Annotated in this window: 48 protein-coding genes, 1 tRNA gene and 1 riboswitch (2 of these 50 running past the window's edge); of the genes, 30 read left to right on the top strand and 19 right to left on the bottom strand. The window is 51.3% G+C overall.

What is annotated here, in order from left to right; all coding sequences use genetic code 11:
- Positions 1-442: the end of a DNA primase gene (dnaG, locus tag BM231_RS07405; protein WP_093518127.1), read on the top strand. The gene continues 1,529 nt to the left of window position 1, outside the view; 442 of the gene's 1,971 nt are visible here — the last part of the coding sequence; the start codon falls outside the window, past its left edge; its stop codon occupies positions 440-442.
- A gap of 538 nt (positions 443-980) precedes the next feature.
- Entirely contained in the window at positions 981-3,086 is a 2,106-nt protein-coding gene (gene rpoD, locus BM231_RS07400; protein WP_093518125.1) for an RNA polymerase sigma factor RpoD, read from the top strand.
- 212 nt (positions 3,087-3,298) lie between these two features.
- On the opposite strand, the gene BM231_RS07395 is transcribed toward rpoD, so the two are convergent.
- Entirely contained in the window at positions 3,299-4,039 is a 741-nt protein-coding gene (locus tag BM231_RS07395) for a hypothetical protein (protein WP_093518123.1), read from the bottom strand.
- Between the two features lie 91 nt (positions 4,040-4,130).
- On the opposite strand from BM231_RS07395, the gene BM231_RS07390 reads away from it, so the two are divergent.
- Together BM231_RS07390 and BM231_RS07385 are read left to right on the top strand one after the other, a co-directional pair.
- Positions 4,131-4,478 (top strand): winged helix-turn-helix transcriptional regulator, encoded by a 348-nt coding sequence (locus BM231_RS07390; RefSeq protein ID WP_093518121.1) that lies wholly within the window; start codon positions 4,131-4,133, stop codon positions 4,476-4,478.
- Between the two features lie 99 nt (positions 4,479-4,577).
- Positions 4,578-4,835, top strand: a complete 258-nt coding sequence (locus BM231_RS07385) for a hypothetical protein (protein ID WP_093518119.1) — start codon at positions 4,578-4,580, stop codon at positions 4,833-4,835.
- Positions 4,836-4,938: 103 nt separating this feature from the next.
- Here the strand turns inward: BM231_RS07385 and BM231_RS07380 are convergent, their stop codons facing one another.
- From BM231_RS07380 to BM231_RS07370, 3 genes are all read right to left on the bottom strand, one after another.
- Positions 4,939-6,378, bottom strand: a complete 1,440-nt coding sequence (locus BM231_RS07380; RefSeq protein ID WP_208860171.1) for an MFS transporter — start codon at positions 6,376-6,378, stop codon at positions 4,939-4,941.
- 495 nt (positions 6,379-6,873) lie between these two features.
- Positions 6,874-7,629, bottom strand: coding sequence for an SIMPL domain-containing protein (locus BM231_RS07375; RefSeq protein WP_093518115.1), 756 nt, complete (start codon positions 7,627-7,629; stop codon positions 6,874-6,876).
- Positions 7,630-7,754: 125 nt separating this feature from the next.
- Positions 7,755-8,837 (bottom strand): AI-2E family transporter, encoded by a 1,083-nt coding sequence (locus BM231_RS07370; protein WP_167550278.1) that lies wholly within the window; start codon positions 8,835-8,837, stop codon positions 7,755-7,757.
- Positions 8,838-9,043: 206 nt separating this feature from the next.
- On the opposite strand from BM231_RS07370, the gene BM231_RS07365 reads away from it, so the two are divergent.
- The 6 genes from BM231_RS07365 to BM231_RS07340 all read left to right on the top strand — a co-directional run bounded on the left by BM231_RS07365 (position 9,044) and on the right by BM231_RS07340 (position 13,985).
- Positions 9,044-9,120 (top strand) — tRNA-Ile (locus tag BM231_RS07365).
- 344 nt (positions 9,121-9,464) lie between these two features.
- Complete coding sequence (locus tag BM231_RS07360; protein WP_208860170.1) at positions 9,465-9,932, top strand: curli assembly protein CsgF; 468 nt, start codon at positions 9,465-9,467, stop codon at positions 9,930-9,932.
- Between the two features lie 15 nt (positions 9,933-9,947).
- Positions 9,948-10,898 (top strand): CsgG/HfaB family protein, encoded by a 951-nt coding sequence (locus BM231_RS07355; protein ID WP_063312486.1) that lies wholly within the window; start codon positions 9,948-9,950, stop codon positions 10,896-10,898.
- Positions 10,899-11,148: 250 nt separating this feature from the next.
- Positions 11,149-12,699 (top strand): curlin, encoded by a 1,551-nt coding sequence (locus tag BM231_RS07350; RefSeq protein ID WP_093518114.1) that lies wholly within the window; start codon positions 11,149-11,151, stop codon positions 12,697-12,699.
- A 117-nt stretch (positions 12,700-12,816) separates the two neighbouring features.
- Positions 12,817-13,341, top strand: a complete 525-nt coding sequence (locus tag BM231_RS07345) for a curlin repeat-containing protein (RefSeq protein WP_093518113.1) — start codon at positions 12,817-12,819, stop codon at positions 13,339-13,341.
- 41 nt (positions 13,342-13,382) lie between these two features.
- A complete protein-coding gene (locus BM231_RS07340) occupies positions 13,383-13,985 on the top strand; it encodes a curlin (protein ID WP_093518514.1) in 603 nt (200 codons plus the stop codon).
- Positions 13,986-14,005: 20 nt separating this feature from the next.
- Here the strand turns inward: BM231_RS07340 and BM231_RS07335 are convergent, their stop codons facing one another.
- The 5 genes from BM231_RS07335 to BM231_RS07315 all read right to left on the bottom strand — a co-directional run bounded on the left by BM231_RS07335 (position 14,006) and on the right by BM231_RS07315 (position 17,578).
- Positions 14,006-14,899 (bottom strand): glucosamine kinase nucleotide-binding domain-containing protein, encoded by an 894-nt coding sequence (locus BM231_RS07335; RefSeq protein WP_208860169.1) that lies wholly within the window; start codon positions 14,897-14,899, stop codon positions 14,006-14,008.
- A 263-nt stretch (positions 14,900-15,162) separates the two neighbouring features.
- Positions 15,163-15,888 carry an arsenical resistance protein ArsH gene (gene arsH, locus BM231_RS07330; RefSeq protein WP_093518112.1) on the bottom strand — a complete coding sequence of 242 codons (726 nt, stop codon included), beginning with the start codon at positions 15,886-15,888 and terminating at the stop codon, positions 15,163-15,165.
- A 3-nt stretch (positions 15,889-15,891) separates the two neighbouring features.
- Positions 15,892-16,302, bottom strand: a complete 411-nt coding sequence (gene arsC / locus BM231_RS07325; protein ID WP_063302100.1) for an arsenate reductase (glutaredoxin) — start codon at positions 16,300-16,302, stop codon at positions 15,892-15,894.
- 22 nt (positions 16,303-16,324) lie between these two features.
- Positions 16,325-16,687: an ArsR/SmtB family transcription factor gene (locus tag BM231_RS07320; protein ID WP_244527148.1), complete on the bottom strand. Its 363-nt coding sequence runs from the start codon at positions 16,685-16,687 to the stop codon at positions 16,325-16,327.
- 159 nt (positions 16,688-16,846) lie between these two features.
- The gene (locus BM231_RS07315) at positions 16,847-17,578 is read right to left on the bottom strand and encodes a pirin family protein (protein WP_093518111.1); all 732 of its coding nucleotides are present in this window, start codon (positions 17,576-17,578) and stop codon (positions 16,847-16,849) included.
- A 379-nt stretch (positions 17,579-17,957) separates the two neighbouring features.
- Here BM231_RS07315 and BM231_RS07310 point away from each other — a divergent pair, with 379 nt between their 5' ends.
- Together BM231_RS07310 and BM231_RS07305 are read left to right on the top strand one after the other, a co-directional pair.
- Positions 17,958-19,205, top strand: a complete 1,248-nt coding sequence (locus BM231_RS07310) for an exonuclease SbcCD subunit D (RefSeq protein ID WP_093518110.1) — start codon at positions 17,958-17,960, stop codon at positions 19,203-19,205.
- Positions 19,205-22,954, top strand: a complete 3,750-nt coding sequence (locus BM231_RS07305; protein WP_093518109.1) for an AAA family ATPase — start codon at positions 19,205-19,207, stop codon at positions 22,952-22,954. The genes BM231_RS07310 and BM231_RS07305 overlap by 1 nt, the downstream gene beginning before the upstream one ends.
- A gap of 44 nt (positions 22,955-22,998) precedes the next feature.
- Here BM231_RS07305 and BM231_RS07300 read toward each other — a convergent pair whose 3' ends face one another.
- Positions 22,999-26,208, bottom strand: a complete 3,210-nt coding sequence (locus tag BM231_RS07300; RefSeq protein WP_093518108.1) for an EAL domain-containing protein — start codon at positions 26,206-26,208, stop codon at positions 22,999-23,001.
- A 425-nt stretch (positions 26,209-26,633) separates the two neighbouring features.
- Here BM231_RS07300 and BM231_RS07295 point away from each other — a divergent pair, with 425 nt between their 5' ends.
- The 3 genes from BM231_RS07295 (at position 26,634) to ettA (ending at position 30,592) form a co-directional block, all read left to right on the top strand.
- The gene (locus BM231_RS07295; protein WP_093518107.1) at positions 26,634-27,449 is read left to right on the top strand and encodes an acid phosphatase; all 816 of its coding nucleotides are present in this window, start codon (positions 26,634-26,636) and stop codon (positions 27,447-27,449) included.
- Positions 27,450-27,805: 356 nt separating this feature from the next.
- A riboswitch (cobalamin riboswitch) is annotated at positions 27,806-28,016 on the top strand.
- A gap of 36 nt (positions 28,017-28,052) precedes the next feature.
- A complete protein-coding gene (locus BM231_RS07290; RefSeq protein ID WP_063312475.1) occupies positions 28,053-28,718 on the top strand; it encodes an energy-coupling factor ABC transporter permease in 666 nt (221 codons plus the stop codon).
- 224 nt (positions 28,719-28,942) lie between these two features.
- Entirely contained in the window at positions 28,943-30,592 is a 1,650-nt protein-coding gene (gene ettA / locus BM231_RS07285; RefSeq protein ID WP_093518106.1) for an energy-dependent translational throttle protein EttA, read from the top strand.
- A 57-nt stretch (positions 30,593-30,649) separates the two neighbouring features.
- Here ettA and ospF read toward each other — a convergent pair whose 3' ends face one another.
- A complete protein-coding gene (gene ospF / locus BM231_RS07280) occupies positions 30,650-31,387 on the bottom strand; it encodes a type III secretion system effector phosphothreonine lyase (RefSeq protein WP_093518105.1) in 738 nt (245 codons plus the stop codon).
- Between the two features lie 260 nt (positions 31,388-31,647).
- On the bottom strand, positions 31,648-32,547 hold the full coding sequence (locus tag BM231_RS07275; RefSeq protein ID WP_093518103.1) for a glycosyl hydrolase family 18 protein: 900 nt from the start codon (positions 32,545-32,547) through the stop codon (positions 31,648-31,650).
- Between the two features lie 259 nt (positions 32,548-32,806).
- Between BM231_RS07275 and BM231_RS07270 the strand changes: the two genes are divergently transcribed.
- Positions 32,807-33,070, top strand: coding sequence for a hypothetical protein (locus tag BM231_RS07270; RefSeq protein WP_063312472.1), 264 nt, complete (start codon positions 32,807-32,809; stop codon positions 33,068-33,070).
- 1 nt (position 33,071) lies between these two features.
- On the opposite strand, the gene BM231_RS07265 is transcribed toward BM231_RS07270, so the two are convergent.
- The gene (locus BM231_RS07265) at positions 33,072-33,413 is read right to left on the bottom strand and encodes a DUF2293 domain-containing protein (RefSeq protein WP_093518101.1); all 342 of its coding nucleotides are present in this window, start codon (positions 33,411-33,413) and stop codon (positions 33,072-33,074) included.
- Between the two features lie 29 nt (positions 33,414-33,442).
- Entirely contained in the window at positions 33,443-35,467 is a 2,025-nt protein-coding gene (locus tag BM231_RS07260; protein ID WP_208860168.1) for a diguanylate cyclase domain-containing protein, read from the bottom strand.
- Between the two features lie 392 nt (positions 35,468-35,859).
- On the opposite strand from BM231_RS07260, the gene BM231_RS07255 reads away from it, so the two are divergent.
- Positions 35,860-36,486, top strand: coding sequence for a helix-turn-helix transcriptional regulator (locus BM231_RS07255; protein ID WP_093518097.1), 627 nt, complete (start codon positions 35,860-35,862; stop codon positions 36,484-36,486).
- A gap of 24 nt (positions 36,487-36,510) precedes the next feature.
- On the opposite strand, the gene BM231_RS07250 is transcribed toward BM231_RS07255, so the two are convergent.
- Together BM231_RS07250 and BM231_RS07245 are read right to left on the bottom strand one after the other, a co-directional pair.
- Entirely contained in the window at positions 36,511-37,113 is a 603-nt protein-coding gene (locus BM231_RS07250) for a helix-turn-helix transcriptional regulator (protein WP_093518510.1), read from the bottom strand.
- A gap of 204 nt (positions 37,114-37,317) precedes the next feature.
- Positions 37,318-38,205, bottom strand: a complete 888-nt coding sequence (locus BM231_RS07245) for a hydrogen peroxide-inducible genes activator (RefSeq protein WP_093518095.1) — start codon at positions 38,203-38,205, stop codon at positions 37,318-37,320.
- 523 nt (positions 38,206-38,728) lie between these two features.
- On the opposite strand from BM231_RS07245, the gene BM231_RS07240 reads away from it, so the two are divergent.
- From BM231_RS07240 to BM231_RS07210, 7 genes are all read left to right on the top strand, one after another.
- Positions 38,729-39,814 (top strand): DUF2336 domain-containing protein, encoded by a 1,086-nt coding sequence (locus BM231_RS07240; protein ID WP_093518093.1) that lies wholly within the window; start codon positions 38,729-38,731, stop codon positions 39,812-39,814.
- Positions 39,815-39,969: 155 nt separating this feature from the next.
- Entirely contained in the window at positions 39,970-42,312 is a 2,343-nt protein-coding gene (locus tag BM231_RS07235) for a mechanosensitive ion channel family protein (RefSeq protein WP_093518091.1), read from the top strand.
- 217 nt (positions 42,313-42,529) lie between these two features.
- Positions 42,530-43,546 carry an ArsR/SmtB family transcription factor gene (locus BM231_RS07230; RefSeq protein WP_208860167.1) on the top strand — a complete coding sequence of 339 codons (1,017 nt, stop codon included), beginning with the start codon at positions 42,530-42,532 and terminating at the stop codon, positions 43,544-43,546.
- 2 nt (positions 43,547-43,548) lie between these two features.
- Entirely contained in the window at positions 43,549-44,469 is a 921-nt protein-coding gene (gene metF, locus BM231_RS07225) for a methylenetetrahydrofolate reductase [NAD(P)H] (protein WP_063298221.1), read from the top strand.
- 90 nt (positions 44,470-44,559) lie between these two features.
- On the top strand, positions 44,560-48,306 hold the full coding sequence (gene metH, locus BM231_RS07220; RefSeq protein ID WP_093518090.1) for a methionine synthase: 3,747 nt from the start codon (positions 44,560-44,562) through the stop codon (positions 48,304-48,306).
- 182 nt (positions 48,307-48,488) lie between these two features.
- Positions 48,489-49,085, top strand: coding sequence for an FMN-dependent NADH-azoreductase (locus BM231_RS07215; RefSeq protein ID WP_093518089.1), 597 nt, complete (start codon positions 48,489-48,491; stop codon positions 49,083-49,085).
- A 606-nt stretch (positions 49,086-49,691) separates the two neighbouring features.
- The gene (locus tag BM231_RS07210; protein ID WP_093518088.1) at positions 49,692-50,501 is read left to right on the top strand and encodes an extensin-like domain-containing protein; all 810 of its coding nucleotides are present in this window, start codon (positions 49,692-49,694) and stop codon (positions 50,499-50,501) included.
- Between the two features lie 107 nt (positions 50,502-50,608).
- Here BM231_RS07210 and BM231_RS07205 read toward each other — a convergent pair whose 3' ends face one another.
- Entirely contained in the window at positions 50,609-51,100 is a 492-nt protein-coding gene (locus BM231_RS07205) for a BA14K family protein (protein ID WP_084403835.1), read from the bottom strand.
- 326 nt (positions 51,101-51,426) lie between these two features.
- Between BM231_RS07205 and BM231_RS07200 the strand changes: the two genes are divergently transcribed.
- Both BM231_RS07200 and BM231_RS07195 read left to right on the top strand, forming a co-directional pair.
- Positions 51,427-52,173 (top strand): HugZ family pyridoxamine 5'-phosphate oxidase, encoded by a 747-nt coding sequence (locus BM231_RS07200; RefSeq protein ID WP_093518508.1) that lies wholly within the window; start codon positions 51,427-51,429, stop codon positions 52,171-52,173.
- An 83-nt stretch (positions 52,174-52,256) separates the two neighbouring features.
- A complete protein-coding gene (locus BM231_RS07195; protein WP_093518087.1) occupies positions 52,257-52,913 on the top strand; it encodes a class I SAM-dependent methyltransferase in 657 nt (218 codons plus the stop codon).
- On the opposite strand, the gene BM231_RS07190 is transcribed toward BM231_RS07195, so the two are convergent.
- Together BM231_RS07190 and BM231_RS07185 are read right to left on the bottom strand one after the other, a co-directional pair.
- The gene (locus BM231_RS07190; protein ID WP_093518086.1) at positions 52,897-53,580 is read right to left on the bottom strand and encodes a glutathione S-transferase; all 684 of its coding nucleotides are present in this window, start codon (positions 53,578-53,580) and stop codon (positions 52,897-52,899) included. The two genes, BM231_RS07195 and BM231_RS07190, sit on opposite strands and share 17 nt — an antisense overlap.
- Complete coding sequence (locus BM231_RS07185; RefSeq protein ID WP_208860166.1) at positions 53,573-54,145, bottom strand: thioesterase family protein; 573 nt, start codon at positions 54,143-54,145, stop codon at positions 53,573-53,575. Before BM231_RS07185 ends, BM231_RS07190 begins: the two co-directional genes overlap by 8 nt.
- 163 nt (positions 54,146-54,308) lie before the next feature.
- On the opposite strand from BM231_RS07185, the gene BM231_RS07180 reads away from it, so the two are divergent.
- From BM231_RS07180 to BM231_RS07165, 4 genes are all read left to right on the top strand, one after another.
- Positions 54,309-55,091 (top strand): sulfite exporter TauE/SafE family protein, encoded by a 783-nt coding sequence (locus BM231_RS07180; protein ID WP_093518065.1) that lies wholly within the window; start codon positions 54,309-54,311, stop codon positions 55,089-55,091.
- A gap of 97 nt (positions 55,092-55,188) precedes the next feature.
- Positions 55,189-55,989 carry a sulfite exporter TauE/SafE family protein gene (locus BM231_RS07175; RefSeq protein WP_093518063.1) on the top strand — a complete coding sequence of 267 codons (801 nt, stop codon included), beginning with the start codon at positions 55,189-55,191 and terminating at the stop codon, positions 55,987-55,989.
- A 93-nt stretch (positions 55,990-56,082) separates the two neighbouring features.
- On the top strand, positions 56,083-57,060 hold the full coding sequence (locus BM231_RS07170; RefSeq protein ID WP_093518061.1) for a calcium/sodium antiporter: 978 nt from the start codon (positions 56,083-56,085) through the stop codon (positions 57,058-57,060).
- Between the two features lie 606 nt (positions 57,061-57,666).
- Positions 57,667-57,671: the 5' portion of a type II toxin-antitoxin system Phd/YefM family antitoxin gene (locus BM231_RS07165; RefSeq protein WP_093518059.1), read on the top strand. 229 nt of this gene lie beyond the right edge of the window; the window shows 5 of its 234 coding nt (coding positions 1-5); its start codon is at positions 57,667-57,669; its stop codon lies off the right edge, out of view.

Genomic DNA, 57,671 nt, shown 5'->3' with positions numbered 1-57,671 from the left:
GGCGTTGGTTCGGATTGCGACGGACCTTGCTGAAGGTGCTGTTACGCAGATCTACAACAAGCTGGATGAACGGTTCTATCAAATCCTGCAGGAAGCTATTGTGAGTGCGAGTTCTGAAAGCGATGGCAGCAAGGCAAGTACCTTGCGCCGCTGGGATGCGCTGACCAACCGTCTGCAGGTTTTGAAGGAAGATCCGCCCGAGGACTTCGTGGAGATGCTGTTCCTGAATTATGCAGATATGCTTGAGTTGCGCATGTTGGAGCAGGAGCTTGAACATGAAACGCGGGCCATGGAGCAGGATCTGACCGAAGAAAGCTGGGGCCGGTTTCAGGCGCTTACACAGGATTTGGCTCGTCGGCGTGAGGATTGTCTGCGTGATGAGCAGGAGCTGGCAGAGCGTGCTGCGAAAATGCGCTCCTCAAAAGGATCTGCTCTGGCTTGATCTGAGTGGAGGGATTCCGGGTCTGCTTATCTGCTCGCCCCAGAGGATCTGGTGGGAGCAACTTAAGGTAGAATTGTGATGGAAGAACTCTTGTTTTTCAAAGTTATCCAGAAAAACAGGCAATGAACTGTCCAAAATCCCCCAGAATCAGATTGACCAAGCCGAATCGCCCTTGCGAATCACAAAAGGCGGGCTACATACACTAAGTCAGACAGCCGATACGAGCGCCCGTAGACCTTAGATGTCTTTAAAGCGGCGATATCATAATCGGATAATCAGCGCTGTCGATGCCTGGAATGTGCCGGATACGGCCTAAAACGGTAGGGATACCGGTGAGTAGTCCTGCCCGAATGAGTTTTGGGTTTTCAATTCCGTGAAAACATTTTGATACCAGGGTTAAGTCAGGTTTAAGGGACTTTGCGTTAAACCCCAAAGTCAAATGTGATTCAAATGCCGCCTGTGTGGTCCAAACACGGGGGTGATTGATTGCGTAACGCGATAGTTCGCTGGAGCACGACCAGCGACTTTGGAGCAGAATATGGCGACGAAGGCGACACAAGCTGAAGATACGCAGGAACCGGCAGGCGCAGAGGGACAAGATGGTCCGCTCTTGGATTTGTCGGTCGCCGCCGTCAAGAAAATGATCAAGTCCGCAAAAAAACGCGGATACATCACTTATGACGAACTGAATGAAGTTCTTCCACCTGATCAGGTGAGCTCTGAGCAGATTGAAGACACCATGTCGCTTCTTTCTGAAATGGGCATCAACGTTGTTGAGGCGGAAGATGCAGAAGAAGGTAAAGAGGAAGAGGAAGCTCCACCCGCTGTAGACGGCGGTGAGTTGGTTGTTGCTTCTTCTACTGCTGTTACCAAAACGACAACTGCTAAAGAACCTACAGACCGTACCGATGACCCGGTGCGTATGTACCTGCGCGAGATGGGCTCTGTTGAGCTGTTGTCCCGCGAAGGCGAAATTGCCATTGCAAAGCGTATTGAGGCTGGCCGTGAGGCTATGATCTCAGGTCTTTGCGAAAGCCCGCTGACCTTCCAGGCGATTATCATCTGGGGTGAGGAACTGGCTGAAGGCAAGGTTCTGCTGCGTGACATTATTGATCTGGATGCAACCTATTCCGGTCCTGATGACAAGAACGGCCCATCTGATGATGACCTTTCTGAGCAGGAACAAGCTGGTGAGGGTGAAGTTCCTGAGGCTGTGCGCCTTAAGGAAAAAGAAGAAGCCCGCAAGCGCAAGGAAGAGGAAGCCCGTAAATCTAACGGTGCTGCTGCTCCTGCGGCTGCCGCTCCGGGTGTACCAGGTGAAGCTCCTGCAGAAGGTGGCGAAACCACTGAAGATGATGACGACGAGTATGAGGCAAACGTTTCTCTTTCCGTGATGGAAGCAGAACTGAAGCCTATGGTCGTTGAGATCTTTGACAAGATCACAGAGGACTACAAGAAGCTGCGCAAGCTTCAAGACCAGCTGGTTGAAAACAAGTTGGCCAACAAAACTCTGTCTCCGTCTCAGGAGCGTCGTTACAAAAAGCTCAAAGAAGACATCATTGTTGAAGTGAAGAGCCTGCACCTCAATGCCAACCGTATTGAGACACTGGTTCAGCAGCTTTACTCCATCAACAAAATGCTGATGGGTTATGAAGGTCGCTTGCTGCGTCTTGCAGACAGTAACGGCGTGAACCGCGCTGACTTCATCAAGCACTATCAGGGTTCTGAGCTGGACCCGAACTGGATCCGCAAAGTTGCAAACCTTTCTGGCCGTGGCTGGAAGAAGTTTGTGACCAATGACGGCGACATGATCCGCGAACTGCGCGGCGAGATTCAGACGCTTGCGACTGAGACTGGCCTTGAGATCACCGAATTCCGTACCTTGGTTTCCATGGTGCAGAAGGGTGAGCGCGAAGCACGTATCGCGAAGAAGGAAATGGTGGAAGCGAACCTTCGTCTCGTTATCTCCATTGCCAAGAAATACACCAACCGTGGCCTGCAGTTCCTGGATCTTATTCAGGAAGGTAACATTGGCCTCATGAAGGCGGTAGACAAGTTTGAATACCGCCGCGGTTACAAATTCTCCACCTATGCGACCTGGTGGATTCGTCAGGCGATCACCCGATCCATCGCGGATCAGGCGCGTACCATCCGTATTCCGGTGCACATGATCGAGACGATCAACAAGATCGTTCGTACCTCTCGTCAGATGCTTCACGAGATTGGCCGTGAGCCAACTCCGGAAGAACTCTCTGAAAAGCTGCAGATGCCGCTTGAGAAGGTGCGTAAGGTGCTGAAGATTGCTAAGGAGCCTATTTCCCTTGAAACACCGATTGGTGATGAGGAAGACAGCCATCTTGGTGACTTCATTGAGGATAAAAACGCCATCCTGCCGATTGATGCGGCTATTCAGGCGAACCTTCGTGAGACCACGACCCGCGTTCTGGCATCGCTCACACCTCGTGAAGAGCGTGTCCTGCGCATGCGCTTCGGTATCGGCATGAACACCGACCACACTCTGGAAGAGGTTGGTCAGCAGTTCTCTGTTACCCGTGAGCGTATTCGTCAGATTGAAGCGAAAGCCCTGCGTAAGCTGAAGCACCCAAGCCGCTCCCGCAAACTGCGGAGCTTCCTGGACAGCTAAGCTGCTGCAATGGTTGAGAATTAAGAAGCCGGTCTCTGTGAGGAGGTCGGCTTTTTTGTTGGGTCGAGACTTTCGAAGTGAAACTGTAAAGCCGTCATCCCTGACTTGATCAGGGATCCAGAGCGGGCCTTGATGCTTTTAGCTCTGGCCCCCGCATCTCGCTGTGCTTGTGCGGGGTGACAGCAAGGCGGGCTGTTCCGTTTAATTGTAAGTTAGGCTGCCACTGTCTTCATCTTCTTTCCTTCTGCCAACATCTTCTGAATGGAAAGGATATGTGCGGTGAGGAAGAGGGGGACGAAGAAAGCGGGGACGAGGACGAGGGGGTAGTGGTCTACGATGTTGGGTGCGTCTGTTGAGAGCAGGTGGAAGTAGCCGTTTGAGGTGAGGACGCCGGTGCCGATTGCAGCTACAAAATCCAGCAGGCCGAGAATGTGGACGCGGATGATGAGTGCGCGAGCGTTGGAGGCGTTGCTGCGGGCTGCTTTATAAGCAAACACGGCCAGAATGCCTGTTGCTATATCTCCAAGGCCCGCTGGCATGGCAAATTCCCACGGTACAGGCCCCATAGCCCAACCCACCAGAAACACAAAGCCGATCACGCGCAGGATTTGCAATCCCATAAAGACGCTTTGGTCTGTGGCTTGCAGTATCGCGCGCCCTGCTGCCGTGAAGTTTGCCAGGACCCATACGGTGAGGGAGCCGCCCAGAAGCAGGAGGATCAAGCGTGGAACCTGTGGGGCTTCAGTGGGCAGCGTGAACAGGTTTGCTTTGGCGAGTAAGACTGCTGCTGCGAACCATACTCCAAGGAGCGTGATGAAGATTCCTATGGCCCACCTTTGTGAGCTTGCTGGTAACTGAGTGTGTGAGGCCCGGTTTGCAACGATGGCAATCAACGTGGCCGGGAAGGCGAGAGCAAAAGATAAAACAATGGATTCCAGAATAATTGAAGTCATGGGATCTCTCCTTGGTAACTTCAATATTGGTAGTGACTTCAATAATAGGAGTCAATTCCGTTTTTGAATTGACTGTGCTACGCCTGTTTGCATGACTGAGTTTGATCCTTCTCTTTTGCCGCCAGAACTTGCTGGAATTGACCGCGATAATTGCCCAATCATGCGCTCACTTGGCGTGCTGGGTGATCCGTGGAGCCTTTTGATATTGCGGGAGTTCTTTCTGGATGGTCCGCGCAAGTTCAAAGACCTTGAGGTTGGTCTGAAGGTCAGCCCCAACACGCTCTCAACTCGCCTGAAAAAGCTGGAGGAGCACGGAGTCCTCAAAAAGCGCTTCTACTCTTCCCATCCCCCGCGCGCCGACTATGTGCTGACCGAAAAGGGCCAAGCCGTCGGCCCCATCCTGTTGGAACTGCTGAAATGGGGCGAGGCATTTGGGTGAGGTGACGGGCTGGACTGGTTCAATTGTGAGCTATTGATGTAAGTTGGTGTTCCGGTGTTTCTGCGAGAATTGTTTTGTCTATTTTGATGGAGCAGGGATATGGAACCGGAAGATATGCGGCGGGAGCTGGATGGGTTGCGGGCTTCGATTGAGCGGAAGCCGAGCAGGGGATGGGTGATTGCGACTTCGATTATCACGACGCTGCTGGTTCTTGTTGTTCTTGTCGTGATTATGATGTTTGTGATGATGAACCGGATGCATCATTCGGGTTGGCGTGGGCATGTGCCTGACAGGTATTTTGATCAGCCTTTCCGTCAACCGCCTGCACCTCCACCGGGGCAGCCGCTTCCGCGTTGAATTGTTTTTGTGTTGAGCACCGGCCAGTGCCTGAACCTTTGGCGGATCGCGTCCCGGGTTATCTCCACATTTGCGGCACATGCTTGTTTGTCCTTGTGTACGGTCAGACCATTCTTGGCATTTTGAAAGCCAGTAGGGCGGCTATGCCTGCAATGCCTGCCATGATGAGGAAAAGGATTGGGCCGGACTGGGATGCATTTTCCAGTGTGATTAAATCTTGAGCGCCCGGAACAGAGAAGCCAGAGAGGCCTGCCAGAAGGCCGGCTAGTGCTGCACCAATTGCCATGCCTGCGGCTTGCAGCGGCCCGATAAAGCCGGAGGCTCTGTCGCGCTCGTCGTCAGTTTCGGCGTAAATGATTGCCTTCTTCAGGAACTGGCTGCTCATGCCAAAGCCTGCTCCGTTAAAGACGGAGGAGAGCAGAAATATCCATAAGGACATGGTGTAGAGCGAGACAACTGTGAGCAGTGTGCCAGCAATGATGTTTAAGGTTCCCAGACGGATCAGAGAGGTTTGGGCGTGTGGTGTCTGCACGCGGGCGACAATCCATGCGGCGGCTGTCCATGTGAAGGCTGTAATGGCCATGGCATAGGACGCCTGAGTGACGGAAAGCCCCCAAAGAACCTGACCCATGGCAGCGCCATAAACAACGCGGGCGGCGCTGGCGATGGACAGCAGCAATGTGACCCACATGCCAAGGCCCAGAATGCCCGTGAACTTGAATGCGCTGCGCGGAATGAACGGGGTCGCGCTCTGCTTATCCCATTTCACAGCAAGGAGCAGCAGGAGCAGACCAACAACCAAAGCGCCGGTGATGTGGGGAAGGCTGCGCAGCTCGCCCACATAGGCGATGAGCAACACCGCCACAGCCAGAAGCCCAAGGCGGGGGAACATGCTCATCTTATCCGAGGATTGAGTGGATGTGCTTTTGTCTCTTGTGGTGGAAGGGATGACGGTGATCGCCAGCACGAGCAACATCAGAGACAGGGGCAAGTTGGCGTAAAACACGGCGCGCCATGACCAGCTTTCTGTCAGAATACCTGCGGTGAGCGGACCAATGCCTGCGGAGACTGCCCAAACTCCTGAGAGCAGAGCAAAGACCGAGGAGACGGCGTTTTCCGGATAAAGGTCTGAAATCAACGTGTAGCAGAGGGAGACGATCATGCCTTCTCCCAGGCCTTGCAGCATTCTGCCAAGCAGCAAGTGTTCCAGCGAGTTAGCAGCGCCGCCAACGAATGAGCCTGCCAGAAAAGACAGGGCTGCTGCGATAAAGAGGGGGCGTGCGCCGATGCGTGCTTTTAAGGACCCTGTGACCGTGCCCGCCAATATGGAGCCGATCTGAAAAAGACTGAGCACCCAGAAGGCGCGTTGCTGGCCGCCAAGATCGCGGATGATGTCTGGCATAATAGCGGAGGAGAGGAAATTGTTCATGCTTGCCGACCCAACACCCAAAATCATGATGAGAGACGCAAGCCAACGACCATCCATGGTTAGCTTTTTGAAAGGGGATAATGGAGCTGCTTGTGCTGCGCTGGATATGGTCATGAGTAATGCCTATTTAGAAATATATTACTTGTCTAATTCGACGCATTTAATAAGTAAAGTATTTTCTTATTAAATTAGGCTCGTCTCCTTGATGAATCGATTTTGCAAAAATTGGCCCAACAGAAATTGGCGGATTGTTCCTTTTGTTTCGTAGGCTTAGCTTTTCTACAGCACGAGGAGGTCCTTTTTTCGGCAGATATGAAGGTAACGCGAATAGTATGGTTTTGTGTGGGCACTTGGCGGTCGTCCACGTGATGCTTTGCGCAGTTTTGGGTTGCTGAAACGACGAGAAATGCTGCGTGCTTGGTGGGGTGTTCTGAAGTGAGGCGGCTTCAGAGTATGCATCACTGAGGAATGTCTGGGGTGGATCCTATCAGATCCCGATATAGGAGCACCAGTGGGCTGTGCATGTTGACGGACTATGATGATGGCGGCTTTAAAAAAAGAAAACCCCGCTTGGGGCGGGGTTTTGAGAGGTTGCATTGGAGGCTTGTGTTACTGCACAAGTTCGTAGGTTATTGTAACTGATGACGAGAGGGTCTCTTGTCCTGCTGCAATTGGCGGGGCACTGTCCATTTTTGCAGCTCTCATCGACATCATTTCCGGGTAGGGGCTTGGGTTATACCCGGCTTCGGAAATACTAAGCACTTTGCCAAGGCTAACACCGGCAGCTTTTGCGTAGGTTTCGGCTTTGGTGCGCGCGTCTTGCACGGCGCTTTCACGGGCTTCATCAATATATTTTTCAGGATTGGATACGCCGAACTGGATCTGGCCAACATCGTTGGATCCGTTTTGCACCAGCATGTCCAGTGTGGTGCCCAGTTTGGTGATGTCCTTCAGGTTGATGCGGATGCCATTCTGTACACGATAGCCAACAATCTCAGGAGCTTTTGGCTCATTGTTTTTGAGGCGGCGGTTGTCGTAGATCGGCGAGATATCAAAACCGGTGGTCTGGATGTTCTTTTTGTCGATGCCTGCGTCTTCAACATCCTGCAGGATGGCGCGCATGGTGACAGAATTTTGCTGAAGGGCAGACTTTGCATCATCGCCCTGAGTGATAACGCGGGAGACCAGTGTCGCCATATCAGGCGCCACGTTGACCGATCCCTGGCCAGAGATTGTGATCTTGCCAGTTTGTTCAGCAGCCTTGGCATTTACACCGCTGGACACAACAAGGGCGGCGGCAACAAGACCTGCGACTGCCAGCGCGCTCATACTTGGAAGACGCAATTTCTTCTGTTTGGTCTGCATTAAATTCTCCAGTTTCAAATTTGTTGAGGCTGATGCCTGATCCGGGCTGCGGACTGTCATTCTTGATCAGCCGAATATCGAGAAATGCAATTAGAAGTTACAATTGCGGCGGCTCTCGGGCGTGATCATGTCAATTCACGGGTTTGATTTTGATGATCCAGGATTATCGGATCGCCGACATTTCCATCTCCCGACAACAAGATTGCAATGGGGCGTGAAGATGGGAACTGAGCGCAAATGATGATGGCAAGCACAACAAGCGGCACGCATAGCACCATTCCTATGACACCCCATAATGCGCCCCAAAAGCTCAAGGAGATCATAATAACGAGGGGTGAAATGTTAAGTTGTGTGCCCATCAGACGTGGCTCCACCAGATTGCCGAGAATGAACTGAACTGCTCCCAGCCCAAGAGTAATCGCGATAAATGGTGTGAGGGTGTCGAAATAGACGAGTGACAGCAGGCTTGGGAAGATGACTGCGATCAGAGAACCGATCGTCGGGATGTAGTTGAGCAGAAAAGCAATGAACCCGAAAAGGGCTGCGTAAGGCAGGCCTGCCCAGGATGTGATGCCATAGGTGAGGAAACCGGTGATGATGCTGACACCGGTTTTGATGCCCATGTAGTGGCGCATGCGACGGCCAATCTCTCCGCGGATAGCGAACGCAAGCTGTACGCGGTCAGAATCTTCAAAGAGGGCAGCGAGCTTCTTGTCAAAGGTTGCCGCCTCGAAAATCATGAAGAGAACGTAGATGAAGACCAGTGAGCTGGATCCGGCCAGACTGGTGAGAACGGATGCCCCGGTGCTGAGGGCTGCACTTAGCGAGAAGTTGGGCAGGATGTCTGAGAGCTGGAGCGGCTTTTCCATATTCAGTTGAGTGGCGAGCTTGAGCAGCAGCTCATCCAGTCGTCCTTGATAGGTTGGCGCATCGAATGCCAGCTGCTGCAGGTTGACTGAGACGATGTTGAACAGGATGCCGACGACGTAAAAGATTGCGAGCAGGGCCAGCAGAATGGTGAGTGGGCGCGGCAGATACGGCCCAACCACTGGTAAATGTCGCAGGGCAGAGGACATGGAGTTGATAATGTACCAAAGCACCAATGCGATAATCAGGGGGATGATGAGGGAGCGCCCTATGAAGAGTAACCAGCCAATAATCACAAGAAGGAACAAAGAGGCGGTGAACTTAATGAGAGGCTGGCGCATCATGCACTCCAAGGGGTCAGGCTGCCGGAAGCTGTTAGTTTTCACATAGTCTCTTAAAATCAGGTATTTATAAAGCATTGTGATAAATGCTCTGTTGATCTGCCGGGGAAAAGGCACATCCCCAAGTTTCAACAGGATCTGCCCCGTTCGTTGCTTTAATCAATTTACTCAGCCGTGGTTATTGGTGTAGAACCTGTCTTCGGTAAGGGCCTGTAGCTCAACTGGTTAGAGCCGTCCGCTCATAACGGACTGGTTGGGGGTTCAAGTCCCTCCGGGCCTACCACTTTTCCTATCTTATTCATTTCTCTTTTAGAACGGCTGGCTTGATGTAACTTGCATTCAAGTCATGCATATGTGCTATCTGCATGATGTAATCGTGTGGGCTCTGTTAGAATTGATATTTATGCCACTATGAATTTATAGGTAATATATTCTATCAGACATCTACTAGGTGAAATTAGTTTAAAGTAATCACTTGGTTCTTACCTTGTTAAAAGAAACTAATACCTCGATATGTCGAGAGATGACACAATAATGTTCCCCTAATATACCAAAGCTACATCGATACAACTGACACTTTCTTTCTCAGAAATTTATCGTGAAGTCCTCGTTAGATTAGGGGTTGCTATGAGACTAAATTCTGCTCTCGGGCTTATGCTGGGGTGTGTCCTCAGTGTTGGCTCCTCTCACGCACAACAACTTGTTTATCAGCCGACTAATCCGAGCTTTGGCGGATATGCGGCGAATACTACCCACCTGTTTGCAACAGCGAATGCCCAGAAAACTGCGACTGTTGGAGGAAGCAACAAGTATGGTTCCGGGTCTGGTAGTGGTGCTGATGGTTCTGGCAGTAGCCTGGCTGATTTGTTTGTACGCCAGCTGCAGAACCGATTGATTTATGCTTTGGCGGATCAGGTATCCCAGGCGATTTTTGGTGATGACCCAAAAGACAGCGGCACTGTGAGCTTTGGCGACCAGAAGGTTTCGTTTGTTCGCGGCACAGATTCCATTCAACTGCAGATTATTGATGAAAGCACAGGTGCCATTACCGATATCACGGTTCCTGTCCTGCAGGACGGTACTCCCATAAATTAATGCCAGGTTATTGATATGATGAAGAAATCCATTGTTGTTGCCATGGCGTTGTCGTTGTCTGCCTGCGGGCCGGTAACACGCATGGCATTTAGTCCCGGACCTCAACTTGCAACGATCTCGGTGCAAGCCAGCAAGCTGAAAAAGCTGCCACCCCCGAAAGAACCAGTTTACGCTGCGGTTTACAGTTATCAGGATCTGACGGGCCAGTATAAGCCATCTGATAAAGTCCAGACGCTGTCACGATCTGTGACGCAGGGCGCTGACACGATGCTGGTTCGTGCGCTTCAGGATGCCGGGGATCGTAAATGGTTCCGTGTGGTTGAACGAGGCAATCTTGATGCCTTGCTGAAAGAACGTCAGATCGTCACGCAGATCCGGAAAATTTATCTGGGCGAAGACAAAGTTGATCCGAAGGTCCTGCCACCGCTGCTTTATGCGGGCGTTCTGTTTGAAGGCGGTGTGGTTGGCTATGACAGCAACACCCGGACTGGCGGCGCAGGGGCACGTTATCTGGGCATTGGCGGAAATGCTGATTACCGGCAGGATGACGTGACGGTTTCGCTGCGTGCTGTCAGCACTCGGACCGGTGAAGTTATGGCCAATGTGATGGTCCAGAAATCCGTTGTCTCTGTTGGGCTGAAAGGCGGTGCGTTCCGTTACATCGCTTTGGATGAAATTTTAGAAGCCGAAGCGGGCATCACAAAGAATGAGCCTGTTACCCTTGCGGTGCAGCAGGCCATTGAGAAGGCGGTTTATTCCATTGTTATGGAAGGCGCGCGTGTTGGAGCCTGGAGTTTTGAGAATCCGGCTCAAGCCAATGCTTTGTATCAGGAATACACATCTGAGAAGGCACAGGTCACCCAGCGTGTAAAGGTTAAAAAGGCTCGCCCCCCATCGAATATGGGTCCTTACAGAGGCAGTGTTCCACTGGCACGATCAAACCTGTGGGCGAATAAGAAATCTTAGGATGTTGCAAAATGTTCAGCAGTTCTAGAACAACATCCATCTTTTTACTCTTGATCCAAAGTTTCTCTAAGCCATTGAAAATAAGTGACTATGAGAAATGGTGGCAAGAGATCTCGGTTACCGTAAAAACGGTAATAGAGGGTGTGCGACCTCGCAAAAACTCACACACCCTCATGTCGCAACGGAGCAAATTTGATTGGTTACAATCTCCTTTGCTCACCCGAACTATTATAGGTGAAGGTTCGTAATTATGAAGCAAATTCTTATTTTGTCATGTTCAGCTTTGGCATTTTCGGTTGCTGCTGCACATGCGGGAGATGGTAATGCATCTTCCCTGAGCCAGATAAATCTTGCTGGTGCAGGCAACACGGGTACAATCACCCAGATTGGCGACAGCAACAATTCGATTGTTGAGCAGACCAACACTGCAGGTGGTGGAAACACTGCGACTATTATGCAACGTGGCAGCAACAACATTGCAGGTAACAATCGCACTGCTAACACCAACCATCATGGCCGAATGGTGCAGGATGGCGCCAGCAATGAGCTTTCCATCTGGCAAGATGACAACCAGATGGTTGGGAATGTTCGTCAAATGGGCGATCAGAACTCAGCCAGCATTGAGCAACGTGCGGACGGGGTTCCACCTGTGCGAACACCTGATCACCGTGTCTGGCGTGTGAAGCAGACTGGCGCGGCAGGTGCAGCTAATGCGCAGAATGACCTGAAAATTGATCAGCGCGGCGATAGCAACGTGGTGGTAGATGTTGAACAAGAAAATACTTCTGCAACTGGCGGGGTGAATACAGCAACGATCACTCAGCGTGGCTCCTATAACGGCGCTAACATCAATGGTGTTCCACCAGATCCGGCAGGCGGAAATGCATCTGGACCATCTCACGGGGCAAAGTTGATCCAGGTTGGTTCTTCCAACGACACATCAGCTGTGCAACGGGGTGATCGCAGCAACTTCTGGCTTGAGTCCAGAGGTGACAGCAACATGGTTGATCTGGCTCAGGATGCTAGTTCGAACCAGTCCTACACTAAATCTGTCATTGAAGGTGACATGAATGATGCTGGCTATCGTCAGTCCGGTGACATGCAGGATATTGATGTTAGCTTAGACGGCAGCAACTTTATGATCCGCGCGCGTCAGTCTGGAACCTCTAATAAAGTTGATTACGTGGGTGCTGGTACCAACGGCAGAGTTTCCATTCAACAGTCTGGTGCTGGTAATGCCTTCTCCGGTCATTCATGGGGCGATCGGCAATATATTGCTGTGAAGCAGTCTGGTGATAACAACGGTGTTTACATCGATGGCTTGAATGGTCCTAACCTCAACAAGTTCTATGTGTTGCAGACGACAAGCGACAACGGCGTAACTGTTGGTGTTGTTGATGGTAGCTATAACCGCCTGCAGTTCATTCAAAAAGGTGGTGATAGCAACAACATCGATTTTGAAGACGTTAATGGTGATCAGAACAAGATCTTCCTCACCCAGAACGGTACCGGCAACTCGATCACCGGTAATGTTGGTAATCGGACTGACGCTTCTACCAGCAATGATAACCACATTCAGGTCGGGCAGATCGGTGATTACAACCAAGCGGGCGTTTCTGTGATGGGAAGCCACAACAGAGCAATGGTTGGCCAGAAGGGCGACTTCAACGTTGCTAATGTCAGCCAGACGGGTGACAGCAACTCTGCGACCATTAATCAGGGGGCTGCCAGTGTGGGAGTTCCAGCTATCGTGACTGACAGTTCTGTTCCGTTCAATACATTGATGGGCTCCAACTGGTAAGTCTATCAGCCCCGGCCTACGGGCCGGGGTCTTTTCAGTTTTAGTGACTGAATCCAGAAAAAATAGAAACCGCTGTGATGTGATGGAAGTGGCGTAGTCCACTTCCGGAGCATTGCAATGTTGTTTGGGCGTGTTGGTTTTTTCGTTTTTGGTAGTGCTGTTTGTGGTGCTCTTTCTGGCGGTTCTGCCCAGGAAATGGCGGTTATTCCGCAAGTTGATGTCTCTGGATATCAGCAGGATGCTTCAACCTCTCAATTACTGGAGGGTAAGAGCGCAAAGGTGTTTACGGGTAACATTCCTCAAGTGACGGAGTTTGGTGGGAACACGATCAGTCTTCGGGGGCTGGAAGAGAGTTACGCCACTTTGATCGTGCCCGTGATGCCGGAACTTGTGAGTGATGTACCTAACTCTCCGGTTGCCGGGCAGGGACTCATTATCGGGACTGGGAATACGGTGCTTTATGAGGCTGAAGGAACGGGCAATGGCTTTGGGTTTATCCAATATGGATATGGCAATGCACTCTCTGGCAGAGCTTATGGGCACGACAACAATGCGCTGGTGGGGCAGTTCGGGAACAACAACCGCGCGCTCTTCAATCAATTTGGAGATGGAAATTCTCTAAGTATCATGCAGGGGCAATAGCCTTCAGTGGGCTCCTCGCTCCGAATTTTCGGGTGATGGATATGTTTAGGAAATTAGCTGGTTTTATTCTGGCATCTGTTTTGATGCAGCCTGCGGCTTTTGCAGGTGATGGGAACACGGCTCTCATCCGGCAGGTGGGGGACAATCACGAAGTTCAGGTTTCGCAAAGTGCGAGCAACAGTGAGGCTACTGTTTTGCAAGGTGGAGACACTCTTGCTGCAGGTTTGGGTCAACAGGCTTTGCGCGGAACATGGTTTGTTGGCAAGATCTTTGGTGCTTCCAAAAACACGTTGGATACCGCAGATAATGTTGCTGCGCTTGCAGTGCGCAACAGCTTTCTCGCACCTTCTGCTGCTGGTGTTGGCAATGAGGCGAGTGTTGTGATTTCGGGTGATAATTCAACCGGTAACCTGTTCCAGACGGGGGATGGCAATCAGGGGGCTGTGGAGGTGTCTGGCAGCAATTCCAAGGGTACGTTGTGGCAACATGGCAATAACAACGAAGCCGGGCTTGCTGTGACGAGCAGTGGAACCAACGTGCTTTACACGCAGCGTGGCAATGGGCTTAAAACCTCTGACATCAGTTCAGGAAATACGCTCACAGTTCATGCGCCCGGCAACACTGTTATGGTGCATCAGCAGTAATTAGGTCCGGCGTTTTGCGATTAGGTGTTCAGGGCGTTTTCACGCTCTGCCATTGCCAGAGCACCGCGCAAGGCGTCGTTCTTGGCGGGTACGAAGAACTGCTTCAGGTCTGGGGGCAGAAAGGCATCGTAGGCGTGGCTCAGGCCACCGAGTAAAGCGATGGGGAGTTTGCCATCGTCGCTTAAAAGTCGCAGGGCTGAGGCCACGTAGGTGGTGCCTTCCTCAACAATGTCGAGGGCGAGCCGGCTCTGTTGCTTGGCGTAGATGAGGATGATGGGCATGAACTCGCCGAAGTCTTTTGGCTTTGCGGTGCGTGCAAACTCGGAGAGCTTACGCGGATCATCATCAAACTGACGCAGAATATGCTCCGTTAGCGGGCACAGGCTGCGCAGGCCGTCATGGGCGAGCAAGGCTTCTTCCAATGCGCGTTCGCCCATTTTGGCGCCGCTGCCCTGATCTCCGCAATGGAAGCCCCAACCGCCGAGATAGTAGTGCTTTTCGCCTTTACGGGCCATGAAGTTGGATCCCGTGCCGAGAATGCCGATGACGCCGTCGTCGGAGCCGTGGGCGCCTTCCAGTGCAATCAGGCTGTCTGAGACAACCTGAACGGCGGCGAAAGGCAGGTTTTCTGCAAGGCCGATAGGGTCGTTGTGGGCGTTTGCGCCTGCCAGGCCCAACACTGCGAATGTTTGTTGCAGGGCTTCTTCGGTCAGGCCCGCGTCCTTGCAGGCCTCTTTGGCTGCGTGGAGAATGGAGCTGAGGCTCTGGGTCGGATCGCTGTAGATGTTGGCTGATCCGGCTTTGCCGCGCCCCAGCAAACGTCCATCTGCCGTTGCGATTGCAGCACGACAACTGGAGCCGCCGCCATCAACACCCAGAATGTAATCCATGAAGCTTGCCTCTGTTCGTTCCAATCCCACTGCTGTGTATGGCAGCAGGTGTTTAATGCATGGTTGAGACTTGTCAGTTTTAGCGGCAGTGGTTTGGTGGCGCGTGTTTGCTAATGGCTGTTGTGGGATGTGCAGGACGGCCGGTTTTTAGATGAGCTAGCGCCTTGCATTGTGTCGTGCCTTGTAAAACACAAGCGCGCTGAGGTGTTTAGGTCTGCAGCGCGCTTATGGCATTTTCTGGCCGATGGCTTGCTGGCTGAGAGCGGGGTTGCTCACAGGTGCCTGTCTTACTTCGTGTTCACCCGTGCAGAGAGTTCTGCTGCGGATTCTTTGCGTTCGGAGTAGCGGTCGGTCAGGTAGTCGGAGTGGCCGCGGGTGAGGTGGGTGAACTTCATGAGTTCTTCCATCACATCCACCACGCGGTCGTAGAGGGACGAGGGCTTCATGCGGTCGTCTTCGTCAAACTCCAGAAACGCCTTGGGAATGGAAGACTGGTTGGGAATGGTCATCATGCGCATCCAGCGGCCCAGAACGCGCATCTGGTTGAGGGCGTTGAAGCTTTGGGAGCCGCCGCTGACTTGCATCAGAGCGAGTGTCTTACCCTGAGTTGGGCGGACTGCGCCAACGGAGAGAGGTACCCAGTCAATCATGGTTTTCATGATGCCGGTCATGGAGCCGTGGCGCTCTGGGGAACACCAGACCTGACCTTCGGACCACATCATCAACTCGCGCAGTTCCTGCACCTTGGGATGATCAGGCTCTGCGTCATCAGCCAGTGGCAGACCGCTTGGGTTGAAGATGCGCGTCTCGGCGCCGAGTTGCTCCAGAATGCGCTGAGCTTCCAGCACCGCGAGGCGGGAGAACGAGCGTTTGCGCAGGGAGCCGTAGAGCAGCAGGATGCGTGGGGCGTGGTCTGGCGCATCGTCCTCGCGCAGGGCATCGGTCTTGATGGGGTGGAAGCTGTCGGCCTCCACCTTTGGCAGATCTGTCAGATCGAAAGAAGTCTCAGACACGGATTAACCCTTTGCCGGAATGACGACTTCGCCGTCTTCCTTGGTGAATGCACCGATCTGCTCTTCATCCAGAATTTCCAGCAGGACGTCAGATGGGCGGCAGAGGCGGGTGCCTTTGTCGGTGGTCACGAAGGGGCGGTTCATGAGGATTGGGTGTTGCTCGATGAAGTCGATGAGCTGGGCGTCGGTCCACTTTTCATCGTCGAGGCCGAGTTCCTCGTAGGGCGTGCCTTTTTTGCGCAGGATTTCGCGCACGGTGAGGCCGCTGTCTTTGATCAGCTTTTCCAGTGTAGCGCGGGAAGGCGGGGTTTTGAGGTACTCAATAACCTCTGGTTCCATGCCTGCTTGCTTAAGCATGGCGAGGGTGTTGCGGGAGGTGCCGCATTTTGGGTTGTGATAGATGGTCGGGTTCATTTGGTCTCTCCGATGGGGTCGGTCAACGACAAGGGAACGGGTTGAAGTCCAGACACAGGGTTGGATCGCCGTTGCAGCAATCCTGCGTGAGGAAACGAAGCAGGCCGCGCATGGTGTGCGGGGCAATGGCATAACGCACGACACGCCCTTCGCGCTGGGCGGTGAGGAGCCCGGCGCGTTCAAGCGTTGCGAGGTGGAAGGACATACGTGTGGGGGCGATGGACAGGTCCTTGGCGATCTGTCCAGAAGGCAGGCCCTCAGGCATTGCTGTCAGGATGAGGCGGAAGGCGGCAAGCCTGTCCTTATGCGCCAGTGCGGCGAGTGCTGCGACGGCGTCGTCTTCCTGCAGATCTGTGGCGGTATCACCCTTAGAATTCTCAGTCATGTGAGAATACTACAAATATCCTTGTAGTATTGCAATGAGAGTTTTTAGAGGAAGAAGGAGAGGGAGGCATTTATTGTTTTTGAGGAGTGCCTCCCTCCCTTTAAGCCAATGCCAACCTGTCAGGCATTGGATGGTCCAGATGGGGGATGTGCGCTGTGTTTAGCCGCGTGGTGACAGGTGGAAGAGAATGACCTCTGCGCCTTTGCCGTTGGTCAGTTCAAGTATGCCCTTGCCTTCTGCTTCAATGGCATCGCCATCTGTTAGCGTTTGGCCGCCTATCTGCACTTCGCCCCGCGCCACGTGCACGTAGACGGCACGCTCATCTGCCAGCTCAAAACTGATGGTGTCAGCACCATCCAACTTGCCGGAATAGATATCGGCGGCGGCCTCTGTGCGGATGGAGCCGTCACGGCCATCTTGAGAGAGGAACAGCTGGAGTTTACCGTTGCGGGCTTCTTCGCTCAGCTCCAGCATTTCATAGCGAGGCGTGGTGTTTTTGCGGTCTGGTATCAGCCAGATCTGGAGCAGGTGCGTTTCGTCCGTGCTGGATGGGTTGAACTCGGAGTGCTGTACGCCGGTGCCAGTGCTCATGAACTGGATGCCACCTTTGTGCACGGTGCTGCCATTGCCCATGGTGTCTTTGTGTTCCAGTGCGCCTTCCAGCATGTAGGAGAAGATTTCGAAGTTCTCATGAGGGTGCATGGGGAAGCCACCATCCGGGCCGACCCAGTCATCGTTGATGACGCGCAGATTATGGAAGTTCATGTTATTGCGGTCAAAATAGCTGGCGAAGCTGAAAGAGTGGGCGGACTTCAACCAGCCTGCATCGGCGTGACCACGCTCCTGAGCTGGGCGAATTTTGACTCTTAAATCAGTTGCGATCGTAGACATGGGGCTCTCCTAATTTCTTAATATTTACAGTGGTGTCGTCATGCCCTTAAAGATATTCTAGTGCTCAGAATGAACAAGGTAAGCTTTGGTGATCTGATTGTTCGTCATTAGTGAACGAACAGATTCGGCGTGTGTTTGCGGAAGCTGCGAAAACCCCCTCTTAATTTCACGAAAATTTCGCAGGGGGAGGTGCCAGAACAGATTCCTGTGCGCTACTTGTGCCAAAGCCCCTAAATCTGTGGGTTAGCGCCACGCTTTAAAGACTTCTGTGTAAACCCTATGCCTAATTTGCGGATTGGTTAATGAAACATTTCCGAGTCATGATGCAGCTGTCCTTCAAAACGGCTGCATTCAAGTCTTGGAGCGTGGAACAGGTAGTATGGCGTTGAAAATCCTGCACACAGCAGACTGGCATATTGGCCAGAGTCTGAACGGCTGGTCGCGCACCTATGAGCATCAACAATTCTTCATGGAGCTTGAAGAGTTGATTGAACGCCATGAGGTGGACGCGCTGGTTGTGGCAGGAGACGTGTTTGACAACCAGAACCCATCCGCAGACGCCACGCAAATGCTGTATGAGGCTTTGGCCCGGTTTCGGGAAAAGCGCCCGCATCTTGTGACGGTGCTGACTGCTGGCAATCATGACCCTGCCGGACGTGTGGAAGCGCCGGGTGTGTTGCTTCAAAAGATCGGCGTGCAGGCGGTTGGTATGGTGCGCCGACAAGACGGTGGGCTGGATCTTTCCCATCATCTTGTGCCGCTTCAAGACAGTGATGGCGCTGTGAAAGCCTATGTGCTGGCGCTGCCGTTTCCTCGTGCTACAGACTTGCCGGGGCTGAGCTTTTCCTCCTCTGAAGAGGGCTCACCAGTGGTGCGGGCTGTGGCGGAGCTTTATGAGGCGGCTGTTCAGCAGGCTCGTGAGCAGATTGGCGAGATGCCCCTTATCGCGACGGGTCACTTGCATGTGGCTGGTGGTTTGGAATCAGAAGGGGCGGAGCGCCGAATTCTGATTGGTGGTGAGCACGCCATGCCGTGGGAGCAGTTTCCTGATGATCTGACCTATGTGGCGCTTGGGCATTTGCACAAGCCACAGAAGGTGGGCAAGGAGACCATCCGCTATTCCGGGTCTCCGTTTCCTCTTTCCGTCACCGAGCAACATTATAAGCACGGCGTTAATCTGCTGAGCTTTTCTGATGCTGGCGTGCTTTCGCTTGAACGGCTTGAGTTGACGCGGCCTGTGCCGTTCCATCGCCTGAAGGGCGATGGTGGTTTGCTGCTTGAAGAGCTGGTGCCTGCGCTGGATGCGTTGGAGCTGGATGCGGACCTGCCAGTGGAGCAACAGCCGTTTGTGCATGTGGACCTGCGACCTCAGGTTTCAGCTGGTGGGTTGAAAGCTGAGGTGGATCAGATCCTTGCGCAGTATCCAGTGCGTAGTGCTGGTGTTTCGGTGTTGCGGCAAAAACCGCAGGAGCCAATAAGTGCGGAGGCTGAGACTTTGATCCGCCTTTCGGAAGTTCAACCGGATGAGCTTTTCAAATCTGCTTTTGAGCGGGTGCACGGCGTCGAGCCGGAAGCCAAACATCTGGACTATTTTTATCGCGCTATCGCAGAAGCGGAGGTTGAGTAATGCGTATTCTAGCGGTGCGTGGCGAAAACCTTGCCAGCCTGGCGGCTCCGTTTGAGATTGACCTTGAACAGGAGCCTTTGAACGGGGCTGGTTTATTCGCGATTACCGGAGAAACGGGAGCGGGCAAGTCCACATTGCTGGACGCCCTGTGTCTTGCGCTGTTTGGGCAATGCCCGCGTTTGAGCGCTGCGGGAAGCAGCGACAGTGTGCCGGATGTTGCCGGTGCTGAGCTTCGAGAAACAAACCCGCGTACCGTGCTCACACGTGGTGCTGCCTCTGGCTTTGCCGAGGCGGACTTTGTTGGGGCGGATGGAACGGGATACCGCGCGCGTTGGACTGTGCGCCGGGCTCGTAACAAGGCGTCTGGACGCCTGCAGAACGTGGAGCGCTCGCTGGTTCGCATTGAAGACAATGCTGCGGTTGAGAGCGGCATCAAGCAGGTGGATGCCGCTGTAGAAGAGCGGTTGGGACTGACCTATGACCAGTTTAAGCGGACTGTGCTGTTGGCGCAGGGCGATTTTGATGCCTTTCTGAAAGCCAATGACAATGAGCGCGCTGCCTTGCTTGAAAAAGTGACGGGCACGCAGCGCTACAGAGATATTTCCAAGCAGATTTTCCAGCGCTTTACTGATGCGAAGGATGTAGCCTCAAAACTGGAAGAAAAGTCTGATGTGGCAGGTCTTTTGGAAGAGGAAGAGCGTACTGCCCTTTTGGGGCAGTCAGAGGAGCTGGAGACGCAGTCCAAGTCTGTTCAATCGGACATGGATGCGATTGCCAAGTCGCTGGGCCATTTACAGAAGCTGGATGAAGCGAAGACAAAGCTGGCGTCAGCGCAAGATGAGTTTGTAGCTTTGAAGGCCCGCCATGAAAACGCGAAGGCCAAGCGGGATCTGAAAGCGCAGTTTGAGCGCATCAAGTCTTTAGAGCCTGTGAACCACCGTGTGGTTGAGGCCGAGAAGGATGTTGCGGGCACGCGTGCAGCTGCTGAAAAAAGCCAGGTGATGCTGGAAGGCGTTCGTAAAGACCTTGCCGGCAAGGAAGAGCAGGCCAAACAGGCTGATGCGGTTTTCAATGAGCTGGAAGCTGAACTTGCCAAGTTGACACCGGAATGGAGTGCGGCAGAACAGCTGGACACCAAGCTGGGTGAGCTTGAGGATGAGGGCAAACAGCTGCGGGAGCGATCTGACACGGCTGCGGCGGAGGCCAAGCAGGCGGATGCAGCGCTGGCGGAGCACACAAAATCGCTGGAAGAGCAGAAAGCGTTGCAAGCCACTGTGAAAGAACAGATGGGACGGCTGAGTGCGACCAAGATTTTAAAGGACCGTCAGGATAGCTTGATTGCGGATCTTGATGAGTTTGAGAGGGTTCAGGTTGCGCTTACGAATGATGCGACCCGTCTTGTGGAGATGCGCAAGCGCGAGAGCGAGCTTAGCGAAATCCAGAGTACTCTTTCCGCTCAACTGGAGCAGTTTGTCTCTGATTTGGAAGGGTGTGAAGGAGAGTTTGCTGCCAAGAAAGGCGAGATTTCAGCTCTTGGTGCAGATAATGCCCGTAAAAGCATGGAGCAGCTTTCTGCGTTCCGTCAGCGGGCTGAAAAGTTGCAGGAGAATTCTCGCCACTTTTTGAAAGCCAAGCGCAACAAGCAGGCAGAGAATGAGACCTGGCAGAAGCTGGTGGACCAGATGGCTGGTTTGCAGCAGGCAAAAGGCAAAGCGGCTAGCGAGCTGACGCTTCGAGGGGAAGCCCTTGAGAAAGCGCGCGGCCTTTCCACTCTTGCTGAGGCGGCGCAAGGCGATCAGGTGAAGCTGTTGCGCGCCGAGCTGGTGGACGAGGCACCTTGTCCGGTTTGTGGCTCTGACCACCACCCCGTAGATACACAGGAGGGCCGGGCTGCGTTGGACACGCTGTTCGGCGACGTGTTTCTACAGCGCAAGGAAGCGGAAGAAGCTCGCGCAGCTGCGCAGCGAAACCTAGACGAGATCAACGGCCAGATTGCAGCCTGCGAGGCATCGCAGAAGAATGCGTCTACCCTAATGGCTCGCTATGGCAGTGAGGCAGATGCGCTGCAGGCTGAGGCCGAAGGATTATGGAGCGCATTGGACGCACCATTTGCTCTGGACCTGACGCTTGATGGTTTGCTTGAGGCACCAGACATGCTGGATGCTGTGCTTGCGCAGGTGGCGACACAGGCCGATGCGTTGCGGGCAGTGTTGGTTCGCGATGAAGCGCTGCGCAAAGAACTGGAGCTGCTAGACACCAAGCTGCGTGGTTTGCGGGATGCGCACCAGAAAGCCGTTGGTGATCAGGTTAGCAAGGCTGAAGAAGTTTCATCTATCAAGGTGGCGCTCTCTGGCGTGCAAGGTCGTCACAACGAGAATTCTGAGGCACAGTCACGACTGGTACAGCGGCTTAGTGAAACGCTGTTGGCTGGTGGCATGGTGTTCGGGTCCCTTGGTGCCGAGTTACCAGCGCTAAAGGCGAGTTTGCAGGAGCGAATCTCGACCTGGGAGCAACTGGAGCAGCAGGAGGGAACAACTTCTGCCGCGCTGCAATCTCTGGACCAGAAGACGAGTGGTTTGAGTGAACGGCGAGATGGGCTTGCCAAGTCCTCTGGTGAACTGTTGCGACAGTTGGAGCAGCTGCGCGTGTTGCATCAGCAACGGTCTGCTGAGCGGAAATTGCTGCTGGGCGGGATGGCGACAGGGACGCATCGTGCCGCGTTTTCTGAAAAACACAGTAACGCAAAAGAACGCAAAAATAACGCTAGCAACGCACAAAACAACGCAAGAGAAGAATTTGGGCGCATTGAGGCTGGATTGGCAGCGGCAAAAGCAGCGGAGGCAAAAGCAGCCTCTGCGCTAACTGGCTGTGCTGACAGGTTAAATGCGGAACTGGCGAGCTTGGGGCTGACGAAAGAAGCCTATGACGGATTGCAGGAACGGAGCTCTCAGGAGCTGGACGCGTTGGTTTCCGAACTGAAAATGCTGGATGACGCTTACTTAGCAACGCAAACGGCTGTTTCTACCTGGGAGAAGGAGCTTGCTGCTGTTCAAGCGCAGCCATTGCCAGAGAGGCCTCAGGCAGAGTTATCCTCATTGTTGGAGACTTCGAAGCAGGCGCTTTCTGAGTTGCAGGTAAGCAAGGGCGCTCTTTCTGAAAGGCTACGTGCTGATGCCGTCGCCCGAGAAAAAGCTCAGCAAATCATGGGCTTGCTGCTGGAAGCGAAAGAGACTGCCAAGACGTGGGGGGCGATTTCCGAAGCGATTGGCTCTGCGGACGGCTCCAAGTTCCAGAAGGTGGCGCAGGGTGTTACTCTCGATTTGCTGGTGGAGCTGGCCAACAAACAGCTGCATCAACTGAAACCACGGTACCAGCTGAAACGGGCTGACTTCGGTCTTGGCCTTTTCGTCATCGACCGGGATATGGGCGATACACCACGCTCTACACGATCGCTAAGTGGCGGAGAACGCTTCCTTATTTCGCTCAGCCTCGCACTTGCGCTGTCCGGTTTGGAAGGCCGTCAATCGTTCGTTGATACGCTCTTTATCGACGAAGGTTTCGGTTCTCTTGATGCTGAAAGCCTCGACCTTGCCATTGATGCGCTGGAGATGTTGCAGGGGCAGGGGAGAAAAGTTGGCGTTATTAGCCATGTGGAAGCGCTGAAGGACAGAATTCCGGTTCAGGTTCAGGTGGTTAGGCAGGGTGCCGGACGGAGCCGTGTGGCTGTGAATGCACCAGCAGGATGGTGATAAGTCCTGCTGGCTGCCTATTGTCTTAGTGCTGAAATGCTGCGCTAGTCACCTGCATCTATCATGCCCAGAGCCTTGTCAGCTGCTTGTTTTTCCTTCTCTTTTAGCTTCAGAGAGGTTTCTTGCAGGGCTGCGATATACTGATCTAACGCCTGAATTTCCAGATTGGCATTGCTGACATGTTTTGCCATTTCGCTATCCAAAACTTGCGGGCGACCAATCAGGAAGCCTTGCACTTCATCGCAGGATTCATTGCGCAGCAGCTCTAATTCTGGTTCAGTTTCAACACCTTCGGCGATGACTTCCATTCCCAAAGCCTGCCCGAGATCGATGACAGCACGGATGATTGCTGCCAGTTCTGGCGTCTGTGTTACCCCACTGACGAAGCTGCGGTCGATCTTCAGACGATCAAACGGGAAGCGGCGCAGATAGCTGAGAGACGAGTAGCCGGTACCAAAGTCATCAAGCGCGATGGTGATACCTAACTCCTTGAGTTGCCTCAGAGTATTGAGTGCGCGGCGGTCATCGTGGATCAGCACGCTCTCAGTAATTTCCAGTTCCAGACGCTCCGGAGACAGCCCACTTCGCGCCAGTGCACCCTCAACCTCTTGTATGAGGTACTCATCACAAAACTGCACCGGACTGAGGTTCACCCCCACACGATACCGCTCCGGCCACTGAGACGCTTGCGCACAGGCTTCATTCAGAACCCAACGGCCAATCGGAATGATCAGACCACTTTCTTCCGCAACCGGAATGAAGTTGTTCGGCCCAATTTGGCCTTTCTCAGGATGGTTCCAACGCAAAAGCGCCTCGAAGCCGACGATGGAACGGGTATCAGAGCGAGCTTGCGGTTGGAAGTGGAGCTGAAGTTCTTCATTTTCCAATGCGTTACGCAGGTCACCTTCCATTGTTCTTCTCAGCAAAATGGCTTCTTCCATCTTGTCTTCGAAGAACGCGAAGGTGTTTCGGCCAGCTTCTTTCGCCTCATAAAGCGCGATATCTGCCTTGGACATCAACTCATCCGGATCCGTCCCATGGTCTGGAATCAGCGCGATACCAATGCTGGCGCTCGTTCTGACCGTGATGTTGTTGCCAACATGGATCGGCTTGGACAAGACCTCTAGTATTTTGTTGGTCAGCAGACCGACTTCAGCCGTTGTTTTCAGGTTGACCTGAATGATCGCGAACTCATCCCCACCGAGACGGGCAACTGTGTCGTGGTGGGTTACACATGCATTGAGGCGTCGGGCAACTGTCTGGATGAGTTTATCACCGATTGGGTGACCATATAAGTCATTGATATCTTTGAACCGATCCAGATCCAACAACATGACTGCTGAGATCGATTCTTCTGCGTTTGCCTGGTTTTCGATTGCTTTCTGGAAGCGTTCGCGGAAGTAGGTGCGGTTCGGCAGGCCAGTCAACATATCATGCTGCGCGAGGTGGAGAATGCGAGCTTCGTCTTCTTTCTGCTTGCGCATATCGCGCACGGCAGAGACGCGAAGGTTTTCATCTGCCACTTCCATCAAGCGACCGCGGACTTCGATTGGAATCCGTTCACCAGACTTGCTCAGGAGCATGACTTCGTTCGGGGTTGGCTCGTTGGCGAGGATCGCAGCCCGCGCTATCTCACGGTAGTCGGGTGCGACGTGAGACAGCAAGCTGGTGCCGCGCATTTCGCCTGCCTGATAGTCAAGCAACTCATAGAGCACGTGGTTACATTCCACGATGATACCATCTGTTGAGATGGCCAGGCCTTCGAAAGCGCCTTCTGCAAATGTGGCGAGTTTGCTGAGTTCTTCCTGCTGCTTACTGTTTGATGTTTCGCTGATTTTCCGCCGTTTCTCGTCACTTTGCAGTTTGTCGAGGAACGAGTTGAAGAGCGAGGCGAGACGTTCTTGCGGGTCATTGTCCCGTACCGGCAGACGCTCATCCAGCTTGGCGTCATGCCACACCAGTTTGCCAATCAGGTTCTCCATCTGGCTGATGGTGCTGACAATTGGAGACACATTCAGGTCGATTTCATCGGCTTTGCGGAACTGCCCCGTAAATTTGAAAGCCGTAAACAAGACTAAGCCCGATAGGAAAGCCCAAAGGATGGTCAGCAAAGCTCCGACGGCCTGAAGTATGAAGTTATCAAGGCTAAGTCCGGCCAGTGCATGGCCTGCTGGCAGTGCGGTTGTGAAGCCGAAGAGGCCAATCAGAGAGCCAATTCCAAGACTGGTGTAGTAAATGATGACCTTGTGGGTCTTAGACCTTGCATAGATGATGCGTGCAACTGCAATAGAAGCAACTGAAGCTGTCAGAGCAATAAGAGCGACGCCCGCTACGGTCAGATGCTGGGCATTTCCGAGAACAGAGGATAAGCCGCCAATCATGCTCAACAGAATGGTTGGGTACATGACCTTGCGAGGTGCGAAGAAGCCGAGGGCAACGCCCAATGTTACCGAGACACCAGTTGCGACAAGAACGTTGAAGATCGCACTGCCCAACTCACCTGAATAAATACTTGTATTACCAACTGAAAAGCCAATGCCGCCAACGGCCATCAGTGCCGCGCCTGCTTTGATCCGCAGTACATTGTAGTTTTGTGTGTTGCGCAGAATGTACTCAGGTAATGCTGGAGAGTTTCGCAACCCGGTCACGAACATGCCGGAAAAGGCTACAAATGTCGCGAGCAACGTGACCACGGTGCCGCCGCCAATCTGCTCGAAACCGACAGATAGAACTGTGTTTTGGCTAATTGGATGAAGCAGTAAACCCTGAACGCCCTTCAGATAAGCAGGGTAGATGACACTGCCGATGGACAGTGCGAGAATGATCGTCGCACGCAGTGTCAGCTGATGCGATAAAGGCAGATAAGCCACGACCGCGATCATGGCCGCCATTGCAGCGTGGATTGCAGCGGCGTGGATGTCTCCTTGTGGTCTGAACTCTACTTCAGACTGCCAGAGGATCAATTGTGCAGTCACATCAGGCAAGTTCAACGTTGTGTCGATGAGCAGGCATGCTGCCGAACTGATGGCGATAAGGAGAAGGGCACGGTTGAAAAACCGGGTTGCCCGCATGCGCTCCTGAATAAACAGACTGGAATAGACGATCAGTATCCCAAGGACACCAAGCGCGAACAATCCTACAGACAATATGGTCCATAGGTTCTGCTGCTGAGTGAGCAGCTCAGCTTGATTGAGCTGATTGTGCAGGCCACCTGTCGCAGGATCAAAAATCGACGCATACGACGACGCTGACATGAAGTGTATCGATAAACCAATTAAAACGAAAAGGAGCAATACAGGAAGTATGAGGGCTCGAAAATGCATTTGGGTACCCCAGGAAATTCCTCGGCATAATTGTTTGAAATTATTGCGCATTTATTAAGAATTCTAGGGGGGAGCGGGTTTCATTCTAAAAAGTATTGAAAAGAGTGACGCATATGACGTTTATCTGACGCTTTCAAAGAAAATTTATAAAAATTGTAAGTAAATGTTTCGTTGAGTGAGATTATTCATATACGTGAATACTCGTACTTATCTTCAAGTTGAGAGAAAAGAGAGTGTGGCTGTCAATTATGATTCTCTTCTCTTTTCACAACAGCATTTAGTTCATTTTTTATGGGCAATTGATGTGCATTGTAGTTCACCATCTTACTGAAACAACTTTCAGGTGGTCTTGAGCGATGCAGTGGTCCAGCTTGTTCTTATACTCAGCGGTTTCGGTCTTACAGCCAACTGGTGGTGAGCGGGATAATATCTTGCCGAGTTGGAGCTCAACCACAGCGCGTCACGGTATCGTGGAAAGTATTGAGCGTATGGCTCGGGCCGGGAGCCCGGAATATGTGAAACTTGATGACCGTGTTGCTGTTTTGGTTGGCGATGGTGCTTTGTGGAGTGAGGCACTGGCTGGCGCAGACAATGAAGTTATGCCACCCGAAGCTGGCGATAATTTTGGTAGCTTTGCTGATTATTCTGAGAATGTGCGTGCTCATCTGTCATTACACGGGCCAAAGGCTATTGGTGCAACGTATCGAGAGTTCGCCTTCCAGCCTTTGAAGGAGCTGGTGGGTTTTTTGAAAGAACATCACTTCCAGATCTGGGTTTTAAGCTTTGGAGACCATGAAGTAGATCGCACTATGGCGGAGTTGAACTACGGGCTTCCGAGATTTCGGGTTATCGAGGTTACTCCTCACGCAACGGCGCTGTCCTCAACAGATCTTGCTCGAACGATTTGGGAGAGGATAGGTACAGCACCTCAGATTTTTCTTGGACGATCTCACAGTGATCTTGGCTTGCTGAAGCTTGCTGGCAAAGGTGAGGGAGTGCTTAAAATCCAAATTTCTGCCAGCCAAAATACTTCTACTCACACACCAGATTCAACTCCTGATAAATCTGGAGAGCAGCAGAACTCATGGAGCTTTGTGATTTCTCCTAATGAGCATTGGCTAAGGAAATATTCGTGGCAGGCACCTTCGGAGAGAACTTATAGTAAGAACTAATAGAAAATACTGAGACCTTCGTTGCAATCTGCATGAGATATATTTGATCTATTCTAGTTTTAATCGATTGAAAATCTGAGTGCATTTGTAATGTTAAATAATATCCGATGTTTCTGAGGTAATTTTATTTATTTTGATGAAGATCAATGAAGAGGTGGGGCACTCTGATATTTCTAAATACAGCTTCGGCTGGCACTCGGATGGGGGAGTGTCAACTTTCTTAAAGGCGTGTACCAACGGGTACACGCCTCTTTTTTTGCCTGCAGCTCTGGCGGGTTAAAAGGGCCATTGCATTCCTCTGATTGTTGCTTATCCCAACTGCCTCTTATTTCTAGTTGTGTCTTCTCCTGTAATTTAGGATATTCCCGCTGTTGGGTTCTGTAGAAGCCAAGCTTCTTGGATGAAAAGGGAATGCGGTAGGGATGACCAAAGATGGGCCCGAGCCGCAGCTGCCCCCGCAACTGTTACGTGGTGCGTTCTTCTTAAAAGCCACTGGAGATGATCTCTGGGAAGGCGGAGAGCGCAAAAGCCATGAGCCAGGAAACCTGCCCGACATGACATAAACTCATGACCGCACGGAGGGTGCGAAGAGGAGCATATTATATGCATATTGAACCGGGTTACGTTTCCGCCGCCAAGGTTATTGCTGCCAATGCAGGTGCAGTCGGTGTTATTGTGTGGGGCTGCAAAGAGCAGGCCTCAGAATTTATGAAAGATCCGCTGATTCCTGTAAAAACGCTGTTGGCTGCGGTTTTCTTCTCTATTTTCATGCAGAGCTTCCATATGTCCGTTGGAGCATCCGAACTCCATTTTATCGGTGCTATGGCCATGTATCTGACGCTTGGATTTACACCTGTTCTTCTTGGGTTTGCGCTCGGCTTGCTGTTGCAAGCGTTCGCGTTTGATCCGCAGGACATGTACCATTTGGGGGTCAACAGCCTGTCTTTGATGCTGCCGCTTATCTCTGTACATTATTTGAGTGGCCGTCAGTTGTTCGCTAAAGATCTGACCAAACGTCTGACTTTTGCGCAGATCCTGAAGTTGGATGCGATGTATTATGCTGGTGTAACCGGCATGGTTGGTTTCTGGCTAATGATTGGCGATGTGGCTACGCCATTTACAGCTTGGGCGCAGTTTGCTCTGTCTTATCTGGCACTTGTTGCCTGTGAGCCATTAGTCACCTTTATTGCAGTGAAGGGACTTAAGGCCGTTGAAGGTAATGCAATTGTTCGGAACCTGACCGTGGTTCCGCAGCTGAAGCTGGCATAAGTTTTTTCAAGTTTGCTTGTCATTAGGGCGGCGGTGTAAATCTGCTGCCCTTTTTTCTTGCGTGTAAGTGATCAATCATTGTCGTGAAATTCCTCGTATCAGGAGAAAAAGCGACGGATTTGATCGTCGTTGAAGTGTTATGGATTGCCCCATGGCGCTGCTTCCACTATGAGTGCTCTCCAGAGATTTCATTATTTACACAGATCAGGAGATGCAGGCAGTCCATGGCGCGCCAGTTCATCTATCACATGCACGGGGTCTCCAAGGCCTACGGTGCAAAAAAAGTACTCGACAATATTCACCTGTCTTTCTACCCGGATGCGAAAATCGGTATCCTTGGTCCAAACGGTGCAGGTAAGTCTACTCTTTTGAAGATCATGGCTGGTCTTGATAAAGAGTACACTGGTGAAGCATGGGCTGCAGAAGGTGCCAAGGTTGGTTATCTTCCGCAGGAACCAAAGCTGAATGAGGACAAGACTGTCCTTGAAAACGTAATGGAAGGGGTTGCGCACAAGCAGGCTCTTCTGGATCGTTATAACGAACTGATGATGAACTACTCAGATGAGACAGCCGATGAAGGTGCTCAGCTGCAGGACATCATTGATGCGCAGGACCTGTGGAACCTGGAAAGCCAGGTTGAGATGGCAATGGAAGCGCTTCGCTGCCCTCCATCCGACTCTCCTGTAAACAACCTTTCTGGTGGTGAACGTCGCCGTATCGCGTTGTGTCAGCTGCTCTTGTCCGAGCCTGACCTGATGCTGCTTGACGAACCAACCAACCACCTTGACGCTGAGACCGTGCACTGGCTGGAACGCCATCTGCGTGAGTTCAAGGGTTCAGTTCTGATCATTACCCATGATCGCTACTTCCTTGATAACGTGACTGGCTGGATTCTGGAGCTCGACCGCGGTCAGGGCATTCCTTATGAAGGCAACTATTCCACTTACCTGACGCAGAAGACCAAGCGTATGGAGCAGGAAGGCCGTGAAAACATGGCTCGTTCCCGCGCTATCAAGCGTGAACAGGAATGGATGGGCATGACGCCGAAGGGCCGTCAGACCAAGTCAAAAGCGCGTATCAATGCTTATGATGCTCTGTTGACCGCTCAAGAAGAGCGTATGCCTTCTATTGAGCAGATTCTGATCCCTGTTGGCGAGCGTCTGGGTAACAACGTTATCGACGTTCAAGGCGTTTCCAAAGGCTTTGGCGATCGTTTGTTGATTGATGACCTGTCCTTCAAACTGCCGCGTGGTGGTATTGTTGGTATCATCGGTCCAAACGGTGCTGGTAAGTCGACACTCTTCAAGATGCTGTCCGGTCAGGAAAAGCCAGACAGCGGTGAAGTGGTTGTGAGTGACCGCGTGCATCTTGGTTATGTGGATCAGTCTCGCGATAAACTGGATGACAGCAAGACCGTTTGGGAAGAAATCTCTGAAGGCGCTGAAGTGATCTATCTCGACAAGAAAGAGATCAACTCACGCGCCTACTGTTCTTCCTTCAACTTCAAGGGTGCAGGACAGCAGGCGAAGGTTGGCGACCTTTCTGGTGGTCAGCGGAACCGTGTGCACCTTGCAAAGGTTTTGAAGTCTGGTGCAAACGTTCTTCTGCTCGATGAGCCGACCAACGACCTTGATACTGAAACACTTGCAGCGCTCGAAGATGCGCTTGAAAACTATGCTGGTTGTGCCGTGGTTATCTCGCACGATCGTATGTTCCTCGACCGTCTTGCTACACACATGCTGGCCTTTGAAGGTGATAGCCACGTTGAGTGGTTTGAAGGTAACTTTGAAGACTACGAAAAAGACAAGGTTCGCCGCCTGGGTGCACACGCTGCAGACCCAAGCCGCATCAAGTACAAGCCACTTACTCGTTAAGTTTCGCTTGCTTGAAAGAATTAAGGCCCGCATTTTGCGGGCCTTTTTCGTTTCTGATCAGATGGTTAGTAACTCAAATACAGGTTCACGCCGCAGAGCTTCTGTCTGCGCGGCACCACCTTCGCGGTCGCTTCGAATTTCGTTGCGATAACTGGCAAAGTCCCAGTGGTGAGGGGCAACATCTGATGCTGGTCGTTCACCTGGTTGGATTCCTGCTTGAGAGAGTTTCTGCTCGATGGTTTCGACAAAGGATTTGTCATTCTTCAAATCTTGTGCCGTGTATTGGGAATCCTCAGCAGTTGGGCGCAGGTAGAGAGTAAACTGGGCGCCGACCTGTACGCGGGAACCTTCTGTCACGCGTGACATGTCGGTTACTTTCCATTTGTCGACCGGCGAGTCTTCAGAAAAGAGAAGTGTGTTAATGGCATCAAAGGCTTGTGGTACCTGACTAGGCTCGATGCTTAAATGAATTTTGTCGCCAGCAAACTCACCTTTTGCGCTGGCATCAATGCGCTTGGTGTGGATGAAGCTGTCTTGGCTCTCAATATTGAGCGTTCGCCAGCCACTGTTCTCTGAACCCCAGCCACTGTTCTTTGCTGCTTCGAAGTTTGGTGGGTTTGCTGCAGGGCGGAACACTGGTGCCGGCAGGTCTTTCACTTGCTGCGCAATCGCGTCCTGCTTACCAGCCAAACCTCCTGGTTTGTTGGCTTGGTGGTTTGTAGCAGCTTGTTGTTGAGGTTGGTTGAGCTGCAATGGTGGGACTTGCAGTTTAAGAGATAGTCCGAACTTTGGCATGAGATCCTCTCCTCGCTTGAAAACTTGAAGGTTGCGTCATCAGGCAGGGCTGTCTGGTTCCTGTGCTGCTGCAACCTTTGAGGGAGAAACTAGGGAATGTGCATCGCGCATTACGTGCTGCTCGACACTGATCACGAAATTGTTTTCAGATCGGTTGTTTTGAAGTCGCTTGTCTGGGAAACCGCTATTTGATCTTAGGTGGGATTTTGCTGCTGAGTGGCGGAGCATGGCATGCTCCGCCGTTCGCTGATAGCTCGAGATCAGTTACCAAGCGCCTTTGCCATGGTTGCTGCCCATTCATCAGTGCCTGTATCTGAACCGTATTGAGTGGGATATTGCCACCCCATCACGCCGGCAAAGTCAGGTTCTTTTGCGAGTAGAGGTGTGATGAGGTTGTCTACGATCTCATCAGCGGGCATGTAGCCGTTTACTGCGGCTGAGCCGACGACATTTTGCAGTGTGGTTGGTTTGCCGAGAATAAGCTTGGAGATTGGAACACCGGTTGATGCGATTCCGATAATGCTGGAAGGAAACGTACTTCCGTCAACCAGCTCAGTACCCGCGACTTTTCCTGTTTCCTCTTCAGCTGTTTCACCGACATACCACTGATTGTTGTAGTACTGGATGTTGTAAAGATCGACTGCGTCTCCTGCATTCTTGGCCACATCAACGTACACTTGTAAGTACCCGGATCCACCATAAAAGTATGGTGCTTGCGGTGCATGTGTTACGAAGTTCTGGTCTTCAGGAAGTTTTGATTTTAACGCCTTGGATAGATCAACCAGAAAAGTTGGGGCGTCATATCCAGAGTAGTTGGTATCCTCCCAATCGATATCAACACCATCAAGGCCATGGTCGGTTACCATCTTAGTCAGCTGTTGAACTGTGTTGTCGAGGTTGTTTGCAAGGGCGGCCCAGGCAGCAGTTGTAAAGACTTCGCCACCGATTGAAATCAAGACACGTTTGCCAGCTTTTTTCAGATTGCTGATCAAGTCCGGTGCATTGAACATGGCTTGAAGTTCTGTGCTTGGGGAGAGATTTCCGGCTTCATCGCTCACGACAAAGCAAAGAATGACTGTTGTATAATCGCTCTCTGCCATTTCAGCGATGAGCTGTGCATTTGTGCTGAGAGCGTAGCCGACAATTTCTTTATTCGACATCTGATTTCCTTTTTTCTCTTGTGCTCAATGAGCTCGCGTTTAGCTGACGAAAATCAGGAGAGGTCGTGATCTGGTAAGTGTGTCTTAGTTAATGCTTTTAGAGCTTCACGTGAGACTTCGGCCCGGTGATGGGAGACGAACCATCATCTATATTCATGTCTCATACGTAGATGTGCTGATGTGACGCATGCGCGTGACTGTTAAATTGATGTAAGTCAACTCTGTGTTCTTCCCCCATCAATCAATAACGGGCACTGTAATGAGCGATACAACTCTGTCTTCTGCTGAAGCTCAGCAGGATAATGATCCATTCTTCTTTAAACTTCTTTTTCTTGTTCCAATCATCGGTTGGTTGTTCAAAGATGCTGTGCATGGCAACAGTGAAGCAAAATACTATTTCTGCGCGAACTTCTTTGTTGGATGGGGTTTAGCAATTGCATTCTTCGGGTATGCTGCGATCATCATCCCTGCTCTGTGCCTCGTAGCGCTTGCATTTACTTGGATTATTGGTGTTTGCCGATAATTTATAGAGACTGATCTTGCTCGCCGCTTTCATTGGGAGCGGCAAGCAGCTCTTCAGCGGTAATCCTTCCGCCCCATGATGTGATGGTGGCTTCCATCTCATCCGCGACGCAATACCGGGCGGCATCCCGATCCAATCCTTCCCTCAGCAGGTCATCATAGTCCGTGTATTGATGACGGACGTAGCTGGTGGTTGCCAGGAAAACAGCAATATGAGCTGGTAGATGGCGAAGATGTTGTTGGTTGGCTTTAATTCGGATTTCAGAAGCATCCAGAAATGGAACATGCGGAATAAGTGTGCCGAGGGCGTCGCTGATTGCTCGTTGTCTTTTGGTTTTGCTCACACATGATCTCTTTGCGCTGGTGTTGTGCGCTAATTTATCATGGATGATGGCAGGCGCGACATTCTTCTGCGTGCCATGTTTGTTTTTACTCTCTGGATTGGATCTGGCGAGATGCCAAGCACGTGTTTCTTGTAAATCTCCGAAAAGCGTTGCTCTGGGCCGTAGAATGCGCCTTGAACGTATTCTGCTCCCAACTTTTTCAGCTTCTCTTCTGTATTTGCGTTTTTGATTTCCGAGAGGATGATCTCGATGTTCAAGGCATGTGCGAACTCTGTTGCAGCAGAGAGCAATCGTGCCGTTTTATCATCTTCAAACAGCCGTTCCACAGAACCTGCGTGTAGTTTGATGTAGGAGATCTTCAGCTTCTGGAAATGCTCTACCTTCAATCCGCCGGAGTCAAAGTGATTGATGCACAACTTGACGCCTGTGTTTGTTAGTTCATTCAGCTGGCTAATGAGGATATGAGCGTTGGCTCTTAAGAGAACACGCGAGGGGATCTCCAGTGTGAACTTGTCTGGCGATACATTATTTTCCTGCAGAAGGTAGCTGAGGTCATCGCAGAACCCTTCCTTTAATAGGGAGGGAACAGGGACACGGAACAAGAATTCCCAATGTTGCATTGGAGTGTTCTGGCAGGCACGCATGGTGTGAATGATGGCTGCAATTGTTGTCTCGCCAAGAACATTGCTGAAGCTTGCGCTGTCAAAGATGTTTGAAAGGTCGCTTCCCCGAGCAATTTCTAATATCTGAGAGGGCCATTCGGGGCGAGCCTCCAGCATTCGAATTTGACTTGTTTGACCGAACCTTATGGGCTGGAAGATCGTTCCGACCTGGTTTTGCAAGAGTGCCTGTTTCGCGGTTTGCTGAAGAGTGACCTGTCGCTCCAACCGGGTACGCATGACCTGATTGAACAGACTGGCGCGATTGCGGCCCCTCTTTTTTGCATGATACAGAGCTGTGTCGGCACTATCCTGCAGCTCCTTCACAGTGTTTGCATGGCGTGGGAACACCGCAGCGCCGATGCTGACCTTTGGCCGTATTTCGCTGTGGTCATGATAAATCGGGTGGCTGAGAGATATAGGCAACTCTTCAAGCAATACTCTGATCTGATGACATGTGGTGTCTTCTAAGAGCAGGGCGAACTCATCTCCGCCCAATCTGAGGGCAGTGACGTTTTCACATTCCATCTGCTTCAAACGGTCTGAAATGGCCACTAAAGCCGCGTCGCCAGCGGCATGTCCGTGAGCGTCGTTGATGACTTTCAGATGATCCAGATCGACATAAAACAAAGCCACGCGTTGATCTGGGTTTGTCACGCTCTCAATGGCGTCCGAGATGAGTTGCTCAAAGCTTTCTCTGGTTCGTAGGCCGGTCAACGGATCAATATTGCAGACTGTGAAGATTTCTCGCGGAGTGGTTTGCTCTGGTGGTAGCAGGTACTTTGTTGCTGCTGTGCCATTGATTGGGAGTGTCCCGCTCAAGTCGTTTGTTGAAAGGATGCGTAACAGACCGGGAACCAGAATTCTCGCCAGATTTCTGAAATTTTTGAGTTTCTTGCTCAGATCTACGTTTATGAGTTGATCTGAGGTTGTATCTGGCTGGAAATGTGCTTTGGGAAAGTGGGTCGTATTGTTTGCATCGGACTTACAGAGAATACCTACGACGGCGATTATTTGCGCGTGTAGGTAAAGAGGCATGAGTGCAATGAACTGCGTTGCAAGGCGTGGTGATCTGACAGTGGAAGGCGTGTCTTCGCTTTTAAACCTATGTGGGAAAATTTGGACATCATCTCCGCAGATTGAGGGCTCCGTAATCTTTGAGAGCAGACTGTTGAGTTGGTTCTTATAGGGCTGAATGCTATCTGAAACGAAGAGTTCTGAGCCGTTCACTTCCTCTGAGTGATTGACCATTATGAAGGTGGGGAGTTCGAATAACTTCTCGTAGACGCGCAGGACTGACTGAGCGAATGGCTGCGGGGGCATCTCTACTGGATGCAGGTTCGTTTTATATGCCGGGTACTCGATATTGTATTTTGTGTTGCCTGCTTCAGACATCATTCCCACCACTATCAACCAATTATTTACCACGCCCTTATTGATAGGGATTATGTGCTTTTACGCAAAAGGAAAGCGGGGGGCTCTGTGAGAATTAAGGGGCAAGGTTTATGTGAATACTATAAAAATACTAGGTAAATTTTAGGAAAATGGGGATAAGCACCTTCTATTTTTCTGATTTATATGAAAAGTGAAATTTCTTATTTGTGCATTACATATGTAGAAGAGTAATTATGATGCATAATCTCTTATAGTTCAAAGACAATACTATTTTATGGGTAAGTTATCAGTGATTCCTTCGCGTTGTTTTCTGATGTTGGTGCACTACAGCTTTTGCTTTATTAGGAAAGCTAAAACTTTTCATATAATTTCGATTGTGCTATGAGATGCCTATGAGTGACCGTACGAAAGATCGTTTGATGTACGCGCTGAAATCGCGCGGACCTAACACAGCTGCAACCATGGCCAAACACTTGGGCGTGACGGCTGTGGCCGTACGTCAACATCTTGATGCGTTGCTGGAAGCTGATCTTGTTGAGTTTGAAGACCTGAAAGGGACTGTAGGGCGTCCACGCAGAACCTGGCGTCTTTCTGAGACAGGCAACAGGAAGTTTCCTGATAATCATAGCGGTGTACTGGTTGATCTGCTTGGAAACATCAAAGACCTTTATGGGGACGATGGACTGCAGCGTCTTATTGATGCGCGGGCTGATCAATCCCGGAAGTCCTATCTGACTGCGATGAAGTCTGCAAAGACCCTCTCTGACAAGTTGCATTGTCTCGCTGAACAGCGCAGTGAAGAAGGGTACATGGCTGAAGTTCTGAAGGATGGTGAGAATGGCTATCTGTTTGCAGAGAACCATTGCTCTATTTGTGCGGCAGCCCGGTCTTGCCAGCACTTCTGTCGGTCAGAGCTAGATTTGTTTCAGGAAGTTTTAGGAGATGATGTGCGCGTCGAGCGTGTTGAGCATATCCTGAAAGGCGATCGGCGTTGTCTCTATAAGGTCTCACCCAACTAAGCAGCTCGCGACCTCGCGTTCTTCCTAGACCAGAATTGACAGAAGCATTGCCAGCTCCACGCGGCTGCTCACGTTGAGCTTTGCGTAGATGTTTTTGCGGTGTGTGCGCAGCGTGTTCTTCGTAATGTCCAGATCTGCTGCAATCTGAGGTTCTGTTTGCGTGCCAGACAGCTGTTCCAGAACGATTGCTTCCTTATCCGTCAGGCGGAAGAGGGCGGTTGCCTTCTGGATGTTGATTTGCTGCTGGATTTCCAGATCTGTGACGAACAGAAAGAAGAGATCGTCGAACTCAGTATCGACCAGGCGTATGTCGATATGGATTGGGCGCAGAAATGCTTCATCTCTTCTGAGGACGAGTTCTTGCTGAACATCAAGATCAATTGTTGCAGTAGCCAGACTTTGTGCGTTCTGGAATTCGCGCTGGTGGCTAGGGTCGGTGAACTCTAGCCTTCCGGTGCTGACCTTGATCTGGGGTGTTTGCTCAAACAGACGCTTTGCAAACTCGTTGCATTGCAGGATAGTTCCATTGCCCTGAATAATGGCCACGCCCTTTTGTAGCCGGTCAAGGCTGTCTGCAAGGAACTTGCAGAATGCTTGGTCTACAATTCGGGCGGTCTCTTGGTTCAAGGTATTGGATTCCTGTTTTACACCAAGCAACTAAAATCGGCTGATGGTGTAATAGTGTGCATTTGAGTGGAAGGAAGTTCATCTAAAAAAGAGTCGTTCTTCTAATCCATATTCTATAGCTTAGTGAGAAATCGATAATACGTATGCAGTTGCACGGTATATTTTTCGGTTATTCACAGCAACAGGGTAAATTAACTAGCTTCATTAGTTGGTGACGTTGCGCAAACACCTTGCGAGTGCCATGTAATCCTCGCTTTTAGGTGAAGTTTTTCGCCAGATTAAACCTATCCTACGGGAAGGTTGAGGCTCTGCAAACCGCAAAAGTGTTATGCGATCGTCTGCGATTTCTGTATCTGCGCAAATTTCGGGCAGGACGGTTACGCCATATCCTGCGGCGACCATGTGCAGGACAGTTGCTATACTTGTTGCGCCTACATTAGCTGATTGATTTTGACCAATTGATCCACAAAAGCTCAGTGTTTGATCTCTGAGGCAGTGTCCTTCTTCAAGCAGCAGCAGGTTCTCGCCGTGCAAGTCGTCTGCTCCCATTCTCTTACGCTCGTCTATGTTGCGTGAACTGGATACAGCTAAAAGGAAATGATCTTCAAAGATTGGTACTTCTTCCAAGTCTGGTTCTTCGATGGGAAGGGCTGCAAGGATCACATCCAGTGTGCCATGCTTGAGCTCACTCACCAAAGATGCTGTTAGAGTTTCACGGAGATTGAGCTGAAGATCCGGGTACTGTTTTATCAGAGCGGGCAGCAGTTTAGGCAGAATGTATGGGGCAAGTGAAGGGATGACGCCGAGGCGTATTATGCCACTTAGTGGGGATGCTGCGTGTTTTGCATAATCCTTGAGGTCCTGCATTTCGCGCAGGATCTGGTTGGCTCTTCTGGCAATTTCTTCGCCTTCCGGTGTGATCCGGATCGAGCGTGCGTTCCTCTCGACAAGGCAGAGGCCTAGTTCTTTCTCGAGATCACGGATTTGCATAGAAAGTGCTGGCTGGGAGACACAGACTTCTTCTGCTGCATTACCAAAGTGGCGATGCTGATGAACGGCGATGAAATAGCGGAGTTGTTTGAACGTAAGCATAAGGATCAGGATATCTTATGAATATAAGAAATTGAATTCACATGTTCTGATCTAATTTTTACTGGATTATTGGCTTGAGGTCAGGTGGAGGCGCTGCGCTCCAAGGCGTCAGAATGGAACGACTCAAGACGACCGATTTTAAGAAGTTGACCTTTTGGTAAGGAATTCGATGAGTAACAGGCCTTAATTGTTGATGCTGTTACTCAAAATTTGGGGACGCTTTGATAAAAAGAGCGCGCGTCGCAAACAAGTCGTTAACGGATGTTGGTCTGCTCGCAACATAGATGAAGCTTGTTAAGTCTCAGTGATATTTTTGTAACTCGTTGTTGTCACTTATCTTTTTAATTAAATTTCTGAAACCTGTTCTAACGGGAGAAAACTTATTGGTTTTTTCGCTTTCTGAAGCATGCAAATCGCATGTTGTTTTTTCTAAATTAACTAAAAATAGAATAGATTGAGTTAGGTTTTGTTTAATCCTGTTCCATAGGTTTTTATCAGTTTGCGTATCCCATCGGTGTTTTAAATGTCATCTGACTTGGCTTCTCATATCGTTGACTTCAATTCTCTCGCGCTTGAAAATAATATTGAGCGGCGTTCAGAGCTTGCGCGTCATGTTGCGCTTTTGTTTGCGCGGACGTGGGAACGGTGTTCTGACGATCAGATTGATATTTATGACGGTGTAATGCTTCGGCTCTCAGAAATGGTTGAGCGGCATGCGCTAAGTTACATGGCGGAACAGCTTTCTGAAGTGCGTCGTGCGCCAGAGCAGACTGTTCGCAAGCTTGCCTTTGATGAAATCGAAATTGCAGAGCCGCTTCTACGGAACTCAAACGTGCTGCGTGAGAGTGATCTTGTCAGTATTGCACGCAGCAAGAGTGATGATCATCGTCTGGCAATTGCGAAGCGGGATGTCATTTCTGAGAATATCAGTGATGTGCTGGTCAACCTTGGAAGCACCGAGGTGAAGCAGACTGTTGCTGCAAATGATGGTGCAGTGCTTGGTCAGCGCAGTGTGAACTCGCTGATGACTGATGCGAAAGGGGACGAAGTCCTTCAGCTGGCCCTTGGTCAGCGCGCGGATTTGGCAGATGCTCATATTGAAGCGCTCATCAATTTTGCTAGTGAGCAGGTCCGCAAGCTTTTGATCAAAGAAGGCGCAACTGAGGCTGCTGGGAAACTGCCGAAAGCTGCTCGGATTGCAGCTGGCAAACTTTCTAACGAGTTCTGGCTGGGCCGGTATGATTTTGAGACTGGCCGTGGTCGCGTTATGGAGCTGGTCCGTGAAGGCAAGCTGACTGAAAATGCTTTGCGTGCATATGCAGAAGAAGATCGGTTTGCTGAAGCGGTTGCTGCGTTTGCGATGCTGGCTGGTATTGGTCACGCAGAAGCGCAGCATTGGACCGTGCGGAATGACACTGAGCCTTTCCTTGTGGTGTGCCGCGCCTCAGGTTTTGGGATGATGACTGTTCAGGCTCTCCTGAAGATTGGGCCATGGCGTTACCGTCTTTCCAACTCCCAACGGCAGGCTGCGTTGAAGAGTTATCAGGCGCTTGACCAACAAGAAGCCTATAAGCAGTTTATCACCTGGAAAGAGCAATGGATGGCCTGACCCATTCAAAAATTTCAGTGGTTTTGTGAGGGTCGCATGTGCGGCCCTTTTCTTTTTTCAATTTAGTCCAAAAGTCGAATGTTTCTGCCAAAGTAACTTTAGGTGCTGTTCGTGTTTACTCCTGCTGATTGGGTTTTGTAGCCAAAGCAGGATTGATGCAAATAAGAAAAAGCAAAAAAGTTTCTTCTGACAGTTCTAAGGCGGACCGCTTTCTCAATTTCCTTATCTCCTTTCTGACGCTTGCTGTTTTGGTTGGTATGGGGCTTTTGCTGCACATCAGTTTTGTTGCTGCACAAACACCTGACCCACAGACCCCAATCGTTGCAGCTCCCATGGTTGATGCTCAGGAAATGGTGACGCAAAGCGAGCCAATTCCTATGGAGGGGGCACCGCTTGTTTTTGGGCTATCTAACGGACTGGAGCTGTTCTCTCTGGAAAACATTGACCGTTCCAGCCAGTCTCTGAATGCTGTTTTGAAGGATCTTGGGAATTTTCCCAAGCACGTCCATAATGCACTGGAACGGGCGCGGCCCGATACGAGTGTTTCGTGGGTCTGGCAGATATTTGCGCTGACGCTGTTTGCAGTGACGCTTGGTTTTGCGGTTGAGCTGTTCGCAGATAAGCTCTTTGCAAAGAGGCTTTTGCGATTTTACCGCGGAATGCCGGAGAGCAGAGCCGAGAAGATCGGATTTCTGTTCTCAAGATCACTGGTGCAGATCGCTGCTATCTTTCTACATGTGATTGTAACGTTCGGGCTCATTCTTGTTATTTCCGGTAATACAGAGAGTGTGCGGCATGCTGCGCTGATCTTTGCGAGTTTCTACTTCTTCTTTCGGCTTCTGATGGTTTTCGCGCGGAACTTTCTGGCTGTTGGGAATGAACCTCATCGAGTTGTTCCGCTGGATGACCAGGTTGCCCGGTCGTTTCTGAATTCAGTTATTCTGTGCGGCGGGATTGCTTTCTTCCTGTTGGCATTTGGCAGGTGGATGAACCATTTGTCTCTCAATGCAAATGCTCAGCGGATCCTTGACCTTCAAAGCGGGTTGTTTCTGGCGGTTTCTGCTGCGTTGATTTGCTATATTTTTCGCAGGCCTATTGGAGGTTGGTTTACCAGGGAGCATGCCAGCACTCAGAGACGGCGGGTTTGGCGGCGGTTGTTTAGCCAAAACTGGCATTTGGGCGCTTTAGCGTATTTTCTGGTGGCGTGGCTGGTGTTTGCTCACCGCCTGCTCTTAGGGCTGAGCTATGACAGTCTTCTGTTACTCGCGCCGATTATGGCGATCTTGGCCAGTGTCTTGCTCTACGGTATTTTGCTTCTTGTCATCGATAAATGGTTGTTGCCTCCGATCAATATCGACAGGCTGCAGGATGCTTTTGTTGAAGAGATTGTGCTGGTCGAGGAAAAGGCCGGGCACACCTACAATCAAGAGGAAGTGAAAGCGGAAGCTCGGGCACATGCTGCTGAGAAAGAAGCTGGACGACAGCCCTATCGCCAACTGCTTGATCATGGCGCTCGGCTTGTGACGCTGATGTTTGGTCTTGCGGTGATCATTGAGGCGTGGGGGATCAATCTTTTCAAGCAGGATGGGTTGTTTGGTAATCTGGTGGAAGTCGCGTTGATCGTGTTCTTTGGCTACATGGCCTACCAGGCCGTTCACATTACTATTCAGCGGCAGATTGAAATTTCGGAGAGTGATAAGAGTGGGCAGGCCAAGATGGGACGACTGGCGACTTTGTTGCCGATCCTGCGGAACTTTCTGCTGATCTCCATTGTGGTGCTCTCCGGCATGGTTGCTCTTTCTGAGATCGGCGTGAACATTGGTCCCTTGTTTGCCGGTGCTGGCGTTGTTGGTCTTGCTGTTGGCTTTGGTGCGCAAACACTCATCAAAGATATCTTCTCAGGCGCGTTCTTTCTGTTGGATGACGCCTTTCGAACAGGTGAGTATATTTATGTCACCAACAATGTAGAAGGGACGGTTGAACGGATCTCTATAAGATCCATGCAGCTGCGACAGTCAGATGGCCTCTTGAATACAGTTCCGTTTGGCAATTTATCGTTTGTGAAGAACTCATCACGCGACTGGACCATGATGAAGTTAGCGTTTCGAGTCACATACGACACGGATGTCGACCGGATGCGGGAGTTGATCTCACAGTTGGGAGATAAACTGCTCGATGATCCTGAGCTCGGTCCGAAGTTTCTGGAGCCTCTTCAATCTCAAGGCATTACGGCGCTGGAGGATTCCGCGATGATTGTGCGGGTCAAATTTACGACGCGGCCTGGGGATCAGTATGTTCTGCGCAAGGCTGTATTTGCTGGCATTCGGGAGATTTTCAACCGCGAGGGCATCACTTTTGCCCACCGTGAGGTGAAAGTTAAGATCGATGAAGGGGGTGCTGGTGGGCGGTCTTTCTCTGACTCACAGAAAAAGGCAGTGGGTGGTGCTGTTTTGCCGTTGATTGAAGACGATGACACGAACCGCTCTGCAAAGGCTTAAATGCTGTAATTCCTAGCTTTTTTACTCTGTGTTCCCTCCGGGAATGTCAGAGTTGAATTTTGATCAGCCTATTTTCAAGGAAAACTCAGAAAAACTATTCCTCTTTTGGTGCGAGAAGGGAATGTTCCTCCTTGTCATCGAGTTCTTATACGTATAAAGATATCTTTATATCAGATTATTCGATCAGTTGGCGGCGGTAGTAGGCTTGATAAAGACAGTGAACAATGAACCGGAAGGGAAACTCCCTGTAGAGGACCTGGTGGGCTGCTTGCGTGCCTGTGGAGAGACGACACGTATTCGTCTGCTTGCTTTGCTTGTGCTTGGTGAGCTGACCGTGAAAGATCTTACAGTCATTCTTGGGCAGAGCCAGCCTCGGATTTCGCGACATCTCAAGCTTCTTTGTGAGGCAGGAGTGATCAAGCGTTATCCGGAAGGGGCCTGGGTTTATTATCGTCTTGGTGAAGGTGGGCCGGCTGAGCTGGCGCGACGTATTGTTGCGCAGAGCGAGCAGGACGATCCGGTGCTTGCCGCCGATCATGAGCGATTGGTTTCGTTGCGCCGTGCAAAGGCTGAGGAAGCGGCGGCTTTCTTTGCTGCACGTGCCAACAACTGGGACAAGGAGCGTAGTCTTCATGTGCCGGAAGTTGCCGTTGAAGCTGCGATGCGTGCACTCGTCGGATCCAAGTCCTTCGATACCCTCCTGGATCTTGGGACTGGAACTGGCCGTTTGCTGGAGTTGTTCAGTGAACAGTACGAGCGTGGCATTGGGATTGATGCAAGCCAGAACATGCTTTCTGTTGCGCGGGCTAATCTGGACCGTGCAGGCCTGCAGAAAGCGCAGGTGCGTCAGGGCGATATCTATGCGCTGCCGGTTGCGCCAGACACAGCCGATCTGACTGTGGTTCATCAGGTGCTTCATTATCTGGAAGAGCCTGGGCGGGCAATTTTGGAAGCTGCCCGTGCTTTGCGGCCAGGTGGTCGTCTGTTGCTTGTAGATTTTGCTCCTCACGAACTGGAGTTCTTGCGGGAAAAGCATGCGCATCGTCGTCTTGGCTTTTCTCAGGGACAAGTAGGCAATTGGCTTTCCGAGGCTGATCTGGAGCTTGTTTCAACGAATGATCTTACCCCGGGCGCGGGGGAGAAAGACAAATTAACCGTTACCCTTTGGCTCGCTCAGGATCGTCGGGTTGTGACCGACCTGCCTGTAGCGGATCAGACCAAGGAGCTTGCTTAGTTATGAGCGAACATAGTATCGATCGCCGTTTTAGGCTCAATGGAGCCTCTGACATCTCCGTTTCTTTCGAGTTTTTTCCTCCAAAGAGCGAGAAGATGGAGCAACAGCTTTGGTCGTCAATCAAACGGCTTGAGCCTTTGGGCCCAAGCTTTGTTTCTGTCACCTATGGTGCTGGCGGATCTACCCGTGAGCGTACTCACTCTACGGTTTCGCGTATTGTGAATGAGACAGCTTTGAAGCCAGCTGCCCATTTGACCTGTGTGGATGCCACCAAGGAAGAAGTGAATGAAGTCATTCGCTCTTATTGGGATGCCGGTGTTCGCCATATTGTGGCACTGCGTGGTGACCCGGCTACCGGGCTCGGTGAAACCTACCATCCACATGAAGGTGGTTACCAGTCTACCGCTGATCTGGTGGCTTCCATTCGTTCCATTGGTGATTTTGAAGTTTCTGTTTCAGCCTATCCTGAGAAACACCCAGAATCTCCTAGCTGGGAAAGTGAACTGGATGTTCTGAAGGCGAAGGTGGACGCTGGGGCGACCCGTGCGATCACGCAGTTTTTCTTCGATAACGACCACTACTTCCGTTATGTGGATCGGGTTCGGGCTGCTGGCATCAATATTCCAATCATCCCGGGTATCGTTCCTGTGACCAGCTTCAAGGGCATTTCCGGTTTTGCGAAGAAAACTGGAGCTTCTGTTCCAGGTTGGTTGGCGCACCGGTTTGACGGTCTTGATGATGACCCTCGTACCCGTGAACTGGTTGCTGCAGCTGTTGCTGCCGAGCAGGTGATGAGCCTGGCAGATGATGGTGTTGAGGACTTCCACTTCTACACAATGAACAAAGCAGACCTCGTTTACGCGATCTGCCACATGCTTGGTCTTCGGGCAAAACAGGATGTGAAAGCATCTGTCGCTGCCTAAACCCAATCCACGTACATAAAAAGATATTTGTCGGATTACGGTCCCCAATCGTAACCCGCAAAAAATAAAGACTAGAAAAGATCGGATCCCATGAGTTTGCAGGTGAAAAAGACCGGTTCGGACATTTTTGCAGCCCTAGAAGCAGCCGCCAAGGAACGTATCCTTGTTTTAGATGGCGCTATGGGAACTATGATCCAGAATCTTCAGTTCAATGAAGCGCAGTTCCGAGGTGAGCGCTTCAAGAGCTGGAACCAGGATCTGAAAGGGAACAACGATCTTCTGATCCTGACCCAGCCAGATGCCATTCGTGATATCCACCTGCAGTATCTGAAAGCGGGCGCAGATATCATTGAGACCAACACGTTCTCATCGACTTCTATCGCGCAGGCTGACTATGCGATGGAGAGCATTGTTTATGAGCTGAACAAGGAAGGTGCCCGCCTTTGCTGTGAAGCTGTTGAGCAGATGAAGGCAATTGATCCGTCCCGCCGCCGGTTTGTGGCTGGTGGGCTTGGTCCAACAAACCGGACGGCCTCGATCTCTCCAGACGTGAACAATCCAGGTTTCCGTGCAGTTTCCTTTGATGATCTGAAGGACTCTTACGCTGAAGCGACCCGTGGTCTCGTTGATGGTGGCTGCGATCTCATTCTTGTTGAGACCATCTTTGACACCTTGAACGCAAAAGCGGCCTTGTTCGCGATTGATCAGGTGTTTGAGGAAAAAGGCATCAAGCTGCCGGTTATGATTTCCGGCACGATTACCGATTTGTCTGGCCGTACATTGTCGGGTCAGACACCAGAAGCATTCTGGAACTCTGTCAGTCATGCTGAGCCGTTTACGGTTGGCCTGAACTGTGCGCTGGGTGCTAAGGAAATGCGTGCGCATGTGGATGAGATTTCCCGTGTTGCGGATACTCTTGTTTGTGCCTATCCGAATGCGGGTTTGCCGAATGAGTTTGGTGAATACGATGAGAGCCCAGAGTACATGGCTGGCCTCATGAAGGAGTTTGCCGAGTCTGGGTTGGTCAACGTGGTTGGCGGGTGTTGTGGGACTACGCCGGATCACATCAAGGCCCTTGCTGATGCGATGGAAGGCTTGAAGCCGCGCGCCTTGCCAGAAGTGCCGCGCCTGATGCGTCTGTCCGGTCTGGAGCCGTTCACCTTCACCAAGGAAGTGAACTTCGTCAACGTGGGTGAGCGTACCAACGTGACGGGGTCTGCGCGGTTCCGCAAACTGATCAAGAACGATGACTACAATGCTGCGCTGGATGTGGCCCGTTCTCAGGTTGAGAATGGTGCGCAGATCATCGACATCAACATGGATGAGGGGCTTCTTGATAGTGAAGAAGCCATGGTTACCTTCCTCAATCTGATTGCGGCTGAACCGGACATTGCAAAGGTTCCAGTGATGATCGACAGCTCCAAGTGGACTGTCATTGAAGCTGGCCTGAAGTGTGTGCAGGGTAAGGCTGTGGTGAACTCGATTTCCCTGAAAGAAGGGGAAGAGAACTTCATTGCGCAGGCCAAACTGATCCGCCGTTATGGTGCTGCTGTTGTTGTGATGGCGTTTGATGAGACGGGGCAGGCGGACACGCTTCAGCGCAAGACTGATATCTGTAAACGCTCCTATGATGTGCTGGTGGACAAGGTTGGTTTCCCACCTCAGGATATCATTTTTGATCCGAATATCTTTGCGGTAGCGACTGGTATTGAAGAGCACGACAACTACGGCGTGGACTTTATTGAAGCGACCAAGTGGATCTCTGAGAACCTGCCATACGCTCATATTTCCGGCGGAGTTTCCAACTTGTCGTTCTCCTTCCGCGGGAATGAGCCGGTTCGTGAAGCGATGCACTCTGTGTTCCTGTATCACGCCATTCAAGTTGGCATGGACATGGGTATTGTGAATGCTGGTCAGCTGGCTGTTTATGATGACCTTCCTACTGAACTGCGCGAGCTGTGTGAAGATGTGGTGCTTAACCGGCGCTCAGATTCCACTGACCGCCTGCTGGATGCTGCTGATAAGTTCAAAGGTGTTGGTGGCAAGAAGCGGGAAGTTGATCTGACATGGCGCGAAGGTACTGTTGCCAAGCGTCTTGAGCACTCACTGGTTCATGGTATCACGGACTTTATCGTTGAGGACACGGAAGAAGCTCGTCTGAACTTTGATCGTCCGCTGCATGTGATTGAAGGTCCTTTGATGGATGGCATGAACGTGGTGGGTGATCTGTTTGGCGCCGGTAAAATGTTCCTTCCGCAGGTGGTGAAATCCGCCCGCGTGATGAAGGCGGCTGTTGCCTATCTGATGCCTTTCCTTGAAGAGGAAAAGCGCCGTAGTGGGTTGGACGAGAGTTCCTCCAACGGCAAGATCCTGATGGCGACGGTGAAAGGCGATGTGCACGACATTGGTAAGAACATTGTTGGCGTTGTTCTGCAGTGTAACAACTTTGAGGTTATCGACCTTGGGGTGATGGTACCAACGGCCAAGATCATTGATGAAGCGCGCAAGCATGATGTCGATATCATTGGGTTGTCCGGCCTGATCACACCTTCGCTTGATGAGATGTGTCATGTGGCTTCTGAGATGGAGCGTGAGGGTTTGGATATTCCGCTGCTGATTGGTGGTGCGACGACCTCTCGTGTTCATACAGCGGTGAAGATCCATCCTAACTACTCCAAGGGTCAGGCGATTTATGTCACTGATGCTGGACGTGCGGTGGGTGTTGCGTCCCGGCTGGTGAGTGAAGGCGGTCGTGAGACACTTTATGATGCAACGCGTGTTGAATATGCAGATGTTGCTGAAAAGCACGCACGGTCTCGGAACAAGAAGGTACGGGCGACCATCGAGAAGGCTCGTGAAAACCGCTTCAAGCCTAACTTTGACGGATATGCTCCAACCAAGCCTAAGTTCATTGGCACCAAGACATTCACCAATGTCTCGTTAGAGGAGTTGGTGAGATACATTGACTGGACACCTTTCTTCTCAACCTGGGAGATCAAAGGGGCCTATCCTGCAGTGCTGACAGATGACCGCTATGGTCCAGCAGCTCAGGCGCTTTATAATGATGCGCAGGAGATGCTGAAGGAGATCGTAGAGGGTAAACTGCTGCAAGCAAATGCTGTGGTTGGTTTCTGGCCTTGTGCTCAAGACGGTGATGACCTGGTGCTTTACACCGATGAGAGCCGTACAACTGAGCTGAACCGTCTTTATACCCTTCGCCAGCAGATGGACCGGAGTTCCTCTGATCGTGGGAACGTGGCTCTTGCGGACTTTGTTGCCCCGATTGACAGCGGTATCCCGGACTATGTTGGCGGGTTTGCTGTGACTGCAGGTATTGGTGAGGATGAAATTGCCAAGCGCTACGGCGAAGCTGGTGATGACTACAATAAGATCCTCAGTCAGGCGATTGCTGACCGTTTGGCAGAAGCACTTGCAGAGCGGATGCACGAACTGGTGCGTACTGAGCTTTGGGCCTATGCGCCGAATGAAGGTCTGTCTAATGCTGATCTGATTGCAGAGGACTACGATGGTATCCGTCCAGCACCGGGTTACCCTGCGCAGCCTGATCATACTGAGAAGGGTACTCTTTGGGAGTTGCTTGATGCGGAAGCGCAGACAGGCATCTCACTGACCGAGAGCTACGCGATGTGGCCGGGATCTGCTGTGTCTGGTCTCTACTTCTCCCACCCTGACAGTCACTACTTCGGTATTGGCAAGATTGAGCGGGACCAGGTGGAAGATTATGCAAAGCGTAAGGGTTGGGAACTGGCAAAGGCAGAGCGCTGGCTGGCTCCGATTTTGAACTACAACCCGATGGCTCGTGAAGCTGCCGAGTAACCTTTTGAAAAATTGAGATTTAGAAGGGCTGCGGATATTTTTCGCAGCCCTTTTTTTTGTCGGATTGTCGCTGGTGTGTGCAAGGACTGTTTCCAATTAGTGATCTAATCATTCGATGCGGTTCCACTATGTATGTTCAGGAGAAGACAATAGCTCCTGTTTTGGGGCATAGGAGATGACCGATGAAGAAGACAATTTTGAAGATCCATAGCTCAGCGGCAACGGCTACATCCGTAACCCGTCAGCTTTCCGATGAGCTTGCCTCTAAGATCTCCAATGACGGTGACACCGTTATTGAGCGTGATCTGAACTCCCCGATTACCTTCATCAATGAAGCGTGGATCGGCGCTGCTTACACCCCTGACGAGCAGCGCAGTGAAGATCAGAAAGAAGGCCTTGCGCTGTCTGATGCGCTCATCGCAGAGCTGAAAGAGGCGGATGTGCTGGTGATTGGTGCGCCGATCTACAACTTCTCTGTGCCAGCTGTTTTGAAGGCATGGGTTGACCAGATTGCACGTGTGGGTGTGACCTTCAATTACACCGAATACGGCCCACAGGGCCTTCTGACGGGCAAAAAGGCATACATCGTTGCAGCAGCTGGCGGCGTGCCTGTTGGCTCTCCAGCAGACTTTGCTGTGCCTTACCTCAAGCAGGTGCTTGGTTTTATTGGTGTGAGCGATGTGGAAGTTGTTGCAGCGGAAGGTGTTGCTGTTGACCGTGATGCAGCCATTGCACAAGCGCAGAGCACAATGGCTGGCCTGACAGCTGTGGCAGCGTAACTGATACGCAAAAGCAATTTATTATCTTGAGCCCACCTTGGTAACAAGGTGGGTTTCTTTGTGCATCTGGTGAAGTCTTGCCTTCGATTTTTATTTTGTGAAGGACTTGGTCAGTGTGGGGGAGGGGGACTATAGCAAGCCGATAACGACAGCACCAACAAATGCAAATGCAAGTGTAATTGCGACGGCGTTAAAGCTTCGTGTGACAGTCATGGATTTATCTCCCGTTACTCACTAGCTGTTTAAAGCTTATGTGACGGAAGCCGCCTTAGGAAGCAAAAAAATGCCATTTTTCATGGCACTGCTAGAAAAGCACCTAGGATCACTGAAAATTTCTATAGCGAATAATATGTGTAAAGCCGGAGGATACTTTCTGGTTGTTTTGTGAAAGACCGAGGGAATTCTTGCGTTTCCTCTGTCAAATCAATATGCAGGTTTTCTGCAGCTTCGCGAATGCTCGTCGGGCTATACTCTTGCTTTTCCCGGGGTGAATTGGGCGTGGATAGTTTAAAACATTCATGACAATTCAGGCGGGAAAACGGAAATATTCAGCATTGAATCAGGAACAGCACCGGGCAAACGTCTGTTCAAATCGAGGATTTCGAGGTGGGTTACAAGACAGGTGGGAACGCTGCCGGAAGACTTTTGTCTGCCGTTTTGGTTGTCGGCATGTGCATCGGCGCTGCACACGTTGGTGCCACACCGATGCCAAAAGCTCGTCCTTATGTTGGCAATTCAACCTTATTGCCTCCGATGCCTCTTCCTCAGAGCAAGGTGAGTGTTCAGCCTTCGCCTGTTCCAGTAGGTAAGCCGCTTTCTCTTGTTCCGGTACCTCTTGAGAACCAGCGCGTTTTTCCTCCAGCAAGTACTGCGAGGATGTGTGTGCTCCGTGGCTGGAGTGTTGAGATTTCAAGCGCTGTTGACGGGCCGGGCGGATGTGGGATTGATCAGCCTGTTTCTTTGCGCTCTGTTGTTGGCGGTGGTCAGGAAATTGGCTTGACGATGCCAGTGCAGATTGAGTGCGAGCTGGCGCAAAAGCTGGATGGCTGGATGCAAGATGTGGCGGTGCCTGCTGCTCGGCGGGAGCTGGGTGTTTCAATCACGCGCATTCGCACCGCTGCGGGGTATGCTTGTCGTGGCCGGAATAACAAACGCGGTGCGAAGCTCTCAGAGCACGGCAAGGGTAACGCCATCGACATTGCTGGTTTCTATTTGTCTGATGGACGGGAAGTGACCGTCGAAGAGGGCTGGGATGGCTCTTCAGCTGAAGTGCGTTTCCTGAGCAGCTTGCATAAGGGAGCATGTGAGCGTTTCACGACTGTGCTGGGACCAGAGGCTGACAGGTACCACCAAGATCACTTGCATTTTGATCAGGGTTGCCATGGCAAAGGCTGCAAGTATCGCGTTTGCAAATAAAGCAACCGGCTTGCGATTTGCTGGCCGGAAGCCAGATGTGGGAACGCCCACCTGATCGAGACGGGGCTTTATCTCTTTCAAGCGGGCGTGTTCTGTGATGACAGGGCTTACTGGCAGAAACGGTTTTTGCCAGAGTAGGTGCGATAGGTACCGGTGTTCGGGTTGAAGCTTCTGTATTTGTTGGTGCAGTATGCAAACCAAGCCGGGGACCACGGGGCTGGGGCTACAGCCTGAGCGTGATAAACCGGTGCTGGTTGGTGGTGCACCACTGGCGGACGGTATGCCGGTGGGCGATACGCTGGTGCTGGTGGACGGTAGGCTGGGCGTGGTGGTGCAACGTACTGAGGTTGCGGTGTCACTGCATTGCCGATGATGAGACCTGCTGCCAGACCGATAACGCCGATTGCAGCTGCTTCACCTGCATTGATGCCGTGCTTCTTATGCTTCCTCTTCTTACGCTTATGGTAATAGTTGTTTTCAACGTAAGTGTTGTTCTCAATGTACGTATTGTTTCGCGGGCCTGCCTGAGCTGCAGAAACGACTGGCAACATCATTGCCCCTGCAAGTGCTACTGAAATTACTGCTGATGCTTTAGCCATTTTCGTCTCCGTAAACGGTATTTCGTGTTTGTTGAGACTAATTAACCAGAGATGGCCTGAACCTTCTTTGAGAGCGCCATTCATCTTCTGTTCATGTAGATGAATAGGTCTGAAAAGTTATATAAATCAATTTATTAGATGCTTGAAAAAATGTTTAAGACACCAATTTCTCGCTGATTTTTAAGTTGAGTATGTTATTCACCTTACTTAAAGCAGCGTGTTGTCCTCTCTAGATTATGGAGGCCACTTTTCGGGAATACGCTTAAGTGGAGATAGACAAGATCCAAGAATCTGAGCAGGGTCAGATTGGGAAAAGTGAGGTTGGTATGGAAAAGAAGATAGATCCAATTCGTGAGACCACCGATGAAGCACGCGCTCTTGCCAAGAAGCTGATCAGATCTGTCAGATTTGCTTCTCTTGCTGTTCTGGAGCCAGAGACCGGCTACCCAATTGTCAGCCGTGTTGGTGTCAGCTCGGATGTTGTTGGTGTGCCGTTTATGCTTGCCTCCAGCCTTTCCAACCATTCTCAATGCCTTGAACAGGATCAGCGGGTGTCTTTGCTGATTGGTGAGCCGGGCAAGGGAGATCCACTGGCTCATCCGCGACTGACTGTCATCGGGCGCTTTGAGCGATTAAGCAAAGGGGATCCGCTGTGCATTGAGCTGCGCAACCGCTATTTGATGCGGCATCCAAAGGCCAAGCTCTATGTCGATTTTGCTGATTTTGACTGGTATCGCCTGCATGTTGAACGGGTGAATATGAACGGCGGATTTGGCAAAGCGTTCTTGCTGGATACCGAGGATGTCCTGTCTTCTGACGAAGAGCGTGAGCAGCTTGCGGCAACTGCGCATGATCTTGTTATTCGCATGAATGAGCGACACGCTGATGATATTGGTGCGTTTGCCTCGCAAACCTTCAAGGTTGGCGCGTCAAAATGGGGGCTGGTGAGTGTTGATGGTGAGGGAGCTGATTTCTTTGATGGAGAGGCTGTTTACCGCCATTTCTGGGATCAAACAGTGCCAGCTGCAGAGCTTGAAAAGCTGCTAATGCAAACTCTTGGTTGTTCTGTGTAAAACCATGACGTAGGGTTTTGCTCATGTTGTTGTTCTAGTATGGCAACTATGCATGCGTGAAGCAAAACAGGATTGGTGCGGAAATGAACAAAGAGAATTTGGATAGCGCGGCTGGGGCAGAGGTGTACTCCGACAAAACTCTGCGTATTTATGACCTGCTGGTTCTGCGGTTCTCCAACACGTTTCTGTGGCGTTGCTCCGCTTCAAAGGCACTGAGTTTCTTCAACCGCAATGTCAGTGCCAATCACCTCGATGTGGGGGTTGGCAGTGGCTATTTTCTGGAGCACGGGCGTTTTCCGGATAAGACGCGTCTGGTGCTGATGGACCTCAACCAAACCTGTCTGGACTATGCCAAGGCCCGCTCTGTAGTGGCAAATGTCAGCACGACCCAGGCTGATGTGCTTGAGCCGATTGACTGGACCGACGCCAAGTTTGACAGCATCAATCTGGGTTATCTGCTGCACTGTCTGCCGGGGTCCATGAAGCAGAAGTATATGGTGTTTGAGAACCTCAGACCGCTGTTGAATGATGGTGGGATCTTGTTTGGCTCGACCATTTTAGGGGAAGGGCAGAAGCCAAACTGGGCCGCGCGCAAACTAATGGGCTTTTACAACAGCAAGGGCATCTTCTCGAATGCTCAAGATAACCTCGATGATCTGCGGTCCATTCTGGAGACATACTTCAGGGATGTTACGATCGAGGTTGTTGGCGAAGTTGCGCTGTTTAAAGGACGTGTGTAGCTGCCTCTTGCGGGAAGAGTACAAGGTCATCCTCGGGTGACCATGGCTTCCATTTTGTGCCAAACACAGTTTTAAAATCCGGCTGGTCGATGCGTTCGCCCAGCCATTTTTTTACGCTTGCAGGAGCTTCGCGCTCAAAGCGTTCTTTATCTGCATTGGCGAACTGGCGTACGAACGGGAAGAGTGCCTGATCTGCGAGAGTCGGGCGATTTCCGAACAAATACGCTGAGCTTTCAAGGCGTTCAGCGAGCTTGGAGAGCTCCTGAATGGCGAGGGTGTAGTGTTCGTCTGGATCTGCACCTTCGTAGCGCGTGGAGTACTTGTATCTGTCCAGATTGCGTTTGAAGTCGCCGTCCATCTCTTCAATCAGCTGCAGCATTTTTTCCAGCGAGCCCGTCTCTGGTGAGAGCCAGCTCTGAGGGTCGTTTTGCTGCAAAGCCCAGAGCATGATCTCAAGGCTTTCCTCAATGACGGTTCCATCAGTCAGTTGCAGGACGGGAACGGTTCCCTTGGGCGAGATCTCCAGCATGTGGGCAGGCTTGTTGCGCAGCACGATTTCACGAAGGGCAACGGTTGTCTGGCTTGCGACCAATCCCAGTCTTGCGCGCATTGCGTAGGGACACCGACGAAATGAATACAGGATCGGGAGGGAGGTCTGCTCAGCCATGCTTTCTGTTGTCTGCCTTTGATTGATCGTTTTCAGCAGCTGGTATTTCTAATGAATCCACTGGAGCAATACCAGCAGATTTGCGTTCATAGGCCTGAATTGCTTTTTCTTCTTTCAAAAAAGCTTCGATATGCGGCTGCAGTGGGAGCTTCGTAGCCAGCGTTTCGGTTTCTTCCAGCACTGCTGTAGTTGGGACAAAGGCCTTTTGTGCGCGGTCGTACATGCTGACGCGCACCAGACCAGTGGCGGCAACGATGCCTTTCTTTGGGCCTTTGGTGAAGATGAAGCGTTGTTCCATCACACAGGCTTCGTCCGTCCAATACACAATCTCGCTTTCGAGCTTGAACGGCTCGCCAAACGGGAGCTCGCGCCGAAAACGGACGGTGGCGTGGTTGGCCAGTGGTGTCCATTTGTTGCGGAATATCGCCTTGCCAAGTTTGGTGCGGCTCATGTGGTCCACACGGCCAAAGTCCATCATGGCCAGATAGCGGCTGTTGGTGAGATGGATGTTCATGTCAATATCAGAGGGGAGAACACGCAGGCAGACAACAGACTTGCTGAACATATCTGCTAGTTTTTCCTGAAAAGGGAACTTAAGGAAATAAAGTATAAGTCTAAACCAGAGTTGCATTTCTTCTCCACGTGATAGCTCACGGGCTCTCACAAAAATCTAATGGATTTTCCAATAGGGAATTAAGTTTCCTATTACGTTAGGTGTGTTGTGCCAGATGTTTAAAGATTTTTCTAGTTATCTCTTTGTGTGGGAGATTGCGTATAGCTCAACGGAACTTGCTGCAATTGCGGGCGCTTTTTTCTTCGCGGCATTCGTCAAAGGCGCGACAGGCCTCGGGTTTTCAACGACTTGCCTGCCGTTTCTGGTTTACGCGGTGGGGTTGAAAAGAGGAATTCCGCTCATCTTACTGCCCAGTATTACCAGCAATATTCTGGTGATGGTCGATGCCGGATCTTTCAGGGAAATGGTGGTCCGTTTTCGCTGGATGTTGCTTGCAACTGTGCCGGGGATTCTGCTCGGCCTTTGGTTTTTGGATATTGCACCTGCTCAGGAAGCTGTGGTGGTGCTGGGTTTTGTGCTTATCAGCTATGCCTTGTTTGCTTTTTTCACACCGCACCTGAAACTTTCCTATGAGATGGAGCGGCTCCTTGGGCCTGTCAGTGGCTTTTTTACGGGCGTGGTGAATGGCATTACCGGTTCGCAGATCATGCCTGTGATGCCTTATCTGTTGTCGCTTAATCTGAACAGCGAGCGCTTTGTGCAGGCGATCAATTGCTCTTTCACGCTGTCCTCTTTTGTGATGGCGGGAGGGCTTTACTATCTTGGACTGCTTGATCTGAGTGCACTGGGTGTTTCTGCATTGGGATTGGCGTTTGTGTATCTGGGCACCAAGCTTGGCTCGTTGGTGCGTCAGCTGATGTCGCCCTCGGTCTTTAGAACATCAATTTTGCTGCTGTTGTTCGGGCTTGGCCTGAGTTTGTTGGTCAAAGGATTTTAGCGGCTCCGCTCTAGGCTAACTGGTGGTTGATGGATCCCTTCAGTTTGCCGCCGCAGATGATAGAGATTGTTGCAAGTTCGCGCCTAGGCTCTGCTTCATGATGGACATGGATGCAGACATGGCAATGGCGGCGGAGTATCTCGGCTATACGGCCTTTGAGATCGGCGTCATCATGTTTACGTTCTTCTTTGCAGCTTTTGTGAAAGGCCTTGCCGGGCTTGGGTTTACAACGATCTGTCTTGCTATCCTTGCCTACACGGTTGGCCTGAAGAAGGGCATCCCTCTTATTGTGGTTCCGGGGCTCATCAGTGATCTTATACTGGTTTATGAGGCCGGGTATTTTCGAGAGTCGTTTTCTCGCTTCTGGCGGATCTATCTTTATTCGGTGCCGGGTGTTGTCATTGGGCTCTGGTTTTTGGGCTGGGCCTCCACGCATTGGCTGACGATCCTGCTGGGGTTCGTCATCATGGCGTTTGTGGGATACGCGCTGTTGTCCAAGAACCTGAAGCTGAGAACGCACTGGGAGAAGATGGGGTGTTCGCTCTCCGGCTTTTCAACCGGATTACTGACAGGGATGACGGGCTCACAGTTGATGCCGATCACGCCGTTTCTGGTGTCTCTGGATCTGCCTCGCAGTCACTTCATTCAGACGATCAATAGCTTTTTCACCGTTGTGACCGCCACGATGATCCTTGGGCTGACTTATATGGGATTGCTGAACCTGGGTTCATTTGCAATCTCAATCACCGGACTGGTGTTTGTCTATATTGGTACAAAGAGCGGCAATTATATTGGTCGGCATTTCAGCCCGGCTTTGTTCCGCTATTGTGTACTGGTGATGATGTTTTCCTCGGGCCTTGGGCTCATCATAAAGGAGCTCTGGCTTAATGTAATGTGATGACCAGTCTTCTTGTAAACAGGTTGAAGGGTACTTAATTGCACATCAGTCTCAACCGCGAGCGTGAACCGCGCTTTAGGAAAGTTTTCTGACATGGTGATCCTTCAATTGATTGGGGGGCTTGTTCTGCTGCTTGTCGGCGGGGAAGCCCTTGTGCGCGGCAGTGTGGCTGTTGCGACGCGTCTGGGTGTTTCCAAGCTGTTTATCGGCCTGACGCTCGTTGGTTTTGGTACATCCATGCCCGAGCTTGTGGCGAGTTTACAAGGTGCGCTTGCAGGTTACCCCGGTGTTGCCATTGGCAATATTGTGGGCAGCAACATCGCTAATGTGCTGTTGATCTTAGGCATTACCTCTGTGATCTTGCCGATTGCGGTGAACCGGGAAGCGTTTCAACGCGATGGCGCTGTGCTTGTGCTTTCAAGCTTGATTTTACTGGGTGTGATCCTGACGGGATATTTGTCCCGACCGGCTGGTTTCATTCTGATTGCGCTGCTGCTGTCCTACACACTCTTCAGCTACTGGTCAGAACGCAAAGCAGGAAAAGCAGCAGCCCAAATTTATGAGGCTGAAGCAGATCAGGCGAGCTATCCGAACCTTTCCATTTGGTGGGGACTTGCGATTTTTGCCGTGGGTGTGGTTGGCATTGTTATCGGGGCGAGTTTGCTGGTGTCATCTAGCGTTGAAATCGCTCATCACTTTGGGGTCTCCGATGCGGTGATTGGTTTGACGCTGGTTGCGATCGGTACTTCTTTGCCTGAGCTGGTCACTTCGGCCATCGCTGCGGTGCGCGGCCATGCTGAGGTTGCGTTTGGCAACATTGTTGGCAGTAACATCTTCAACATATTCGGCATTGGCGGCGTAACAGCTCTTGTCGTGCCAATCCCGGTTCCCTCTGAGATCGCGCAGGTGGATATCTGGGTGATGGTGGGTACGGTTGTGCTGATGGCCATTGCCTGCATTACCGGTTGGCGAGTGAGCCGCAGGGAAGGCGTGTTCTTCCTCTGCTGCTACGTAGCTTATATGGCCTTTCAGCTGATGCCCGGCTTACGTGCTGCTGTTGGTATCGTGTGATCGCTACACAATACTCAGAGAAAAACTTATCCCCCTCCAGCCTAATGTACTTATGCTTTTCATATGCCTACGTAACGGGCTGCTGGCGGAGCGACCGTCAGTGTGTCGTAGGCTGGGCGGGGCTTCTGGAAGACGTAACGCACCTTCCAGAGGTCCGGTGAACCGAACTTCAAACGTGACCGCATGGTTTGAGGGGAAGGGCCCAGGACTATAGGGTATCACGCGGCGATAGATCCAAGAGCACCGGCAGTAAAACCTGCTTTTGCGAAAGTGTCTATCAAAGATGGAGGAACTGTCTGGCTAGGGAAACCTAACTGGATAAGCCATTGTCTTTTCAGGAAACTGACTATCGTGCCTTATAGGCAAAAGAGGCGACGTTGTTCATCCCAAGAAAGCCCGGGCAAGGCGTGTAGCCAATGCCGAAGAAACTATTTCAATAAGTAGCGCAGGCACTGCCTGCCGCCTTGCTCATCCCGACTTTCGGGAACTCTAGCTTCACCACTGCATGGGATGCCATGCGGTGCTGTTGGTGTTTGAGGGCGACTAGATTTGCAGATTTCTGCTCTCTGAGGTATTATTAGCTAAGTTTAGCTAAGGTAAGGTGCCATGAA

This window comes from Pseudovibrio ascidiaceicola, from assembly GCF_900114245.1.
Taxonomy (GTDB): domain Bacteria; phylum Pseudomonadota; class Alphaproteobacteria; order Rhizobiales; family Stappiaceae; genus Pseudovibrio; species Pseudovibrio ascidiaceicola.
The sequence above is the reverse complement of the archived record's forward strand: the minus strand, read 5'-3'. Positions and strand labels throughout refer to the sequence as shown.

Coding starts and splice junctions, on each gene's coding strand:
- rpoD (WP_093518125.1), top strand. CDS start 981: ATGGCGACGAAGGCGACACAAGCTGAAGATACGCAGGAACCGGCAGGC.
- BM231_RS07395 (WP_093518123.1), bottom strand. CDS start 4,039: ATGACTTCAATTATTCTGGAATCCATTGTTTTATCTTTTGCTCTCGCC.
- BM231_RS07390 (WP_093518121.1), top strand. CDS start 4,131: ATGACTGAGTTTGATCCTTCTCTTTTGCCGCCAGAACTTGCTGGAATT.
- BM231_RS07385 (WP_093518119.1), top strand. CDS start 4,578: ATGGAACCGGAAGATATGCGGCGGGAGCTGGATGGGTTGCGGGCTTCG.
- BM231_RS07380 (WP_208860171.1), bottom strand. CDS start 6,378: ATGACCATATCCAGCGCAGCACAAGCAGCTCCATTATCCCCTTTCAAA.
- BM231_RS07375 (WP_093518115.1), bottom strand. CDS start 7,629: ATGCAGACCAAACAGAAGAAATTGCGTCTTCCAAGTATGAGCGCGCTG.
- BM231_RS07370 (WP_167550278.1), bottom strand. CDS start 8,837: ATGCGCCAGCCTCTCATTAAGTTCACCGCCTCTTTGTTCCTTCTTGTG.
- BM231_RS07360 (WP_208860170.1), top strand. CDS start 9,465: ATGAGACTAAATTCTGCTCTCGGGCTTATGCTGGGGTGTGTCCTCAGT.
- BM231_RS07355 (WP_063312486.1), top strand. CDS start 9,948: ATGATGAAGAAATCCATTGTTGTTGCCATGGCGTTGTCGTTGTCTGCC.
- BM231_RS07350 (WP_093518114.1), top strand. CDS start 11,149: ATGAAGCAAATTCTTATTTTGTCATGTTCAGCTTTGGCATTTTCGGTT.
- BM231_RS07345 (WP_093518113.1), top strand. CDS start 12,817: ATGTTGTTTGGGCGTGTTGGTTTTTTCGTTTTTGGTAGTGCTGTTTGT.
- BM231_RS07340 (WP_093518514.1), top strand. CDS start 13,383: ATGTTTAGGAAATTAGCTGGTTTTATTCTGGCATCTGTTTTGATGCAG.
- arsC (WP_063302100.1), bottom strand. CDS start 16,302: ATGAACCCGACCATCTATCACAACCCAAAATGCGGCACCTCCCGCAAC.
- BM231_RS07320 (WP_244527148.1), bottom strand. CDS start 16,687: ATGACTGAGAATTCTAAGGGTGATACCGCCACAGATCTGCAGGAAGAC.
- BM231_RS07315 (WP_093518111.1), bottom strand. CDS start 17,578: ATGTCTACGATCGCAACTGATTTAAGAGTCAAAATTCGCCCAGCTCAG.
- BM231_RS07310 (WP_093518110.1), top strand. CDS start 17,958: ATGGCGTTGAAAATCCTGCACACAGCAGACTGGCATATTGGCCAGAGT.
- BM231_RS07305 (WP_093518109.1), top strand. CDS start 19,205: ATGCGTATTCTAGCGGTGCGTGGCGAAAACCTTGCCAGCCTGGCGGCT.
- BM231_RS07300 (WP_093518108.1), bottom strand. CDS start 26,208: ATGTCAGCGTCGTCGTATGCGTCGATTTTTGATCCTGCGACAGGTGGC.
- BM231_RS07295 (WP_093518107.1), top strand. CDS start 26,634: ATGCAGTGGTCCAGCTTGTTCTTATACTCAGCGGTTTCGGTCTTACAG.
- BM231_RS07290 (WP_063312475.1), top strand. CDS start 28,053: ATGCATATTGAACCGGGTTACGTTTCCGCCGCCAAGGTTATTGCTGCC.
- ettA (WP_093518106.1), top strand. CDS start 28,943: ATGGCGCGCCAGTTCATCTATCACATGCACGGGGTCTCCAAGGCCTAC.
- ospF (WP_093518105.1), bottom strand. CDS start 31,387: ATGCCAAAGTTCGGACTATCTCTTAAACTGCAAGTCCCACCATTGCAG.
- BM231_RS07275 (WP_093518103.1), bottom strand. CDS start 32,547: ATGTCGAATAAAGAAATTGTCGGCTACGCTCTCAGCACAAATGCACAG.
- BM231_RS07270 (WP_063312472.1), top strand. CDS start 32,807: ATGAGCGATACAACTCTGTCTTCTGCTGAAGCTCAGCAGGATAATGAT.
- BM231_RS07260 (WP_208860168.1), bottom strand. CDS start 35,467: ATGTCTGAAGCAGGCAACACAAAATACAATATCGAGTACCCGGCATAT.
- BM231_RS07255 (WP_093518097.1), top strand. CDS start 35,860: ATGAGTGACCGTACGAAAGATCGTTTGATGTACGCGCTGAAATCGCGC.
- BM231_RS07245 (WP_093518095.1), bottom strand. CDS start 38,205: ATGCTTACGTTCAAACAACTCCGCTATTTCATCGCCGTTCATCAGCAT.
- BM231_RS07240 (WP_093518093.1), top strand. CDS start 38,729: ATGTCATCTGACTTGGCTTCTCATATCGTTGACTTCAATTCTCTCGCG.
- BM231_RS07235 (WP_093518091.1), top strand. CDS start 39,970: ATGCAAATAAGAAAAAGCAAAAAAGTTTCTTCTGACAGTTCTAAGGCG.
- metF (WP_063298221.1), top strand. CDS start 43,549: ATGAGCGAACATAGTATCGATCGCCGTTTTAGGCTCAATGGAGCCTCT.
- metH (WP_093518090.1), top strand. CDS start 44,560: ATGAGTTTGCAGGTGAAAAAGACCGGTTCGGACATTTTTGCAGCCCTA.
- BM231_RS07215 (WP_093518089.1), top strand. CDS start 48,489: ATGAAGAAGACAATTTTGAAGATCCATAGCTCAGCGGCAACGGCTACA.
- BM231_RS07205 (WP_084403835.1), bottom strand. CDS start 51,100: ATGGCTAAAGCATCAGCAGTAATTTCAGTAGCACTTGCAGGGGCAATG.
- BM231_RS07200 (WP_093518508.1), top strand. CDS start 51,427: ATGGAAAAGAAGATAGATCCAATTCGTGAGACCACCGATGAAGCACGC.
- BM231_RS07195 (WP_093518087.1), top strand. CDS start 52,257: ATGAACAAAGAGAATTTGGATAGCGCGGCTGGGGCAGAGGTGTACTCC.
- BM231_RS07190 (WP_093518086.1), bottom strand. CDS start 53,580: ATGGCTGAGCAGACCTCCCTCCCGATCCTGTATTCATTTCGTCGGTGT.
- BM231_RS07185 (WP_208860166.1), bottom strand. CDS start 54,145: ATGTTCAGCAAGTCTGTTGTCTGCCTGCGTGTTCTCCCCTCTGATATT.
- BM231_RS07180 (WP_093518065.1), top strand. CDS start 54,309: ATGTTTAAAGATTTTTCTAGTTATCTCTTTGTGTGGGAGATTGCGTAT.
- BM231_RS07175 (WP_093518063.1), top strand. CDS start 55,189: ATGATGGACATGGATGCAGACATGGCAATGGCGGCGGAGTATCTCGGC.
- BM231_RS07170 (WP_093518061.1), top strand. CDS start 56,083: ATGGTGATCCTTCAATTGATTGGGGGGCTTGTTCTGCTGCTTGTCGGC.